This window comes from Chryseobacterium sp. 2987 (assembly GCF_031456375.1).
Taxonomy (GTDB): Bacteria; Bacteroidota; Bacteroidia; order Flavobacteriales; family Weeksellaceae; genus Chryseobacterium; species Chryseobacterium vaccae.
Window position 1 is genome coordinate 1 of the sequence record NZ_JAVDUN010000004.1, and the last position, 57,671, is coordinate 57,671.

Annotated in this window: 47 protein-coding genes and 1 pseudogene (1 of these 48 running past the window's edge); 31 read left to right on the forward strand and 17 right to left on the reverse strand. The window is 38.9% G+C overall.

Annotated features, from left to right (window positions below):
- Positions 1-157: 157 nt before the first annotated feature.
- From J2Y40_RS12755 to katG, 3 genes are all read right to left on the reverse strand, one after another.
- Positions 158-3,457 (reverse strand): hypothetical protein, encoded by a 3,300-nt coding sequence (locus J2Y40_RS12755; protein WP_309999327.1) that lies wholly within the window; start codon positions 3,455-3,457, stop codon positions 158-160.
- Between the two features lie 9 nt (positions 3,458-3,466).
- Positions 3,467-5,011: a T9SS type A sorting domain-containing protein gene (locus tag J2Y40_RS12760; protein WP_309999329.1), complete on the reverse strand. Its 1,545-nt coding sequence runs from the start codon at positions 5,009-5,011 to the stop codon at positions 3,467-3,469.
- A 322-nt stretch (positions 5,012-5,333) separates the two neighbouring features.
- Positions 5,334-7,610 (reverse strand): catalase/peroxidase HPI, encoded by a 2,277-nt coding sequence (gene katG, locus J2Y40_RS12765; RefSeq protein WP_309999331.1) that lies wholly within the window; start codon positions 7,608-7,610, stop codon positions 5,334-5,336.
- Between the two features lie 348 nt (positions 7,611-7,958).
- Between katG and J2Y40_RS12770 the strand changes: the two genes are divergently transcribed.
- Both J2Y40_RS12770 and J2Y40_RS12775 read left to right on the forward strand, forming a co-directional pair.
- Positions 7,959-8,420, forward strand: a complete 462-nt coding sequence (locus J2Y40_RS12770; RefSeq protein WP_153395309.1) for a heme-binding domain-containing protein — start codon at positions 7,959-7,961, stop codon at positions 8,418-8,420.
- An 11-nt stretch (positions 8,421-8,431) separates the two neighbouring features.
- Entirely contained in the window at positions 8,432-8,845 is a 414-nt protein-coding gene (locus tag J2Y40_RS12775; protein WP_153395310.1) for a thiol-disulfide oxidoreductase DCC family protein, read from the forward strand.
- 186 nt (positions 8,846-9,031) lie between these two features.
- Here J2Y40_RS12775 and J2Y40_RS12780 read toward each other — a convergent pair whose 3' ends face one another.
- Entirely contained in the window at positions 9,032-10,465 is a 1,434-nt protein-coding gene (locus J2Y40_RS12780) for an alpha-amylase (RefSeq protein WP_153395312.1), read from the reverse strand.
- Positions 10,466-10,643: 178 nt separating this feature from the next.
- Between J2Y40_RS12780 and J2Y40_RS12785 the strand changes: the two genes are divergently transcribed.
- Complete coding sequence (locus tag J2Y40_RS12785; protein ID WP_309999335.1) at positions 10,644-11,306, forward strand: DUF4290 domain-containing protein; 663 nt, start codon at positions 10,644-10,646, stop codon at positions 11,304-11,306.
- Positions 11,306-12,613: a UDP-N-acetylglucosamine 1-carboxyvinyltransferase gene (gene murA, locus J2Y40_RS12790; protein ID WP_153395316.1), complete on the forward strand. Its 1,308-nt coding sequence runs from the start codon at positions 11,306-11,308 to the stop codon at positions 12,611-12,613. Before J2Y40_RS12785 ends, murA begins: the two co-directional genes overlap by 1 nt.
- A gap of 74 nt (positions 12,614-12,687) precedes the next feature.
- Here the strand turns inward: murA and J2Y40_RS12795 are convergent, their stop codons facing one another.
- The 4 genes from J2Y40_RS12795 to J2Y40_RS12810 form a co-directional block, all read right to left on the reverse strand.
- A complete protein-coding gene (locus J2Y40_RS12795; protein WP_309999338.1) occupies positions 12,688-14,607 on the reverse strand; it encodes a DUF2207 domain-containing protein in 1,920 nt (639 codons plus the stop codon).
- 3 nt (positions 14,608-14,610) lie between these two features.
- Positions 14,611-15,165, reverse strand: coding sequence for a LemA family protein (locus J2Y40_RS12800; RefSeq protein ID WP_153395318.1), 555 nt, complete (start codon positions 15,163-15,165; stop codon positions 14,611-14,613).
- 140 nt (positions 15,166-15,305) lie between these two features.
- Complete coding sequence (locus tag J2Y40_RS12805) at positions 15,306-15,617, reverse strand: NIL domain-containing protein (RefSeq protein ID WP_153395320.1); 312 nt, start codon at positions 15,615-15,617, stop codon at positions 15,306-15,308.
- A 505-nt stretch (positions 15,618-16,122) separates the two neighbouring features.
- The gene (locus J2Y40_RS12810) at positions 16,123-16,782 is read right to left on the reverse strand and encodes a YiiX/YebB-like N1pC/P60 family cysteine hydrolase (protein WP_309999341.1); all 660 of its coding nucleotides are present in this window, start codon (positions 16,780-16,782) and stop codon (positions 16,123-16,125) included.
- A gap of 101 nt (positions 16,783-16,883) precedes the next feature.
- Between J2Y40_RS12810 and J2Y40_RS12815 the strand changes: the two genes are divergently transcribed.
- Together J2Y40_RS12815 and J2Y40_RS12820 are read left to right on the forward strand one after the other, a co-directional pair.
- Positions 16,884-17,588: a response regulator transcription factor gene (locus J2Y40_RS12815; RefSeq protein WP_153395324.1), complete on the forward strand. Its 705-nt coding sequence runs from the start codon at positions 16,884-16,886 to the stop codon at positions 17,586-17,588.
- A gap of 52 nt (positions 17,589-17,640) precedes the next feature.
- Positions 17,641-19,002: a HAMP domain-containing sensor histidine kinase gene (locus J2Y40_RS12820; protein ID WP_309999344.1), complete on the forward strand. Its 1,362-nt coding sequence runs from the start codon at positions 17,641-17,643 to the stop codon at positions 19,000-19,002.
- Positions 19,003-19,024: 22 nt separating this feature from the next.
- Here the strand turns inward: J2Y40_RS12820 and J2Y40_RS12825 are convergent, their stop codons facing one another.
- Positions 19,025-19,870: a DMT family transporter gene (locus J2Y40_RS12825; RefSeq protein ID WP_309999346.1), complete on the reverse strand. Its 846-nt coding sequence runs from the start codon at positions 19,868-19,870 to the stop codon at positions 19,025-19,027.
- 415 nt (positions 19,871-20,285) lie between these two features.
- Here J2Y40_RS12825 and J2Y40_RS12830 point away from each other — a divergent pair.
- The 4 genes and pseudogenes from J2Y40_RS12830 to J2Y40_RS12845 form a co-directional block, all read left to right on the forward strand.
- Positions 20,286-20,666 (forward strand): annotated as a pseudogene (locus J2Y40_RS12830) (MgtC/SapB family protein); the annotation flags it as partial.
- A 106-nt stretch (positions 20,667-20,772) separates the two neighbouring features.
- On the forward strand, positions 20,773-21,873 hold the full coding sequence (locus tag J2Y40_RS12835; RefSeq protein ID WP_153395332.1) for an efflux RND transporter periplasmic adaptor subunit: 1,101 nt from the start codon (positions 20,773-20,775) through the stop codon (positions 21,871-21,873).
- A 26-nt stretch (positions 21,874-21,899) separates the two neighbouring features.
- Complete coding sequence (locus tag J2Y40_RS12840; RefSeq protein ID WP_309999349.1) at positions 21,900-24,995, forward strand: CusA/CzcA family heavy metal efflux RND transporter; 3,096 nt, start codon at positions 21,900-21,902, stop codon at positions 24,993-24,995.
- On the forward strand, positions 24,985-26,253 hold the full coding sequence (locus J2Y40_RS12845; protein ID WP_309999351.1) for a TolC family protein: 1,269 nt from the start codon (positions 24,985-24,987) through the stop codon (positions 26,251-26,253). The genes J2Y40_RS12840 and J2Y40_RS12845 overlap by 11 nt, the downstream gene beginning before the upstream one ends.
- A gap of 308 nt (positions 26,254-26,561) precedes the next feature.
- Here the strand turns inward: J2Y40_RS12845 and J2Y40_RS12850 are convergent, their stop codons facing one another.
- On the reverse strand, positions 26,562-27,020 hold the full coding sequence (locus J2Y40_RS12850) for a DUF1801 domain-containing protein (protein ID WP_153395338.1): 459 nt from the start codon (positions 27,018-27,020) through the stop codon (positions 26,562-26,564).
- Positions 27,021-27,506: 486 nt separating this feature from the next.
- Between J2Y40_RS12850 and J2Y40_RS12855 the strand changes: the two genes are divergently transcribed.
- From J2Y40_RS12855 to proC, 8 genes are all read left to right on the forward strand, one after another.
- Positions 27,507-28,712 (forward strand): pyridoxal phosphate-dependent aminotransferase, encoded by a 1,206-nt coding sequence (locus J2Y40_RS12855; protein ID WP_153395340.1) that lies wholly within the window; start codon positions 27,507-27,509, stop codon positions 28,710-28,712.
- Between the two features lie 27 nt (positions 28,713-28,739).
- Entirely contained in the window at positions 28,740-29,216 is a 477-nt protein-coding gene (locus J2Y40_RS12860) for a hypothetical protein (protein ID WP_153395342.1), read from the forward strand.
- A 4-nt stretch (positions 29,217-29,220) separates the two neighbouring features.
- Positions 29,221-30,234, forward strand: a complete 1,014-nt coding sequence (murB, locus tag J2Y40_RS12865; RefSeq protein WP_153395344.1) for a UDP-N-acetylmuramate dehydrogenase — start codon at positions 29,221-29,223, stop codon at positions 30,232-30,234.
- Between the two features lie 137 nt (positions 30,235-30,371).
- Entirely contained in the window at positions 30,372-33,122 is a 2,751-nt protein-coding gene (locus J2Y40_RS12870) for a TonB-dependent receptor plug domain-containing protein (RefSeq protein ID WP_153395346.1), read from the forward strand.
- Between the two features lie 20 nt (positions 33,123-33,142).
- Entirely contained in the window at positions 33,143-34,366 is a 1,224-nt protein-coding gene (locus J2Y40_RS12875) for a DUF4876 domain-containing protein (RefSeq protein WP_153395348.1), read from the forward strand.
- 27 nt (positions 34,367-34,393) lie between these two features.
- Entirely contained in the window at positions 34,394-35,914 is a 1,521-nt protein-coding gene (locus tag J2Y40_RS12880; protein WP_153395350.1) for a DUF6850 family outer membrane beta-barrel protein, read from the forward strand.
- 84 nt (positions 35,915-35,998) lie between these two features.
- On the forward strand, positions 35,999-37,066 hold the full coding sequence (locus tag J2Y40_RS12885; protein ID WP_409017707.1) for a cytochrome-c peroxidase: 1,068 nt from the start codon (positions 35,999-36,001) through the stop codon (positions 37,064-37,066).
- A 429-nt stretch (positions 37,067-37,495) separates the two neighbouring features.
- Positions 37,496-38,299, forward strand: coding sequence for a pyrroline-5-carboxylate reductase (proC, locus tag J2Y40_RS12890; RefSeq protein ID WP_153395354.1), 804 nt, complete (start codon positions 37,496-37,498; stop codon positions 38,297-38,299).
- Here the strand turns inward: proC and J2Y40_RS12895 are convergent.
- Positions 38,280-38,702: a VanZ family protein gene (locus J2Y40_RS12895; protein ID WP_309999361.1), complete on the reverse strand. Its 423-nt coding sequence runs from the start codon at positions 38,700-38,702 to the stop codon at positions 38,280-38,282. The two genes, proC and J2Y40_RS12895, sit on opposite strands and share 20 nt — an antisense overlap.
- A 55-nt stretch (positions 38,703-38,757) precedes the next feature.
- On the opposite strand from J2Y40_RS12895, the gene lnt reads away from it, so the two are divergent.
- Positions 38,758-40,389: an apolipoprotein N-acyltransferase gene (gene lnt, locus J2Y40_RS12900; protein WP_153395357.1), complete on the forward strand. Its 1,632-nt coding sequence runs from the start codon at positions 38,758-38,760 to the stop codon at positions 40,387-40,389.
- Positions 40,390-40,844: 455 nt separating this feature from the next.
- Here the strand turns inward: lnt and J2Y40_RS12905 are convergent, their stop codons facing one another.
- A complete protein-coding gene (locus J2Y40_RS12905) occupies positions 40,845-42,557 on the reverse strand; it encodes a T9SS type A sorting domain-containing protein (RefSeq protein WP_309999363.1) in 1,713 nt (570 codons plus the stop codon).
- 239 nt (positions 42,558-42,796) lie between these two features.
- On the opposite strand from J2Y40_RS12905, the gene rpmB reads away from it, so the two are divergent.
- The 6 genes from rpmB (at position 42,797) to J2Y40_RS12935 (ending at position 45,250) form a co-directional block, all read left to right on the forward strand.
- Entirely contained in the window at positions 42,797-43,039 is a 243-nt protein-coding gene (gene rpmB / locus J2Y40_RS12910) for a 50S ribosomal protein L28 (protein ID WP_002976757.1), read from the forward strand.
- Between the two features lie 6 nt (positions 43,040-43,045).
- Positions 43,046-43,228 carry a 50S ribosomal protein L33 gene (gene rpmG, locus J2Y40_RS12915; protein WP_027373683.1) on the forward strand — a complete coding sequence of 61 codons (183 nt, stop codon included), beginning with the start codon at positions 43,046-43,048 and terminating at the stop codon, positions 43,226-43,228.
- A 20-nt stretch (positions 43,229-43,248) separates the two neighbouring features.
- Positions 43,249-43,398: a DUF4295 family protein gene (locus tag J2Y40_RS12920; RefSeq protein WP_065722020.1), complete on the forward strand. Its 150-nt coding sequence runs from the start codon at positions 43,249-43,251 to the stop codon at positions 43,396-43,398.
- Between the two features lie 90 nt (positions 43,399-43,488).
- On the forward strand, positions 43,489-43,956 hold the full coding sequence (locus J2Y40_RS12925) for a RidA family protein (RefSeq protein ID WP_309999368.1): 468 nt from the start codon (positions 43,489-43,491) through the stop codon (positions 43,954-43,956).
- A gap of 9 nt (positions 43,957-43,965) precedes the next feature.
- Positions 43,966-44,919, forward strand: a complete 954-nt coding sequence (gene ftsY / locus J2Y40_RS12930; RefSeq protein ID WP_153395361.1) for a signal recognition particle-docking protein FtsY — start codon at positions 43,966-43,968, stop codon at positions 44,917-44,919.
- Between the two features lie 70 nt (positions 44,920-44,989).
- Complete coding sequence (locus tag J2Y40_RS12935; protein ID WP_047386491.1) at positions 44,990-45,250, forward strand: GlsB/YeaQ/YmgE family stress response membrane protein; 261 nt, start codon at positions 44,990-44,992, stop codon at positions 45,248-45,250.
- Positions 45,251-45,319: 69 nt separating this feature from the next.
- On the opposite strand, the gene sppA is transcribed toward J2Y40_RS12935, so the two are convergent.
- Positions 45,320-47,074, reverse strand: coding sequence for a signal peptide peptidase SppA (sppA, locus tag J2Y40_RS12940; protein WP_309999370.1), 1,755 nt, complete (start codon positions 47,072-47,074; stop codon positions 45,320-45,322).
- A gap of 20 nt (positions 47,075-47,094) precedes the next feature.
- Here sppA and folK point away from each other — a divergent pair, with 20 nt between their 5' ends.
- From folK to fmt, 5 genes are all read left to right on the forward strand, one after another.
- Complete coding sequence (folK, locus tag J2Y40_RS12945; protein WP_309999372.1) at positions 47,095-47,511, forward strand: 2-amino-4-hydroxy-6-hydroxymethyldihydropteridine diphosphokinase; 417 nt, start codon at positions 47,095-47,097, stop codon at positions 47,509-47,511.
- Between the two features lie 21 nt (positions 47,512-47,532).
- Positions 47,533-48,645, forward strand: a complete 1,113-nt coding sequence (locus J2Y40_RS12950; RefSeq protein ID WP_153395366.1) for an outer membrane beta-barrel protein — start codon at positions 47,533-47,535, stop codon at positions 48,643-48,645.
- A 53-nt stretch (positions 48,646-48,698) separates the two neighbouring features.
- A complete protein-coding gene (locus tag J2Y40_RS12955) occupies positions 48,699-50,147 on the forward strand; it encodes an OmpA family protein (protein ID WP_153395368.1) in 1,449 nt (482 codons plus the stop codon).
- Positions 50,148-50,223: 76 nt separating this feature from the next.
- On the forward strand, positions 50,224-52,131 hold the full coding sequence (locus J2Y40_RS12960) for an ATP-dependent DNA helicase RecQ (protein ID WP_309999373.1): 1,908 nt from the start codon (positions 50,224-50,226) through the stop codon (positions 52,129-52,131).
- Positions 52,132-52,307: 176 nt separating this feature from the next.
- On the forward strand, positions 52,308-53,252 hold the full coding sequence (fmt, locus tag J2Y40_RS12965) for a methionyl-tRNA formyltransferase (RefSeq protein WP_309999374.1): 945 nt from the start codon (positions 52,308-52,310) through the stop codon (positions 53,250-53,252).
- Positions 53,253-53,333: 81 nt separating this feature from the next.
- On the opposite strand, the gene J2Y40_RS12970 is transcribed toward fmt, so the two are convergent.
- The 4 genes from J2Y40_RS12970 to J2Y40_RS12985 all read right to left on the reverse strand — a co-directional run bounded on the left by J2Y40_RS12970 (position 53,334) and on the right by J2Y40_RS12985 (position 56,961).
- A complete protein-coding gene (locus tag J2Y40_RS12970) occupies positions 53,334-53,915 on the reverse strand; it encodes a Crp/Fnr family transcriptional regulator (RefSeq protein ID WP_309999375.1) in 582 nt (193 codons plus the stop codon).
- Positions 53,916-53,966: 51 nt separating this feature from the next.
- Positions 53,967-54,521 (reverse strand): hypothetical protein, encoded by a 555-nt coding sequence (locus J2Y40_RS12975; RefSeq protein ID WP_309999377.1) that lies wholly within the window; start codon positions 54,519-54,521, stop codon positions 53,967-53,969.
- 246 nt (positions 54,522-54,767) lie between these two features.
- Positions 54,768-55,889, reverse strand: coding sequence for a 3,4-dihydroxy-2-butanone-4-phosphate synthase (gene ribB, locus J2Y40_RS12980; protein WP_153395378.1), 1,122 nt, complete (start codon positions 55,887-55,889; stop codon positions 54,768-54,770).
- 67 nt (positions 55,890-55,956) lie between these two features.
- Positions 55,957-56,961: an LLM class flavin-dependent oxidoreductase gene (locus J2Y40_RS12985; protein ID WP_153395380.1), complete on the reverse strand. Its 1,005-nt coding sequence runs from the start codon at positions 56,959-56,961 to the stop codon at positions 55,957-55,959.
- Positions 56,962-57,366: 405 nt separating this feature from the next.
- Between J2Y40_RS12985 and J2Y40_RS12990 the strand changes: the two genes are divergently transcribed.
- Positions 57,367-57,671, forward strand: the 5' portion of a protein-coding gene (locus J2Y40_RS12990) for a hypothetical protein (RefSeq protein WP_153395382.1). The gene runs 136 nt beyond the window's last position; the window shows 305 of its 441 coding nt (coding positions 1-305); the start codon lies at positions 57,367-57,369; the stop codon falls past the right edge of the window.

Consider the following 57,671-nt stretch of genomic DNA (forward strand, 5'->3'; position numbering starts at 1 on the left):
ACATACTGAACGGTTTCTAATGTTTTGGAAGGCTGGGTTCCGTTATAATCAAGGTAGGTCTTGGACTGGACGTAATTTTCTGTATCGGTAAGCTGAGCCTGGGCTATACCTGAGAGCAGCAGGGTACCTATCGGGAATATGTATTTTTTCATCGTTCTTAGTTTTTATAGTGGTATTGGTATTCTTTAATGATTCTGCCGCTCGGGTTGTGTTCTCTTACTTCTTTCAGCCTGTTCGCCGTATCATACAGGTATACTTCCCGGATTCCCGAAGGTGGTGTGATGCTTTTCACCCCGATTAATGGATCGTAGCTGTAAGTGGTGATCTGATAGCCGGATAATGAAGCATGAGTTCTGAAACTGTCCAGTGCCGCCAAGAGGTTCAGCTCAGCCTGTTCTGCCGATACGCCCTGAGGGGGAATATTGTCATTGTCTGACGAGGTGATGATACCGGTCACTAAAGAGGATGGAATATCGGTGTATTTAATGCCTTCTATTTTAGCGATCGGCTGGGTACTGTTATATCCCCAAATGATGGCGGTGGAAATTCCGTCTTTGGTGGTGTACTGTAACGGATTTCCTTTGGTATCATATTTATCATAGCTAGCATCTGTCGCTAAAGTATTAGTCTGAATATCCAGTGACTGCACAGAACTTGGGAATAAATGGGAAGGATCATTATACAGGGTTTCCGCCCTGGAAACGGTTTTATTATTTTTCTTCATTTCGGTTTCCAGAGGAGTACTGATCTGATTCGCTGTAATAAGGCGCTGATTTCCTTTTTCATAGGCATATTTATAGATGCTTTCCTGGGTTGTGCCATCTGCCAGCTGTGTTTTCTGCGAAATCAGATTGATCGGGCTGTTGATATTCGTGTCTGAATAATTGTAATCCGTTACCGTTTCTATGGTTTTATTGTTCTGGAAGTATTCCTTTTCCCGGGTCTGTTTTAATTCAACCTTGCCTCCATAAATTTTTATCGGGTTGTAATTAAACAGCTGCAGAGCCGGCACTGTAACATTAGGTGAATGTGAATGAAACTTCACAATATCAAAATCTGCTCCGAAAGCAATCTCATCAGCGGTTTCCGGAACATATCCTGAAAGGCTGTTCTTAATATTGCTGAAGGCATAGGTACTGGATTGTTCCTTTAAAACAGCGGAACCTTTTCTGATCACTGTTTTAATGGGAAGTCCCATTTTCCATTCATTGTAAGGGTCAGAATTCATGGCAAAGATGCTGGTCCCTCCTTCAGAAGCATTCGTAAAGAAGTGATCTACTTCTCCCAGGTCATTCTGTTCCGTTACTTTGGAATAGGTCACAATATCGGAAGAATTATAACTGATATACGAGTTTCCGGACGATGAAATTCTAAAATTTTCAACAATTACATCGTTTCCGGACATTTCAGGTATTGCCGGATCTGGTCTCAGGATTCTGTAAAAAGGACTGCTGAAATGGAATTTCCTGCGTAATGCTCCTGAGGAATTGTATAAGAACCTTCTGGTATTGCTTACGTTGGAGGCATCCACATCTTCAATCTGTTTTATTCTTAATCCTCCAACCGGTTTTTCTGTATTGTTGGTAATCATCTGATCATACGTCATCGAAATACTTACACTACAGCTGCATTCATTGACTCTTCTTAAAGTGAGTTTAATGGGCGTTAATGTCGGAATGATATCATACTGAACTCCGTTTCGGCTCATTGTCTTACCACCCTGGCCCTGCACAGACCAGCTGCCGGTACAGCTGCCCAGAGGTCCCTCATAATCAGGATCCATCCCGACAGGAGGAAAGCCGCTTGTATCATTAATACCGTTATAACATCCGTTGGCAAAGCCTACTTTGATTTTAACATTCATTTTATCCTGAAAATCAGCAGGAGTGAAGGTATGGAACATCTCCTTCGTTTCGTAATACTGATTAGCAGGGTTCTCAACCTCCATATAATCACTGATTAGGGTGGTAACGTAGCTAATCTGAGGGAATAGTCCTACAGAGGTGGTCACCACAGAGTTGCTTTCATATTCTAGTTTTCTTTCTCCTCCTGTCGGATATTTTATTTTCGTCAGAACCCCCATTTGAGCGTAAAGCGAGTTGGTATACCGGTCTCTCCCCGTAGGAATATTACTGATTGAATAAGCCGAAATCCCGTCTACATACCTTGGAATGCTGGTATTGGAGACCATGGTAGAATTAAAATATCCCCAATAATCATCACTATTGCCGTTTCTTGGCGGAAGGGCATAGCCGTCATTATAGGTGAATTCATAAAAGTTGTTCTCCAGGTTATTTTTTACCCTGTGCAATTTTAAGCGGTAATCTACATGGGTTTTTACATTGCTATCAGATTCAAAATAGCTGTATATAAAGGAAAAATCCCTGATAATCTTCCCGGCTTTATTTTTTACGATGATCCTTTTTAAGGCTACAGCCCCGGTATTGGAGTTCAGGTCTTTCCGGAACTGGCTGTCATCAGTAGTCATTTCTCCCTGATCCCCGCTGTACAGGAAATTAACTTCTCCATCCTGGAAGGTAATTTTGGTAATTAACTGTTCTGCATTATTTTCAGTGCTCTGAACGCTGGGCGGGTTTTCTTCCATAAATCCGTCTTCATAGACATAATAGGGAATAACCACATTCTTCAGCAGGTTCTTCGTCTCGTATTTTGTCTTTTCAATATAGCCCTGATTTTTATTGTACTCAAAACTGATTATATTATTTTTGTAGGTCTTCAGGTTATCTAACAGATAAAGATTGCTGGAGGTTTCTGCAAAGCTTCCGAGGCGGCGTGACATCACCATATTTTTAGGGCTTAATGCGAAAATATTTCCCTTGTTGTCAGTTACATTGATGGAAGAGATATCTGCCGAAATTTTCAGGTCTTCATGAGGAATGGTATAGCCTTTTCCTGCATTGACAATAAAGCTCCCTCCGGCTCCCGGTAAAGAGTAGCTGTACAGATCCGGCTTTGAATCTATGAGGTTATTATAGAACAGATCACTGGCATTATCGCTCAGATCATACGGGCTGTTGGAATAATAATTATGGGCTTCGGTATAATTTTTAAAATAAATCCCGGCTTTTTCATCATCCATTCCTTCAATGGATCTCATTACCCTGTTGGGAATACTTAAGGACCAGCCCAGACCCGCTGAACTTGCGATTTCATTTTGCTTAACGCCTCCTGTATTGTATTTTAAGCTGATTGGGATACTCAAACCATCTACCTGAATGGTATAGATAGGAATGTCAATATTGACCTGTCCTTTAAAATAATCCACAGGGATGTTATCTACTTTGCCAAATGAATAGGCATCAGGACTTGTTGGAAATGACAGGATCTGTTTAGGTGCTGATCCGGTTGACTGGCCTATTCCGGCCTGTCCGTAGACCAGTGCCCCTAAAAAAACAGGGACAAGGCCCAGGGCTTTTATATAATTAGTTTTCTTCATAATTAGTTTTTATTTTTTGATCAGTTTTGCGCTGGCTGTTTTATTCGTATCGGTTTTAATCACGACCAGGTAAGCCCCCTGAACCAATGCTTGGGTATTGATCTTGGTTACTTTATTCTTGGTTTTTACATTCTGAAGCTGCCTTCCTCCCATGTCATACACCAGAATATCTGCATTCTGGAATTGCATACCTATTTCTATGTAGGCATAATCAGATACAGGGTTTGGGTAGATCTTGATATCTTGTTTCTGGATCAGCTTATCGATCTGGCTGTCGCCAAGCTTCACAATCTTCCAGTTCTCTTTTCCGAGTTCCTCTGCACTGGTGCCGGCAAGGATGATCGAGCCATCTCTGTTGAGTTTAATATCCGAAAGCCTTTCTTCTTTCTTCCTGTTTTCTCCGGAGATGTGTTTTCTCCACTGTTCGTTGCCCTCCTGATCCAGATACAGCATCCAGAACGTTTCATCATCTTTTTCTATTCTCCCTTCTGCCTGGGTGTAACCGCCAAGTAATATTCCTTTGGACGTTTTATCATCCGCTGAATGAATCACACTCATCCCCATCAGAATATCCCTGTTTTTAAAGTTGTAGGATTTCTGCCACTGTTCTTCTCCTCTTTCATTTAAAGCGACAAGCCATAAATCGGTTCCTTCTTCTATACCTACGATTTTGTTTCCGGATCTTTCGGATCGGGATTCTCCGCCAATAAGATAGCCGCTGGATGTTAAAGCCAACGTTCTTAAATGATCATCACCTTTTCCTCCATAGTTCTTTTCCCATTCTACTTTGCCGTTTTTATCAAGCTTTATAATCCAGTAATCGCCTTCGCCGGAATTCTCCGTTTTCTTGTTTCCTCCAATTGAGCTTCGTGAATAAATCCCTATTAGGACACCGCCGTCTTTTGTCGGGATCATTTTCTCTACTTCATCTAATCCTTTTCCGCCTAAGATTACTTGCGAAAGTTCTTTCCCATTTTTATCCAGTCTGATGATCCAGGCATCTTTAGAGCCATAACCTTTGGAAGAGTTCTGAACATTACCTGCCACAAAGAATCCTAAATCTGTAGTCTGAACTACTGCTTTGGCTTCTTCATCGGAAGCAGTCCCTAAAGTTTTCTGCCATAATTCATCCCCGAACTCATTTAATCTTACCAGCCAGATATCGGATCCGCCTTTGGATTCCTCTTTTTTATCGAGACCTTTTCCTGAATACGAAGTTCCGGCAATAAGGAAACCACCTTCCTGGGTAGAAACTGAAGCGGAAAGATAATCGTGGTTTTGTCCTGAAAGGTATTTTTCCCAGACCTGCTCTCCCTGCTGGTTGAGTTTAACCAAGTGGAAATCGTAGCCGTTGTTTTGCTTGTTAGCAGCTGGCTGTTGGCTTTTTGTCTGGATGGAACTTCCGGTAATCAGATACTGCTGATCGATGGTGGTGGTAATCTGGCTTAGGAAATCCTGCGTGGAGGATTTGAGGTCTTTCTGCCATAAGACTTCCTGCGCAGAGAAAGTAAGAACGGCACATACAGTCAGAGCACCTGCATACATTTTTCTCATGTATTCATGTTTTTAAGTTAATATTAGTCTTTATTATTTCCCGCCGCAAATTTAACATTTTTTTAAGACAGCAGAATTCTTTAAACGAGACTTTATATCATTTATTTTGTTTTTCTTTTTATTTTTTTCATAAGAGAATCTAGATTATTCTCTTTCAGGCAAAGCTATAGCCTCAAAGCGACAGAACTTGTCGTATTATATTTCATTTTGATAAAAAAACAGTTTCTCAAAATACGTTCATTTTCCTATTCTATTTTAACAAAAATACCCCTGACCGAATGGCCAGGGGCATTGTATAACATCATCTCCGGTAGACAGATCTTTATTTCAGATCAAATCTGTCCAGATTCATTATTTTAGTCCATGCAGCGACGAAATCTTTTACAAATTTTTCCTGAGCATCTGCACTTCCATATACTTCAGCAATAGCTCTCAGTTCGGAATTGGAACCGAAAACCAAATCTGCACGGGTAGCTGTCCATCTTTTCTCTCCAGTAGACCGGTCGCTTCCTTCATAAAGTTCATTATCCGTGGAAACTGATTTCCACTGCGTTTTCATATCCAAAAGATTCACAAAGAAATCGTTGGTCAGTACACCTGGTCTGTTGGTGAAAATTCCGTGTTTTGATCCGTCAAAATTGGTATCTAAAGCACGCATACCTCCGATCAGTACGGTAAGTTCCGGTGCAGTAAGCGTCAAGAGCTGTGCTTTGTCTATCAGTAAAGACTCCGTAGGTACTGAGAATTTTCTTTTCAGATAATTACGGAAACCATCAGCGGCTGGCTCCAAATAGCCCATGGATTCTACATCCGTCTGTTCCTGTGAAGCATCTGCTCTTCCCGGAGCAAACGGAACTTTAAAATTATATCCGGCAGCCTTCACTGCTTTTTCTACCGCAGCACTTCCTGCTAAAACAATAAGGTCAGCAATTGATATTTTTTTCCCTCCGTTTTGAGCGTCATTGAATTCTTTCTGAATATTTTCCAATCCACTTAAAACATGTTGCAGCTGGGAAGGATTATTAGCTGCCCAATATCTTTGAGGTGCTAATCTTATTCTTGCTCCATTGGCTCCGCCACGTTTGTCGCTTCCTCTGAAGGTAGATGCAGATGCCCAGGCTGTAGATACCAGCTCAGAAACATTCAGTCCGGAATTTAAAATCTTTTCTTTCAAATTTTCAACATCTGATTCATTAACCAGTTCATGATCTACATCCGGAAGAGGGTCCTGCCAGATCAGTTCTTCAGCAGGTACATCCGGTCCCAGGTATCTTGATTTGGGTCCCATATCTCTATGGGTAAGTTTAAACCATGCTCTTGCAAAAGCATCTGCAAAAGCGTCTGGATTTTCATAAAAATGTCTTGAAATTTTTTCATAAACAGGATCAAGTTTTAATGAAAGATCCGTTGTCAGCATGGTTGGTCTGTGTTTTTTAGAAGGATCGAATGCATCAGGAATAATCTCAGCTCCGTTTTTGGCTACCCATTGATGGGCTCCTGCAGGGCTCTTAGTTAGTTCCCATTCATTTTCAAACAGATTTTTAAAGAAGTAATTGCTCCATTCGGTAGGAGTTTCGGTCCAGGTTACTTCTAAACCGCTGGAAATTGCGTCTCTGCCGCTTCCGGACTTATAGGAACTGTTCCATCCTAATCCCTGAAGTTCAATTCCGGCAGCTTCCGGTTCTTTTCCTACATGATCTGCGGGGCCTGCCCCGTGCGTTTTTCCAAAGGTATGTCCGCCTGCAATCAAAGCAACGGTTTCTTCATCATTCATCGCCATACGTCCGAAAGTATCACGAATATCTTTAGCTGCGGCAATCGGATCAGGATTACCGTCCGGTCCTTCAGGATTTACATAGATAAGCCCCATTTGTACGGCAGCTAATGGTTTTTCAAGATTACGGGAATGAAGATCACCATCTGCGTTGTCGTCCGTAGGAAGAACACCGTGATGCTCTACAACTCCTTCAGAACCGTGGGCATAACGAAGATCACCTCCCAGCCATGTTTTTTCCGATCCCCAATATACATCAGCATCCGGCTCCCATACATCTTCACGGCCTCCTGCAAATCCGAATGTTTTAAAGCCCATGGATTCCAGAGCTACATTTCCGGTAAGGATCAGAAGATCTGCCCAGGAAATATTTTTCCCGTATTTCTGCTTAATCGGCCATAAAAGTCTTCTGGCTTTATCCAGACTTACATTATCCGGCCAGCTGTTTAACGGAGCAAAACGCTGCTGTCCGGCACCGGCACCACCTCTTCCGTCTCCTACACGATACGTTCCCGCACTATGCCAGGCCATACGGATGAATAAAGGCCCGTAATGTCCAAAATCTGCCGGCCACCAATCCTGAGAATCAGTCATTAAGGCATGAAGGTCTTTTTTTACCGCTTCCAGATCAAGGTTTTTAAATGCTTCTGCATAATCAAAATCATTTTCCATAGGGTTTGACAGGGATGAATGCTGACGCAGAAGATCTACTCTCAACTGGTTAGGCCACCAATCCTGATTCTGGGTTCCCCCACCGGCTACACTCTGTTTCATGGTTCCGTTATGGAACGGGCATTTACTGATGTCATTCAAATCTTTTTCCATTGTCGTTTAAATTTTATGTTGATTAATACCGTTTAATATTCTATATTCTCTGTTGTAAGAACATGACAAACTTACAACGCTTATTCAATAAACACAATCTATTAATTTTAATTTAAATGATAGTTAAAAACTATAATAATTCAGAAATTACTGATTCATCAACTGCTCTTCCTGCAAAAGACATAATCATGCAATTAAGTTAGTTAATTTTTAAAAACATCTGTATAAAAAGCAACAGTGAATTATCATATTTAGAATGATTCAAATGAATTTTTCTTATTTAAATTAAAAATAAAGACTGTTTCATAAAATTTGATTATTTTTATAGGAAACAAGCATGAAATTGATATGAAAAAAATACTTGTTATCTTACTCGTTGCCTTTATCATGATCCAGTTTTTTCCGATTGATAAAACCAATCCGCCACCCACTCCCGGCATGGATTTTCTGAATATCAAAAAAACACCGGAAGCTACTGCAAAGATCATCAGAACGTCCTGTTATGACTGCCATTCCAATGAAACACAATACCCTTGGTATTCCAGTATTTCTCCGGTCTCATGGTTTGTTAAAAATCATATTGATGAGGGCCGGAAACATCTTAATTTTTCTACCTTTGCAGTATATGAATCCAAGCAGCAGCTTCACAAACTGGAAGAATGCATAGAAATGGTTGAGAAAAAGGAAATGCCGCTGGAATCTTATTACATAGGGCATCAGAATGCAAAGCTAACGGATGAACAGCGCAGGCAGTTGGCTGAATATTTCAAAAAAACAAAAGAAGACACAGAAATTAAGACTTCATTTTAAAATCAATCATCATGCAGGAGATCTGGGAAGATAAACATATTGTATTTTTTGACGGAGATTGCGGTGTCTGCAATTTCTGGGTACAATGGATCCTGGAAAGAGACCGGAAAGACCAGTTTATGTTTGCGTCCCTGCAGTCTGATTTCGGACAGAAATTCTTATCTGAACGAGGATTGAAGACGAAAGTGTTCAATACTTTATACCTATGGAAACCCAAACAGTATTATCTTATCAAATCCCGTGCAGTACTGAAGATAGCCAATATATTGGGGGGAATATACAAGCTGTCTGCTATCGGAAAAATATTCCCTGCATTTCTAAGTGATAAAGCCTATGATCTGGTATCCAGAAACAGAATGAAGCTCGCCAATCAAAAGTGTTTTCTTCCGGATGCGCATCAGAAGAAAAAATTTATTGAGGTGTGATAGTATTTTTCGCAGCATAGATTATTACTTTTTGTTTCCCACAGATCTCACGGATTTCACAGATCTTGGTGGATATTTTTTCTCGCAGATTTCGCGGATTTTTTGTTTGAAATTCAATATTAGATATAAAAAAGGATAAAGTAATTGACCTTATCCCTTTTTAATTTTACGATATTTGGATTGTTATTATTGATTCAGTGACCACACTGAATAACTATTCGGAGGGCATTGGATTTTCACCCATTTATCGCCCTGTGTAGTCGGATACCAGCTTGAATGGCCGGTAAAGTCTTTGATCTGCTGGCTGCTCCAGTTGGTTTCCACCCATCTTTCCTGCCAGCTTGATGAACTGTTGATATAAACAACCAGCCCGGGATTTCCATTGTAACCGTTTCGTCTGGCAATGTATTCATCATTATCTGTGTACAGGATGGATGTGGTTCCGGTTGCTTTGTTATTGTGGATCCAGATCAGGTTATTGAGCCTTTCTTTATTCAGCCATTCTTCATAATCCCTGTAGAAAACAGTCGGATAGCCTTCATGAGTGAGAATATAGGCATAGGCAGGCATTTTGTTATAAATAATGTCTGTATCGTGATTGGCGACAAAGGTTACTGCTTTGTACGGGTTTCTTTTCCACATCATATCATCGTTCAGCACGTTTAAGTTGCCGTTGTCGAAGGCTTCATCCATTTTATAATAGGCCGCGAAATCAAACACGGAACTGTTGGCATTATTCGCCCACCATTCTAAGGTATTAACATTGGAATCCCAAAGCTCTCCTACCGAAAATCCGCCTACATTTGTATTCCAGCTATTGACCACCCAAGGTCCGAAGCCTTTCACATAATCAAACCTCCAACCATCAAATTTCATTACATTTTTATAATATTTCCCTACAGAATCGTCTCTTCCCCACAGCCAGTCCTGTACATAAGGATTGGCATGGCACAGATCCGGAAATCCCCCGAAAGCACCTTCATCATTATTTCCATATGAATTTTTGTAGAAATCGTTATAGCTTCTTTTAAATTTTCCGGAGGAAATTCCTGAAAAATCAGTCCAGGTATTGGTTCCGGTAAACGGATTGGCTTCAGACTGACCGCCGCTGTTGTGGTTGATTACGATATCTGCATATACCTGCATATTTTCAGCGTGAGCTTTTGTAATCAATGCTTCCAGTTCTGTTCTTGATCCGAAACGGGTTTCTACACTTCCATTCTGACTGAAATTTCCAAAATCATAATAATCTGTAGGATCATAGCCCATAGAATAGGCTCCGTTCTGAGCTTTTGATGCAGGAGGAAGCCATACGGCACCGATACCGGCATTGGACCAGTCGGTAAGTTTATTTTTAACCGTATCCCACCAAGTACCTCCGGCAGGAACATCCCAATAGAATCCCTGCATCAGTACGCTGCCTCCCGGACCCGCTATAAATTTTCCTGCTGTGGAACTGCTGCCTGTGCTGAAAGGCCTTCCGTCGTGATTCGTTACATTAACTGTTTTATCGTGTACTTCTGCTTTACGCAGATCTTCACCAACAGGTTCATCAATGGTCTGACAGGAATTGATCAACGTCAAAGCCAGTACAGAAAGGAAGAAATGTGTTTTTTTCATACTTATATTTTGTTTAATAATCTGATAACTAAATTACAATTTTATTAAACAAAATCTATGAAATGTGAAATATTTTCGAATTCATTCAAGAAAAGCGAGGCTACAATTTTCATTAAAAAATCATAAACTTTTAAGATTTTCAAAGCAATTTTTCTTTTAATCCATATATTTGCATACTATGGAATACAATACCCAAAAAACCCAGCTTCATATGCCGGAATATGGCAGAATTATACAACAGCTGGTTGAACGCTGCAAAGAACTCCCTACCAAAGAGGAAAGGAGCGAAATGGCAATGGCCATCATTGATTTTATGGGTCAGAGAAACCCTCAACTCCGTGACGAAGAAAATTATAAACATAAACTTTGGGATCATCTTTTTATTTTGGCAGAATATGATCTGGATGTAGAATCGCCTTATCCGTTTCCTACCAGGGAACAGCTTGCTGAAAAACCTAAAAGAATGGAGTATCCTAAACTTCAGGGAGATTTCAAATTTTATGGAAAAAGTATCCTTCAACTGATTGATAAAGCCATTGAACTGGAAGCAGGTGATGAGAAAGAAGCCCTGATTGAAGTGATTGCCAACAATATGAAGAAGTCCTATAACGTCTATAATAAGGAACACGTAACGGACGATGTTATTTTCCGCCACCTGAAAGAGCTGTCTGAAAACAGGCTGGACCTTACCGGAATAGAATCTCTTGAGAAAAGTAAGATCTATTATACCAATAACAACAGCAGGAACAACAAAAACAGCAATAGCAATAACAACAACAATAATAAAAACCAGACCAATAAAAGAAGGCATAACAATAACAATCATAAAAACAGAAAGTAATGAGTGGGACATTTCAGATACGAGGAGGAAAAAGACTGCAGGGAGAAATAACTCCACAAGGAGCCAAAAACGAAGCTCTACAGATTTTATGTGCGGTTCTGTTAACTGATGAAGAAGTAAGAATCAAAAATATTCCGGACATTCATGATGTCAACAGGCTGATCGAAATTTTGGGAGATTTTGGAGTAAAAGTGACTAAAAATGGCCACGGTGATTATACTTTCAAAGCAGATCAGGTTAATTTTGATTACATTAAATCTAATGAATTCAAAAAAGACGGAGCTAAACTGAGAGGATCCATCATGCTGATGGGGCCTATGCTTGCCCGTTATGGTGAAGCTTATATGCCAACCCCCGGAGGAGACAAAATCGGAAGAAGAAGACTGGACACCCACTTTCAGGGGCTTGTAGAACTGGGTGCTGAATTCAGCTATGATGAGGAAGAATATTTCTACTCATTAAAAGCGAAGGAATTAAGAGGAAAGTTCATCCTTCTGGAAGAGGCTTCTGTAACAGGAACTGCCAATATTGTAATGGCTGCAGCTCTTGCCAAAGGAAAAACAAGAATCTATAATGCCGCCTGTGAGCCCTATCTTCAGCAGTTGTGTAAAATGCTGAACAGAATGGGTGCTAATATTTCGGGAATCGGCTCTAACCTTCTTACTATTGAAGGTGTGGATTACCTGCGTGGAACGGAACACACGATGCTTCCGGATATGGTGGAGATCGGATCATGGATTGGCCTTGCTGCCATGACTAAATCTGAAATCACGATTAAAAATGTAAACTGGAACCAGCTCGGTGTTATTCCGAATACCTTCAGAAAATTGGGAATTCAGCTTGAACAAAGCAACGACGATATTTATATTCCGGCTCAGGAAAATTATAAAATTCAGAAATTTATTGACGGATCTATCCTTACTATTTCGGATGCTCCATGGCCGGGATTTACGCCTGACCTGCTGTCCATTATTCTGGTTGTTGCTACCCAGGCCAAAGGAAGTATTCTGGTGCACCAGAAAATGTTCGAATCAAGATTATTCTTTGTGGATAAACTGATTGATATGGGAGCACAAATTATTTTATGTGATCCGCACAGAGCTACCGTTATCGGATTGAACCAGGAAACTCCGTTAAGAGGAACAACCATGGTTTCCCCGGATATCAGAGCAGGAAACGCCCTTCTTATCGCAGCTCTTTCTGCAGAAGGAAAATCTATCATCCACAATATTGAGCAAATCGACAGAGGTTACGAAAATATCGACGGAAGATTGAAAGCCATTGGTGCTGATATCGAAAGAATCTAATTGCCTTTAAGTAAGCATAGAAAAAGCGTTCAAAATTAATTTTTGAACGCTTTTTATTTTATAGTAACCCCGGCTTACCAGCCTCCGCCACCTCCTCCGCCGCCACCGCCACCGGAGAATCCTCCGCCACCGGAACCGCTTCCTGAACTGGAAGGCTGGGTAGAGGTAGATTGTATAGACTGAGTAAGGCTTGAATTCAAAGTGCTGGCAAAAGCATAATGGTTCATCGTTCCGCCATAATACCAGTTATTCTGGTATTCAGTAGATGTATTTTTTAAAACGTCATCAAATTTTTCACCCCAGATCTCATCAACGCCTAATACCATTGCAAATGGAAGAAGGGTTTCAAAAACCTGTGGAGTCATCTGAGGAGGATTATGGAATTTCAGCTGTTCATTTTCCGCGGCACCCATATACATTTTGAACCCATCGATCAGCGATTTTTTTCTCAGCTTTTCTTCTGAAGGTCTTTTTATCAGATACTGATAGATCAGTAAAGCAACAAATGTGAGGGTCAGGAACAGGTAGCATACATTGAAATTATTGCTTTCTACGGCATCATGCCCCTTATAAATCATAAATAAAGCTCCGAGGAATATATTAAACGGAATCGGTACCAGAAAGATCCAGTAAAGTCTTTTCGCTGTAAAAGCCGCAATAATGAATACGACTAAAAGAACAATATAAACAACTCCTCCAATCAGTAATTTTTCAATTTCAGGATAAATCATATAGCTCAGAACTAATCCAATACCATATACTATAGAACTTATAATCCATGGCAGAATTAACTTTGAAGTATTATTTCCCTCTTTCAGAAAGTTATCATTCTGAAATTTAAGGGTTTCTTTAAAATTACGAACCGCTTTTTCAATTTTAGAATTGTATTTTCCATCGAATGTAACCGAATTTTTATACTCTGAAAAAAGACTGTTCATCAGGTTGATCTCCTCTTTCGGAAGCGTTTCATCCGGCTCTTTTAATTTATCTAAAGTAAATTTTTTCGTTTTGAACATCCCTAATATTCCGGAATCCTCTTCTTCCACAATCTTAATATATCCTTTTACTGCAAGGCTGACAATAGCCGCTGTAAGGTATTTATTACTGAAACTTTCAGATTTGATATAGCCCATTGTAGCGGGAGACATATTTTCAGGAACGTTGAATTGCGGATACACGGTAGGTTTTTCAGGATCAATCCCATACTTCCTCCAGGTGGTATAATAATAAAAGATCAATCCGATAAATACGATAAAACCACCAATCAGAATGCCGTATACTTCAAGGAAAGTAGGTGGCGGAGGCGGAATCATCACTCCTTTTTTAAATCCGACCGCTACGGTAAGTCCTTCATTGGCCTTCAAACCGGAAGCACTCCATTCTATTGAATTTTCCGAAAGAACTTTAGCGGTACAGTTTTGGGAAGTACTGCCATAGGCTCCCGTATAACAGGAATTCTGAATAATTCCGGCCCCCTCGGGAAGCGTAACTTTAGCAGAGATTGAATCTACGTCAAAATCCCAATAAGTCCCGTTTACATTCCAGTAAAGCTCGTCATAACGGTCAAAGAAGCCAATCTGGTTCTTTACTTTATATTTTATTTCATAATCATAGGTTCCGGGATCAAGAATGACATCCTTGTTTCCAAAATATATTTCCAGATAATCATTTGAAATTTTCTCATGGTAATTTTCATCTGCTCCATTCTTTTTGACAGAGACAATATCATATTGTACCTTATGCCTTCTGTTATTGAGATGTCTGGATAAAGGCAAAGAACGGAATATCCCTCTTTTGATTTTGTCTCCCAGACTATATGCTTTGATATGTTCTGTAACGGTAACTCCAGACTTTTTATCCACTTCAATATCCGAGTGGAATGAAATAATCTTCTCCGGTCCGGCAATGGCCATCTGATCTTCCCTACCCATTTCATTCTGGGCAAAAGCGATGAAAAAAAACGAAATAAAGAAAAGCTGTAACAACTTTTTCATTTCCTAGAATTTTACAGTTGGAACTTCTCTATCGGCGATATTCTGCAGCTCAAAGAACGGATATTTTTCAAATTTGTATATATTCGCAACGATATTACTTGGAAAAGATTCTACCAGCGTATTATTTTCACGAACGGTTCCGTTATAATATCTTCTTGATTTTTCAATATCATTTTCAATGGAAGTCAGTTCACTCTGAAGCTGCTGGAAATTGGCATTGGCTTTCAGATCCGGATATTGTTCTGCAACAGCGAAAAGGTTCATCATCGCCTGATTCAGATTTTTCTCTGCGGCTTCTTTTGCCTGAACAGAATCGGCTCCCACAGCCTGCGTTCTTGCCCTTGTAACACTATCAAGCGTTTCACGTTCATGGGTAGCGTATCCCTTTACAGTTTCTACAAGATTCGGAATAAGGTCGTGACGCTTTTTAAGCATAACATCAATACTGCTCCAGGCTTCCTGAACCAGATTTCTCAGTTTCACCAAACGGTTGTAAATAGAAACACCGTAAAGTAAAAATAATACGACTAATGCGGCAATAACAAAAATTGTGATCATAGATTTCATGTTTATAGAGTTTAAAAATACAGTTTTTTCCTATCATTAAGAAAAAACTAAAGGTACTTCTCCTTATCACACAAAAAGCATCCGGCAGAAAACCACCGGATACTTATGTAATTAAAACTATATGAATCTCCCTAAGAATACGTTCTGCAGAGATACTCTACCGTTGTACTCAAAAGTTTATTTTTATTCAGATAAGATTCCAACAACTGGTAATCTTCTGAACTCACATTAATATACAGCTGCACAGATCCGAAACTATATCCGTTTACATACTCTACGTTCGCAGACAAAACCCTGTGGCATATCCCAAATTGATGATAGATAACATTCATTAAATGTTCAAATTTCATTTTGCCATTTAATTCTATTTCCAGGATCAATTCTTTTTTAGGCAGGTTGATTGTATTCTGTAAAACCTGCAGGTTAGCATTGGGTAGTCTCATCACTAAAGATTTTTGTGGATTAATATTATCAGATCATAGTGCTCTTTTGCGTTAAATCTGTGACAAAAATATAAAAAAATATTAGTCTACCAAATTAGTAGACTAATATTTTTTGAAAATTTTCCGATTTTATTTCTATAGTCAACAAAATCAAAGTTTTTATTCGTGTATTGGTGGCAGATATAAATTACGTTATTTACCTATTAGCTGCATAGGTTTTGGCTAAAGCCAATGGACATTTTTTATTATTTTGGCAGACTAAAGTCCGCCTCTGTTGAATAAATTTGGCAAAATACATTAAACGATTTTTTAGGAGAGATTTTTGTTGATGTTTTTTATGATCCTCGTAGATTTTGTGGATTGAGCAGATCTATTTTTATCTCAATAAAAATCGTAGATTTTTTTAACTTATGTGAACTTCTATACTCAAAGCATTTAAACTTATTGATCTTAAGTGTTAAAATACTTTTATGCCTTTTGTAGTGAAAATTAAGAGCTATTGTTTTTATAATTCACCAATCCTAACCAGTTTTTCCGAAGCAGCCAGTCCGTTTGGATTACAGCCAGGTTCACCTTCCGGAACTTTCAGGTTTTTCTTCTGATAAAAATTTTCCCAGAATTCATTGGTTTTCCCTGTTTTCGGATCTTTAAACGTCATAGGCTCCAGTTTAAAAATATGATCATCCCTGAACGCCCGTTCAATATAATCAGAACAGTAGTAGGAATTTTCGTTCAGAATATAATCGAAATTATATGGTTTTCCCAACATAGCTTCTGCTTTTGTGAGGGCTGCGGGAATGGTTTTCTTATATTCAGGTTTCAGGCGGTAAATAATTACCCTCTGTCCGTCATCGGATTGATCTTTCAGAAAATATTTCAGTTTCTGTTTATGAGAACCTCCTTTAGGGGCGGCATGAAGAACATACCAATGTCCGTTTTCATTTTCAGCGATTCCGATATGATCAAAAGAGGCTTCTTTTTGCTTTTGGGTAACATTATTGATGGCTCCGGAAAGTCCGGTTTCTTTGGCGGTGACAAAAAGTAAATCTCCGTTTTCAAGTTGTGTTTTCTTATAAGAACTACAGTTTATGAACAGCAAAATCAATAAGAACAGACTCCCTGTACTTACAATTATGTTCTTAAAAGATAATTTCAATCCCAGCATCAGCTTATTATTTCTTCGCCAAAATTACAAAATAGAATTCATTACATTTGTTGTAAATATTGATCTGCTCTTCAATTCAACCCAACATTCCCACGATTCTTATGCCACATATTTTATTAGTAGAAGATGACGACAGACTTTCCAGACTTATCACAAAAGGGCTTCAGGAAGCTGAATTTGAAGTAAGTATGGCTTATGACGGAATGACAGGTCTAAAACTAGCATTGCAAAAGGATTTTGACCTGGTTGTAACCGATATTGTCCTTCCCAAAAAAAGCGGTCTTGAATTCTGTAATGAACTTAAGGCTTTGAAACCTGATCTTCCAGTAGTTATGCTTACCGCACTGGGCACCACGGATGACAAGCTTGAAGGGTTTGATGCCGGAGCGGATGATTATATGACCAAACCTTTTGAAATGCGTGAGCTTGTTGCAAGAATCAGAGTTCTCTTAAAGCGCTTTTCACAACAGAAATACCAAAAAGTTTCTGTACTAAAGTATGAAGGTATTGAAATGAATCTGGAACAAAAAACAGTCAGCCGGAATCAGATCCCTATAAAACTGACCCCGAAAGAGTTCAATCTCCTGAAATTTATGCTGGAAAATTCCGAAAAAGTTCTTTCTCGCGGTGAAATTGCTGAAAAGGTATGGGAAACCCACTTTGATACCGGAACGAACTTTATTGACGTATATATTAACTATCTGCGAAAGAAAATTGATAAAGATTTTGAAATTAAACTGATCCACACCAAAGCCGGTATGGGATTTATCCTGAAGAAAGATTATGAAACAGGGGTTATCTCTTAAAAAAATCTGTCATAAAATATAAACTGCAAACAGTAAACCAACCCGATCAAAGATGAAAATAAGAACCAGACTTACCCTGCTTTTTACCCTGATCACGGCGATGCTTCTGGGTATTTACAGTTTTTCTATTTATTATTCATCGAAAGATGCCCGGGAAAAATCTTTTTACGGTGAACTGCAAAATGAAGCGATTGCCAAGGCCGATCTGTTTTTCCAAAGTTCACTGCCCGAACAGGAAATGCATCAACTTTACAAAAACAACAACCGAACCCTTAATGAAGTTCAGGTGGCTATCTATGACATCAACAATCAGCTTGTTTATCATGATGATGCCAAAGTAGATTATGTAAAAGAAAATCCGGAGATGCTCTCGCATATATTCCGGAAAAACACCATCACTTTCTTCTTGGATGATCTGCAGGTCATCGGAATGGTTTATCGTTATCAGGGAAAATCATATGCTGTAACGGCTGCTGCCTATGATCAATACGGCTATGGATATCTCACCCATCTATTGACAATCAGCATTATTTCTTTCATCAGTATCTTGATCTTGATTTATCTGGCAGGAATATTTCTTTCAAAAAAGACCTTAAGCCCTCTGAGTGAAATGGTGGATCAGATTAAAAAAATTACAGCCGGAAAATTACAGTTAAGACTGAAGACCACTCAGGAAAAAGACGAGCTTAACGAGCTGGCCCAAAATTTCAACAGTATGCTGGAACGACTGGAAAATTCTTTTGATGCTCAGAAATATTTCGTATCCAATATTTCACACGAACTCAGAACCCCATTATCCGCTATTATTACCGAGCTGGAGCTGGCTGTCCAAAAAGACCAAACCAAAGAAGAACATCAGCAGACCATCAAATACGCATTGGAAGATGCCCGGAATATGGCCAAACTATCCAACAGCTTAATGGATCTCGCCAAAGCAAGCTATGATCCGAATGAAATCAGTTTTTCTGAAGTGAGACTTGATGAAGCTCTCCTAGAATCTTATACTAAAATAAGAAAGGAAAATTCTCAATACAAAGTTTTGTTGAATATTGACGATACCATCGAAGAACATCAGTTAATTATTCAAGGTAATGAATATCTTCTGCAGGTGGCTTTCAATAACCTCATCGACAATGCCTGTAAATATTCACCGGAACACACATGCTTTATCAACGTTAAAACAAATGGCGAAAAACTTCATATCAGTTTTATCAATCAGGGAATTACTATTTCTCAGGAAGATCTGGAAGCTATTTTTAAACCTTTTTACAGAAGTGAAAATTCAAAGAAAGAAAAAGGTCATGGAATCGGGCTTTTCCTTACCGAAAAAATTATTAACCTTCATCAAGCCCATATTTCCGTAACCTCCAATGCAGATGAAACGGTTTTCACCACCGTGTTTGAAACCAGTTGAATGCAACTTTTTCTTCTCCTACCTAATGCTTGGCTGCCTTACCAAAAACTGTAGTTCCTATACTCGCCGTTATAACACAGGCAATAGAAATCCATTGTAAAAAAGTTAAGTTTTCAGCCAGAAATATAAATCCTGACAGTGCTGCAAATGCGGGTTCCAGGCTCATCAGAATACTGAAAGTCTTTGCCGGAAGGTTTTTCAGCGCCATCATCTCTAAAGAAAATGGTAAGGCACTTGACAGAATGGCTACCCCCAGACCTTTTAAGAAAATCGTTGGTGTAAGATTGAAAACAGCACCATCCCATAATGTAAAAGGAATGATAATAAGACTTGCAAATAGCATTCCTGTAGTCACCGCGTCTTTTCCATCCATTATTTTAGCGACTTTTCCACCCATAACAATATAGACTGCCCAGAATAATCCTGCCAGAAAAGCCAGTCCAAGGCCTAGCAAATCAATATGATTACTCTTCCAGGGAACTATAAGCAAAATCCCTACACAGGCCAGTAATGCCCACATCACATCCAACAGCTTCCGGGACAAAGCAATGGCAAGAAATAAAGGTCCGGCAAACTCTACCGTCACGGCCAGCCCTAACGGAATCCTTTGAATAGACAAATAAAAAATAAGGTTCATCGCGGCCAGCCCTATTCCATATATTGCACAATACAGCCATTTCTGTCTGGTAAATTCTGAAAATTTAGGGCGGTTAATGATCATCAGTAAAACAGCCGAAAGTACAATTCTTAAAGTCACAGTTCCAATCGCCCCTATTGCAGGGAAAAGCTGTTTGGCAATGGAAGCTCCGCCCTGCACGCAGATAATGGCTAAAAGTGTGGCAGATATGGCTGTGTTTGTCTTCTTCATGGGTAAAATATATCTCTCTTTGAAAAATGAACCTCCGAAATTTACTGACTACTTTTCTTAAAAACATATCAGTGTCCAGAACCATTCCATATGAAATGATGATCGTTCAAAATTATTGAAAATTTAATTGTATAAATAATTTTTAATCCGAATTAGGAACAAAAACAATCAGAAGCCGGCATCATTCTTCAGCCCCGGAAACCTTTAAGATATGAAAAAAAACATTTTCCTAATGATTTTCTAATACTATTCTAAAGGTTTTCTAACTGTAAAAAAAAGATTTCATTTCTACTTTTGCGCAGTAAAAAATAAAGCATATGGACCCAGATCCTTACCGTCATTATCAATCTTTAAAGCTTTAGTTGTACCCACTTTTCCCGTACAGCTGAAAGGCTTTGTAAAAACAGGAAAAGTTATGAATACATTTGAATTTACCCTTCGTTTATTAGTTGCATTCTGCTTAGGAGCTGGCATAGGTTTCGAAAGACAGTGGCGTAAAAAAAACGCAGGTCTCCGTACCAATACCTTAGTTTGCATAGGCTCAGCAGCATTTGTATTAATTGCCGTCAGAATCGGTGGTGACGCTGCCGGGAGAATTACCTCCTATATTGTCAGCGGCGTCGGATTTCTAGGCGGCGGTGTGATTATGAAAGATGGTCTCACCGTCCGGGGTCTCAATACCGCAGCTACTTTATGGTGTTCCGCAGCTATAGGCGCTTTGTGCGCATTAGGATATTCTAAAGAGGCACTTATTACCGTTTTCTTCATTGTCTCTACGAATATATTTCTCAGACCTTCTTTATCCGGTCAGAAGAAAACCCGAAGTAAAAAACTGGTCATCATGAAGAAAAAGAACCATACAAAAGAAAAAATAAGCAACAGCACTCAATTTAATTAGCATCATGAAAAAAATAATCTTATGCAGCAGCATTCTCTTTACGATCTCCTGTAAGGACAGTCTTTCCCATAAAAATACAGATCAGGAACTCACTATCAAAAACGGGCAGATCACTGTTCCTGAGAACAACCCGGTTTTCAAAAAAATAAAAACTGAAACCGTTACGGAACAGGAACATAGCGATGGTATTGTTTCGGCAGGAACTATTCAGGCCATTCCTAATCGTTATGCGGAAATTGCCAGTCCTTTTTCCGGAAGAATTACAAAATCCTATATCCGTCTCGGTCAAAATGTTTCAGCCAACAGTCCACTTTTTGAAATTCTTTCCTCGGATTACTTTTCCGTTCAGAAAGACTATACAGATGCTTTGAATGAGGTACAGCTTGCAGAAAAAAACTACAGACGCCAGCAGGATCTGGTAAAACATGGAGTGGGTATCCAAAAAGAACTAGACGAAGCTGAAACTGATTTTAAAAATAAAAAAAACTCTCTTTCCAACGCTTCTTCTGCCCTGAAAGTATATAACAGCAAAGGCGGCGGCTTAGGAAGTCCTCTTACCGTAAGAGCTCCAATCAACGGAGAAATTATCTCCAACACTATTGTGAACGGACAATACCTGAAAAGTGACGCTGAGCCTGTCATTATTATTGCAGAACTCTCCAAAGTCTGGATTTCCGGAGATGTGAAAGAAAAAGACATTCGCTTTGTCAATACCGGAGATCATGTTTCGGTAAAAGTAAGCGCTTATCCGGGCAGGAATATTACCGGAACAGTGTATCATATCAATGAAATCGTAGACGAAAATACCCGGAGCATAAAAGTCCTCATCGAATGTGACAATCCAGACAGAAGCTTAAAACCAGGCATGTACGCCACTGTTAATTTCTCCACAACTCCGGAAAAAGCAGTGATGATTCCAGTTACTGCCTTAATGCAGAATGACCGTTCACAATATGTATGGGTAAAAACAGGTAAAAATCAATTTACCAAACGTTCCGTTACGACAGGGGAAACTGATCAGAAAACCACGAGAGTGATCTCAGGCCTGAAAGCAGGTGAAACCATCATGACCGAAGGCGCAATCTATATGCTGGATGCAAAATAATGTGAAACCCTACGAAATCAAGAACAATGAAGAAATTACTTACAATCTCTATGCAGAAAAGATGGCTGATGCTAGCCCTCTTCCTTTTACTCGGGTTCTTCGGTTACTATTCCTGGACCAGATTATCGGTGGAAGCTTACCCTGATATCGCCGACGTTACTTCACAAGTGGTCACTCAGGTTCCGGGATTGGCTGCTGAAGAAGTGGAACAGCAAATCACCATACCTTTGGAGCGTTCTCTTAACGGACTTCCGGGAATGCATGTGATGCGAAGCAAAAGTACATTTGGACTATCCATCATTACAATGGTTTTTGATGATGGGATTGATGACTATTGGGCAAGACAGCGCATCCAGGAGAGATTATCGGATGTAACACTTCCTTATGATGCCCAGCCGGGGCTCGACCCTCTTACTTCTCCTATCGGCGAAGTCTATCGATATATTATCGAAAGCAACAATCACAGTCTCCGGGAATTAACCGATTTACAGAAATTCGTGATTATTCCACGTATCAAGCAGGTTTCCGGAATTGCAGATGTCACCAACTTTGGTGGGATTACGACTCAGTTTCAGATTGAAGTGGATCCCCATAAACTCGAACAGTACGGGCTCTCTTTATCTGAAGTTACAGAGACCATCTCCAAAAACAATGTCAGTGCCGGAGGAAGTATGCTTCCCCGCGGAAATCTGGCCTATGTCATCCGGGGGATAGGTCTTGTCAAGGATTTAAATGATCTTGGTAAAATTGTGGTAAAAACCGAAAATGGCGTTCCTGTCTTTCTCAACGATGTAGGAACATTAAAATACGGAAACCTGGAAAGAAAAGGCATTCTCGGTTATACCGACAGAAAGAGAAACTATTCCGAAAGTGTAGAAGGTATTGTACTTTTATTAAGAGGACAAAACCCGTCACAAGTTCTGGAAGGAGTACATCTAGCGGTAGACGAATTAAATAATGAAATTCTTCCGGCAGGGGTAAAAATTCATCCTTTTTTAGACAGAACTGATCTTGTAGAAACAACCCTTCATACCGTTTCCCATACCCTTACCGAAGGAATTGTATTGGTCATCATCGTACTGATTGTATTCCTGGGAAGCTGGAGAGGGGCATTGCTGGTCGCTATTACGATTCCTATTTCTCTGTTGTTTGCTTTTATTCTGATGCATTTCACCAATATTCCTGCCAATCTTCTTTCCCTCGGAGCTATTGATTTTGGAATTATTGTAGACGGAGCCATCGTGATGCTGGAAACCATCCTGAAAAAAAGAGAAGAAAACCAGCAAGAATCATTGGAAGAAAAAAGCATTACCCAAAGGGTGATTGAAGTCGCTAAACCTATTTTCTTTTCCACCATCATTATTATTACCGCCTATCTTCCGCTGTTTGCCTTTGAAAGAGTAGAGAAAAAACTATTTACTCCAATGGCTTTCACCATAGGTTATGCCCTTTTGGGAGCGCTTGCAGTCGCATTACTTTTAATTCCGGGACTGGCCTATGTTATTTACCGTAAACCAAGAAAAATATACCATAACAGATGGCTGGAAAAAATAGCTGCTGCCTATGGAAACAGAATAGATCACATTATGCTTACACCCAAAAAAGTGATTTTGCCAATAAGCATTGTTCTGCTGTCCGCAGGAATTCTTTCTTATACTGTGGGAAAAGATTTTCTTCCTGAGCTGGATGAAGGTTCCATATGGCTGCAGGTACAGCTTCCTCCCGGTATTTCTTTAGTCAAATCAAAGGAAATGAGCGATACACTGCGTGCAAGAACCCTGAAGCATCCGGAGATTACGTATATGATGATTCAGGCAGGACGTAATGATGATGGAACAGACCCGTGGACAGCTTCCCATTTTGAAGTTTCCATCGGCATAAAGCCATACAGTGAGTGGCCTTCCGGAAAAACAAAAGCAGACCTGATTAAAGAACTGGCTGAAGATTATAAAGAAATACCCGGATTCACCGTAGGGTTCTCACAGCCGATGATTGACGGGGTCATGGATAAAATATCAGGAGCTCACAGCGAGCTGGTCGTAAAAGTATATGGTGAAGACTTCAAAGAAACCAGAAGAATTGCCGAAAATGTGCTATCCACCTTAAATAAAGTTCCTGGTTCTGCCGATCTGGCCATTGATCAGGAGCCTCCACTCCCCCAGTTACAAATCATTGCCGACCGGGATAAGATCGCACAATATGGATTGAATGTAGCGGATGTGGCAGACCTCATCGAAGTAGCTTTAGGTGGAAAAGCGATCTCCCAGATCTTTATCGGTAATAAAGTCTATGACATTTCCTGCAGATATACTGAAGACAGCCGTGATACTCCTGATAAAATCGGAAACCTGATGCTGACCTCAGCTTCCGGAGCAAAAATTCCGTTATCTCAGGTAGCAGAAGTAAAATTAAGTACCGGAGAAAGCACCATTACCCGGGAAATGAATAAGCGGCATCTTACCGTAAAGCTCAATTTAAGGGGAACCGATCTTTCTTCCTTCCTGAAAAAAGCTCAGGATAAGATTGAAAAAGACATTCAATATAATCATGATAAATACCAGATCAAATGGGGAGGACAATTTGAAAACCAGAACAGGGCTTATTCAAGACTCGCCTTTATTGTTCCTTTGGCACTGGCTATTATGTTTCTGTTGCTGTATGGTGCATTTGGGGATTTCAGACAGGCCTTGGTACTGATGTCGATTGTTCCTTTAGCTTTATTCGGGGGAATGCTGGCACTTAATATAAGGGGAATGTCTCTGAACGTGTCTTCTGCGGTAGGGTTTATCGCATTATTTGGGGTTGCCATCCAAAATGGGGTGATCATGATTTCTCACATTAACGATCTCCGTAAGAAAGGATATGCTCTGAAGCTCGCGGTAACTCAGGGAGCAAAAGACCGTTTCAGACCAGTATTAATGACCGCTACTGTTGCAGTCATTGGATTATTCCCCGCATCAATGGCTACAGGTATTGGCTCGGATGTGCAGCGTCCTCTGGCTACCGTAATCGTTTACGGATTGATGTTTTCTACTATTTTAACCCTCTTCGTGCTGCCTGCTATTTATTTTATGGCTGAACGCAGCAATGAAAAACAAAATCTGACATCACATGAAAATTAGAACTCATTTTATCATACTATCTCTCGCATTATCTAACATAGCAGGGATGGTAAAGGCGCAGGAAAAAGAACTTTTACGTTTCGATGAATTTCTGGGACTTGTCGGAAAGAGAAATCTGAGCTATGCCGCTCAAAAATACAATGTAAGTATAACTGAGGCTTCTGTTCAAACTGCGGGGATGTTTCCGGATCCTCAACTGGAAGCAGAAACAGTCAATAACGGAGTGAATAAAAACATGGGTTATGTTTATGGGACATCCATTGGTTGGACCCTGGAACTGGGAGGTAAAAGAAAAGCGCGAATAAACCTCGCCAAAAATCAGTCAGAGCTGAGTAAAATACAGTTACAGGATTTTTTCCGAAATCTCCGGGCAGATGCCACTTTAGGATATATTGAAGCGCTGAAGTCTAAGGCTTTGCTCGAAGTACAGCAGGATTCTTATGAGAATATTTTGCAGCTGGCCAAGTCTGACAGTATCCGGTTCCGACTGGGAACCATATCACTGATTACTTCAAAGCAAAGTAAGTTAGAAGCAGCCTCTTTGCTCAACGAAGTGTATCAGGCTGAAAGTTCCGAACAGCAGGCGTTGACAGGCTTATCTGTATTTCTTAGTGATAATGCAGTAACAGAAAGAGAAGTTTCCGGGGACTTTAATGCTTTCAACAGAAATTTCAGTGTTGACGACCTTTTGATCAAAGCATTGAATGAAAGAGCTGATTTACTGGCTGCCAGACAAAATACCCAGGTGGCCAAAAGCCAGATAAGCCTTGAAAAAGCCAACCGTAAAATAGATCTGGGCATTAACGCCGGTGCAGAACATCACACCGAAGCGACGAATGAAATTGCACCTTCTCCCACAGTCAATGCGGTAAAACTAGGCCTTAGTATTCCCTTAAAATTTTCCAACAGAAGAAATGCAGGATTAAAAATTGCTGAAATGGTCCATTCTCAGGCAGAGGTTGAATATCAGCAGATTGAACAGGAAATACGGACAGAAGTCATACAGGCTTATCAACAGTATATGGCTACTCAAAAACAACTGAAACAATTCCACAACGGAATGCTTACTGAAGCCAAAAGTATTCTGGATGGTATTACCTACAGCTATAAAAGAGGGGAAAGTTCCATCCTGGAAGTCCTTAACGCCCAAAGAACCTACAACGGAATAAGAAAAGATTATTATCAGGCGCTTACAGATAACGCCGTCGCCCTGATAGAACTGGAACGGAAAGCCGGAATCTGGGACATTGATTTCTAAAAACACAGATCAAAAAAAGTTCTGAAACATATTGCTTCAGAACTTTTAAAGTTTGTTTAAAATTATCCTGAATTCGGGTGAAGGAGTTTAAATATAAAAGGCTGGAAGATGGAGGAAGAAGGCTGGAAGTTACTTTTAGTTATAGATACTGAAAAAAACCTGTAAAATCAAATTAGCTAAAAAAGAGGGCAAATTATTATTGATGGCCTTCAGAACCTCTCTCTTCCAGCTCCCAGCTTCCAAGCTCTGTTTTTATTCCGAACTGAGGTTAAAATTAAGATCCTTTTCTTTGAGGATATATCCGGGAATTATTTTTTTTTCAACCGGTCTTCATAAATACCAATCCATTCTTTCACCGTCATTTTTTTACTAACCTCAGCAATCAGTTCAAACGGAATATCATCCATTTTTTTGAACCGTACACAGGATTTCCCCATATCCAGTTTTCTTTTGGAATATTTAGGATATTCAGCGACAAACCAGTTCAGAAGTTCAGGTTCGGCATAGATTCCCATATGATAAAACGCGATAAAATTTTTCTGAGAGGCCAATCCCATAAAAGGTAAAGGTGCCCCGGGTGTACAGTGGTAACCCTCGGGATACGTTTCAAGAGGAACATCCCATCCTACCATCCCATAGCTAACACCTTCTTTAAATCCTTCCGGAAGATTGTCACTGATGGTATCGAATAATTTTCGGAAGACTTCCTGTCTTTCTTCAGGAATCTTTGAGATATAATCTTCTACGGAGCTGGCGGCGATCTGCATATTCAGTTTGTTTTTTTAGTTCCTCTAAAATAATAAAATTTATATTCTGATCTGAAAAATGATTCACAAAAAAGCAGCAGTACATTACATACTGCCACCAGACATTATTTACATTAAAAAAACTTATTTTTTGACTGCTTTTACAGCAGATTGAAACATGTTTCTGAATACATAACAGCAAAATATAATCCTGAATTCAACGCTTTCACAGCAGGTTAACTGCCTGCCTTTTCAAAAAAATATCAGAATAATTTGATTTTTACATTTTATATCAGCACTGTAAATTAAGAAAAAAATTTAACATAAAGTCAAAATAATTGAAATACAATTATTTATTTCATAATAAAATTCTCATATCTCCATTAAAAAAGCACAACAAGAGTTCTATTAAAGGAAAGAAGAATAAACTGATACAGCAGGTCACCACCTCTTAATTTTATTATTGAGAAATTAAATCCTATTTTTGTCATACAAATTTTTTGAACAATGCCGAATATTTCAAACAGAGCACAGCATATGCCGCCATCGCCGGTAAGAAAACTGGTTCCTTTTGCGTTAAGAGCTAAGCAGCAGGGAACTAAAGTCTATCACCTTAATATCGGGCAGCCTGATATTGAAACTCCGGAAACAGCCTTAAATGCTTTAAAGAATATTGATCTTAAAGTATTGGAATATGCGCTTTCTGAAGGTAATTTAGAATACAGAAAAGCCCTTACCGATTATTATCATACCTTAGGTTTTGAAGACCTTACACCTGATAATTTCATTGTAACCAACGGTGGTTCGGAGGCGCTTAACTTTGCTATTTCTACTTTATGTGATGACGGTGACGAAGTGATCATTCCTGAACCTTATTATGCCAACTATAACGGTTTCACCAGCACATTCAACGTGAATGTAGTAGCAGTACCGTCTACCATTGATACAGGTTTTGCTCTTCCTCCGATCGAAGAATTTGAAAAAAAGATTACTGAAAGAACAAGAGCCATCGTTATCTGTAATCCGGGTAACCCTACAGGATATCTGTATACCCGTGAAGAACTTCAGAAACTGGCGGAAATTGCTTTGAAATATGACATCGTTGTGATCTCTGACGAAGTATACAGAGAATATGTTTACGATGGAAAACAGCAGATTTCAATTCTTGATTTCCCTGAACTGAGTGAAAACTGTATCGTGATTGACTCTGAATCCAAGCGTTATTCTATGTGCGGGGTAAGAATTGGATGCATGGTAACCCGTTCTAAAAAAATACATGATGCCGCGATGCTTTTTGCACAGGCAAGATTAAGCCCGGTACTTCTGGGACAGATCGCAGCTACTGCAGCCCATCAGAATGACGGCGCTTACATCCGTTCCGTAAGGGAAGAATATACCCACAGAAGAAATATTCTGGTAGACCTTCTGAATGCTATTCCGGGAGTAATCTGCCCTAAGCCGAGAGGTGCTTTCTATTGTGTTGCTGAACTTCCGGTAGATGATACTGAAAAATTCGCGCAATGGCTTCTTGAAAAATACACCAACAAAGGTGAAACCATCATGGTAGCACCTGCAGGAGGATTCTACAGCGATCCTGAATTAGGTAAAAAGCAGGTAAGAATTGCTTATGTACTAAAAGAAGAAGATCTGAAGAGAAGTGCAGAAATCCTGAAAGATTCCTTAACTCAATACAGAAAGGAATTCAATCTATAAACCTATTTACAATATACAATACCGGCAATGAAAAATACGAGTCTGAACATCTTCTTCTCATGTCTTTTATTGCCGGTATTTTTTTCCTGTGATAAGAAGGTTCCTGAAAAGAAAACAGCAGTCCATCGTCCAGACGATATTGTTTTCATCAGTATGTCTCATATCGGTGGACATTTGGGCAACTACAACATTATAAAAGTGACCAGAGATTCTGTAAAAGCAGAACAAGGAATGACAGCCAACCAGACCCATAAGGAATGGAGCACTCCCATTCAGGCAGATACCTGGAAAAAGCTGACCGCTTCCATCAATGTGAAAGATCTGGATTATATCAAAAGTTCTCCAAGCCAACAGTCTGTGGACGGCATTGATGAAACCTTTCAGATCCGTACCCCGAAAAAATCCCATATTTATGTTAATTCTTTTGCAGATACAGTTCATTACAAACAGTTTCAGCAGCTGAAAGAACAATTAAATACCATTCTTCCTAAAGAATATCAATAAAAACATGCAAGAAAATTTTTCCTTAAAGCCTTACAATACTTTCGGCGTTGAAGCCAAAGCTCAATACTTTACAGAGATCACCAATCTTGAAGAACTGAAAGAAGCGATTACTTTTTCAAAAAAACACAATCTGAAACTTTTGTTTTTGGGTGGAGGAAGCAATATTCTGCTGACCAAAGACTTTGATGGTCTTGCCGTAAAAATTAGTTTAAAGGGAATTTCAGAAGAAGCCCTGAATGAAAATGAAGTTCTGGTAACGGCAAAAGCAGGAGAAAACTGGCATGAATTTGTGATGTACTGTCTGGAAAAAAATTACGGCGGACTGGAAAACCTTTCCCTGATTCCGGGAAACGTAGGAACCTCACCGATGCAGAATATCGGAGCTTACGGTACGGAAATAAAGGATGTATTTGTAAGCTGTAAAGTTTTGGATCTTGAAAACCTGGAAGTAAAAACCTTTGATCTTGAAGAGTGCAGATTCGGATATAGGGATTCTATTTTTAAGCAGGAAGGAAAAGGAAAATATGTTATCCTGGAGGTTACTTTTAAATTAACCATCAAAGAACATCATCTTAAGACGGAATACGGAGCTATCCGGTCTGAACTGGAACGTGAAGGAGTAGGAAACCCTACGATTCAGGACATATCCAGAGCGGTAATTCATATCAGACAAAGCAAACTTCCTGATCCGAAAGAAACAGGTAACGCAGGAAGCTTCTTTAAAAATCCAACAATTCCCCTTTCTCAGTTTGAAGAGCTGAAACAGAAATTCGAAAATATCCAAGGGTATCCGAACGGTGATGTGGTAAAAGTACCCGCCGGATGGCTGATTGAGCAATGCGGATGGAAAGGAAAACAGATAGGCAATGCCGCTTCTCACAAACTTCAGTCACTGGTGATTATCAACGCGACAGGAAATGCTTCGGGAAAAGAAATTTTTGATTTTTCCGGTGAGATCATCCATTCTGTGAAAGAAAAATTTGGTATAGAACTCGAACGGGAGGTGAATATTATATAACAACATCTGGATATTATATAAAATTTTACAGTCTACATTTCTGACTTTTGTCAATTATTTTAATTTATTCTAAATAAATTTTCTTCGCATTGGTATATTTTATACTTTTGCGCTCTGCTTATTTAGAATAAATAAAAATGGGAAGATTTTTACCTTTTGCTTTCTTTTTCGTATTAAGCTCACCGCTTATCTATGCTCAAAGTGAAAAACAGCAACTGAACATTACCGTTTTCAATGAAAATAATAAAGAACTTAACGGAGCCTCAGTTACAGTAGATGGTATTTCTGCTACCACAGACAAAAACGGAACGGCTTCTGTGTCAGTCTCAGATGGTAAACATCATATAAGGATCATTCATTCCGATTACCAGGAAAAGGAACTCAGCGTTACAATTACTTCAGGACAGAATATTACAGTACAGCTTTTACCTGTTAACAAACTGGAAGAAGTAGTGGTATTTTCCAAGGAAGGAAAAGGTCTTACCACAAAGTCTATCATTAACAGACAGGCTATGGAGCATCTTCAGCCATCGAGTTTCAGTGACCTGATGGAGCTTCTTCCCGGAGGGCTGGCAAAAACACCCACCCTAAATGTTACCAACAGGGCTACACTCCGCGAAAATACAAGCGGTTACTCAGGAAGTGAATACAAAACCTCATCTTTAGGCATTCAGTTTATGATTGATGACAACATCATCAATTCCAATGCAGACATGCAGGTTTCTGTGGATACCCAGCAGTTCGGCAAAGCCGGGGAATATCGTGAAACGGCTTATTCCGGGATAGATATGAGAACCATTTCTACCAATGACATCGAAAAAGTAGAGGTTATCCGGGGAATTCCTTCTGCGGCATATGGGGATCTTACTTCAGGATTAATCAAAATAGAACGTAAGATAGGCAGCTCTCCCCTTCAGGCCAGATTCAAGGCAGACGGATTCAGCAAGCAGTATTATGTAGGAAAAGGATTTAAGATCACGGACAACTGGCAATTAAGCGCCAGTGCAGATTTCCTGGATTCCAAGTCTGATCCAACGGACGAGTTTGAGAACTATCAGCGTATCACAGCTTCCATTCGTTCAAAAAAAACATCTACCCTTTGGTCAAGGCCTTTGGAATGGAGATCCAACATTGATTTTTCTTCCAATATTGATCATAAAAAATATGATCCGGATAACGGATATCCTTCAACGGATAAGTTTGAATCCAATAATCAGAAGATCAGCCTTACCAATAATTTTATCTATCAGCTGGATAAAAATGCTTTCTTCAATAAATTAACTCTGAACACGGCTATCCGCCAGGGGTTTGAAAAGATCGAGCAGAGAAAACTGATTCAGCTTTCCGGTCCGAGATCATTCTCATTAGCTACAGAACAGGGTGAAAACGTGGGATATTTTCCTGATTTGCGTTACATAACTGAATTTTCTACAGAAGGAAAACCGTTGGACATTACTGCTTTCTTCCAGGCAAACGGTACTAAAAAAACGGTGGGAATTACCCATCAGTACGAAGCCGGTCTGGATTGGAGATATTCAAAAAACAACGGAAGAGGACTTGTTTATGATATGAAAACTCCTCCGTCTGCAAATTCAGGAATAGAAAGACCCAGACCTTATAACGATATTCCGGCTTCAAGCCTGTTATCTGCTTTTGTAGGAGATCAGATGAGCTATTCCTTAGACCGTCATAAATTCACTTTATACGCAGGGTTGAGATTTTCAAAAAACATGGGCATCGATCCTTCTTTTGCCATCAGCAAAAAAGTTTTCACAGAACCCAGACTGAATTTCCAGTACAGCCTGCCTCACCTTACCATCAACAATTATCCTTTGAAAACGGATATTACATTGGGTTACGGACAGTTCTACAAACGTCCTACCATGATGATGCTCTATCCCAACAAAGAGTATTGGGACTATACACAGCTGAATTATTACCACAATGATTCGCAGTACCGCTATGTGAACTTCATGACATATGTACAGTCAAGAGAGAACAAAGACCTGGAAGCGGCAAAAAGTGTAAAAAAGGAAATCAGACTTGATCTGAGCTACAGAAACCATGATTTCTTTATGGCCTACTTTAAGGAAGATATGGACAATGGTTTCCGTAAAATGAAACACACTGCTGTACATACTTACAAACAATATGATGCGACGCAGGTGGATCTTTCCCAATGGGCCAACGGGCCGGATCTTACCAACGTACCTTATGAGCAGAAAAGCATCTTCGGGGAATATTTTGTGGATGAGAACGGAAGCCAGATTGTAAAGCAGGGAATTGAATTCGGATATACTTCACCAAGAATTAAGGCCATCAATACTAGGTTTACCCTTACCGGAGCCTGGTTTAAATCCCAATACAGAAATTCCGTTCCGCTTACTTTCAAACCTAATGCTTCCATTGGACTGGGCCCATTCCCTTATTATGGAATTTATAAAAATGATGACGGTTATAATAATTCCAATATCAACTATAATCTTTTAATAGATACTTACCTGCCAAGCCTGGATCTGATTGTTTCCGCTTCTTTACAGGGAAGTATTTATGATCACAGCAGAAATGACCGGAGAATTGCAGAACCTATCGCCTATTACGGAATGGACGGTGTAGTTCATCCTTTCACCGATGCAGACAGAACAGATATCTATAAACAATGGCTGGTAAGAAATGTCTCGGTTACCGATAACATGGACAAACTGATGACGTTTACCATCACAGGAAATATAAAGGTGACCAAAAGTATTTATAAAGCTTTAAGGACTTCATTATTTGTCAACAGGCTCTTCAACTACAGCTCGCCTTATGTTTTCAACAATGTAACGGTTTACAGAAAAGGAGCCAATACCCCGTATTTCGGGATGGAACTGAACTACAATTTTTAATACAAAAAAAAATAAATAAAATGAAAAAAAGAGTTTTACTACTAAGCTTAGCCGCTATGATGGCCACGACATTTACGGTAACATCGTGCTCAAGTGATGATTTCGGAACCTCCACTACTCAAACCGGGGTTTTAACATTATCTTTCTCGGGTGAAAATATTTCATCTTATACAAGTTTAGATCTTGAGATCAAAGAAGTAAATACAGGAGCCGTAAAAAGAGAAAATATTAAAAATCTTAGTTCCTACTCTCTTCCTTTACCATATGGTTCTTATAAAATTACGGTAAACGGTGCTGTGATCTCCGGCAACGAAGAAGTATCGGTGGGTGCTATGGCACAGACTGATATTGCCCTGCCTGCAACCAATCTTAATATTCCTCTGATCATCAAGAAATTCCACGATGACTTTATCATTGAAGAAGTTTTCTTTACAGGAATTAAAACGGCTGACGGGAAAAACTACAATTCAGGGCGTTATTTTAAATTAACCAATAATACCAAAGAGGTACTGTACGCTGACAAACTGATCCTCGGACAGTCTGAATTCCTTACTACAGAGGATAAAAACCCAACTCCATACAATGCGAACCTGTCATTCCCTGTAAAAGCGGTGATGGTACTTCCCGGTTCAGGTACTGAATATCCTGTACAGCCCGGAGATTTCATCGTTATTGCAGATAACGCCATCAATCACAAGGCACAGACGAGTACCGCGTATGACCTTCATAATGCCAACTTTGAGTATCCTTCTACTAACCCGGCATTAGGACAGGTAGATAACCCTTCTGTTCCGAATGCAAAAGTGATCTACTCACAGATGAATTTCAATATGTTCTTCTTACATGACCGTGGTTTTGAAAGTTATGTAATCGCCCGTTTCCCGTTCGGTGAGACTGAAGACAGCTTCTTACAGAAAAATAAATACGATTATACTTACCAAAACAGCGCTGGTGGAGTGACTTCAAAAAGTGCTTACTCTATTCCAAACTCATGGATTATTGACGGAGTAAACAACAGTGTTTCCGCAAAATTTGCCCACACCCTTACTTCTGCAAGCATCGATGGTGGATGGACTTCCGTAGGAACGATTGATAAAGATCCTACCCGTTTCGGAAAATCGGTAAGACGTAAGGTAACCGGGCAGATGTCTAACGGTAAAAACCTTTACATGGATACCAACAATTCCACGAATGACTTTGTGAAGGATTCTCAACCAAGTTTAAGAGACGGTATCGTTCACTAAGACACCGTCTGATATTAACAGCTAATTATGTTATATACCAAAACATCTTTCTGCCTTTTATTGATCGGGATTTCTTTTAATATGAAGGCTCAGGACAGTCTCAACCTTTTTAAAACCCTCAGTAACCAGTACAGTCAGGAGAGAGCTTTTAGAAATAATTACTACTGTAACCCGGCATCAATGTCGGGTTACAGTTCCTCCTCATTCTCAGAATTCGGGGTCGGTTACCACGACAATAAGGATAAAGCTTACCGCCAGCAGCTTGGAAACGGCAGTAAAGGACTAACAGTAGAAGCCCAATCTTTTCAAAAGCTGAAACCTAACCGTTTTGTCTGGGGAAGTGCAAAGTATCAAAATTTAAAAACAGGTTCTGTAAAATGGAACGAAACTTTAGATTACGAACGCATCGCTCCTTACATTACCGCAGATTCCGTAGGAGGAAAATTAAATCTTGAACGCTATCAGTTTGCCGGTGGCTACCTGCAGAACATGAACAGATGGACTGTGGCCGGGCAGGTAAGTTACTCAGCACAGATGGGCTACCGCTCAAAAGATCCGCGGATGAAAAGCACGACTTCTGATCTCCGGGTGAATGCCGGAGTGAACTACAGAGTGTTCAGAGAATATGAAGTAGGCGTTTTCGGTGAATTCAACAAATACACTCAAAACAATTCCATCCAGTTTCAAAGCCTGCTGGGAAGGCCTTATGTATACCTGATGTCAGGATTTGGCTTTTCCAATTACCTTTTTAATGGCGGAACCCGTCCTGCCAATACGTACGAAGAATTTGCCTATAAAGGAGGAATCCAAATTTCTAATAAACAGGGGAAAGATTTTTATCTTCAGGCTGCTGTGGGAAGATCCAATAATATTAAAGGGTATAGTGAAAACAACAGCTATTTTGACCTTTCTGATCTGAAAAATGAAACCTTTGAACTGGAAGGAGCCAAACTTTTCAACGTTGCAGAAAAGCATAGACTGGGAGTATCAGCCGGATATTCGGCATCCCGGAAAACAGGATCTGAATATGGTTACTCTATGAATACGGCTGCACTGAGCCAACTCTTCAAAAGAGAAGCTTACCGCAGAGAAAATTATACAGCCTCTGTCAAAGGTTTTTATCAGTATAATCAGGATACTTTTACCATCACGGCAATTCCTTTCTTTGGATATGAGGAGATCAAGGAACGCAGACTTTATCCGAATTCCGGGCAGAAGTTTGTATATTCCTATTTCGGGATCAATGCGGATTACCGTCAACAGATCAGTAACAGCCAGGTACTTACTTTCCAACCTTATTTCAATAAAAGGGCTGTCAATAAATCCATCAATGCTCTGAGTACGGCAGGAAATGCTGCCGTTGACGAATGGGTACTTCAGGATTATCTGTTCCAGGCCAGTGACATCAATACTTTCGGAACGGTGCTGAGATATGATTTCAAACTGGAAAAGCTGCCTGCCTTCTTTGTAAGCGCACAGTATCAGACGCAGAAAATCCAGAAAAAAAATAATAATTTTGCAGGCGCAAGTATAGGGATAACGTTTTAAGACATGAAAAGAGGAATATTCGGAGCTTTAGGAATCGTTGTATTTATTTTATTAAGCTTTACCCCAAAAGTAGGTCAGGACCTGATGGAAGTTCAGGACCCTACGATTGAGGATATTGTAAAAAGCTATAAAAAAGCGATTTCGGAATGGCCGAAACCCACCATCGATTACGGAGTGAAATGGAAAGAGTTTGCTCCTATTCAATTTGATTCCGCTTATTTTGCAGATCAGGATAAACCGGGCGTCATTTTAGGGAAAATGCTGTTCTTTGATCCTAAATTATCCCAATCCAATCAAATTTCATGCAGCTCCTGCCACGACCCGGAAATGGGCTGGTCAGACCGAAGACGTGTCGCTCTGGGAAATAATCACCTCCTGGGAAACAGAAATACCATGTCGCTTTATAATATTGCGGAAAGACAATCGTTTTTCTGGGACGGAAGAGCCAAAACCCTTGAAGAGCAGGCTTCCGGACCTCTTGGCGCTCATCATGAAATGGCCATGGATGTAAAAACCCTTCCTGCCAAGATTCAAGCTGTAAAAGGTTACACCCAGCTTTTCAAAAATGCTTATGGTGATGATAAAGTAACCTATGACAGAATTGTAAAAGCCATTGCAGATTTCCAGAAGACCATTAAAAGCCAGCCGAGCCGTTTCGATAAATTCCTGGAAGGCAAACACAATGCATTAACTGATGAAGAGATCTATGGGATGCATGTTTTCCGGACTAAAGCAAGATGTATGAACTGCCACAACGGTCAGTACCTTACCGACGAATCTTTCCACAATATCGGACTGACCTATTACAAAAGAAAATACGAAGATCTGGGTCTGTATAATGTGACTAAAAAGCCTGAAGACATTGGTAAATTTAAAACCCCTCAGCTGAGAGATCTTCTGCTTACCCAGCCGTGGATGCATAACGGTCTCTTCGGTGACCTGGAAGGTGTGGTGAACATCTATGATAGCGGAATGCACATGATGGACCCTACTCCTGAAAAGAAACAGCTGGACCCGAATTACCCTTCAGCAGACCCTTTACTAAAACCTTTAAAATTAACCCCTCAGGAAAAAAAGGCCCTCGTTGCTTTCCTTGAGTCCCTTTCCGGAACAAAATTTAAAATGAGAAGACCGGAATTCCCTGTGGAATAAATTTTAACAAATATAATTGAAGAAAGTCTGGGGTAACTCCGGACTTTTTTGTTTGATAAATCTATTCGGGGTTTTTAAATTTTGAAAGATGTTTAACTTCTTCATTAATTTATTTCTTTTGGTAAGGTTAATAAGTATTTCAAATCTGCGTAATGTGCAAAATTTGCAAGAGAAAAAAATATCCACACAGATCTGTGTTATCTGAGCAATCTGTGGAAAATCTTTTTAACTACAACAGGTACAAAAGTTTTATTGCCACGGATACAATAATAAATTTGTGCATTAGTGGCATAAAAAATTGATCATAAAAAGCTTAGCAAAGAATAAATTTCGAGACAACAAATTAAAGTAAATAAAAGAGTAAACTTAGAGTCAGATCTCCAACTTATGATGAAAAAACATTATTTTCGTTAAAAAATAACACAGTATATGAAAATAGCAATTCTGGGCGCCGGAAACATGGGGCTTTCCTTTTCGAAATCGTTTTTGAAATATGAGCTTATCAAACCTGAAAATCTTCACCTGATTACAAGAAGCCAGTCTAAAATTCAAAAAATAGCTGAAGAATTTCCAAAATCACAAATCTCCACCTTTGACGAAACTTTGGAGCTGGATGCCGACCTTGTTATTATCGCCGTAAAACCTCAGGATTTTCAATATACCACTGAAAACATCAGGTTTTCATTAAAGGAGAATCAGATGGTTCTTTCCATTATGGCCGGAATTACCATTGAAAAAATTCAAAACCTGCTGAATCACAAGCTAGTCGTAAGAGCTATGCCCAACTCTCCTACCCTTCTGGGCATGGGAATTACAGGATATACTGCTGCGGAAGGTATTTCTTTCAGCCAGCTTATCAATATTGAAAGACTGTTGAACAGCACCGGAAGATCTGTCTATCTGGAAAACGAAGACCTATTGAACGGGGTTACTGCCCTTTCCGGAAGCGGCCCTGCCTATTTTTATTATATCATTGATGCTATGATCAAAGCAGGTGTGGAAATGGGCATTGATGAAAACCTTTCCAAACTTTTCGTGAAACAAACCATGCTTGGAGCCTATCATCTGATCAACAATTCAGAAAAAAGCCTGGAGGAACTGATTAAAGATGTCGCATCCAAAGGTGGAACTACTGAAGCTGCCCTCAAAACATTTGAAGAAAACAGCTTTAAAGAGATCTTAAAAAACGGAATTTTAAATGCTGAGAAACGCTCTAAAGAACTAAACGGTTAAACTTCCGTTCTAAAAAACGGCGAAACTGCCATCCGAGAAAAACACCGAAAGTATTCAGAATAATATCATCTACCTCAAAGATTCCCATTCGGGTAAAATACTGCATTGCTTCTACAATCACAATAGAGGAGATAAAGGTATACAACAGAGGTTTCAGATTCATCAGTTTCGGAAAAATCCAGCCCAGAAAGCCAAAAGGAATAAACATAATCACATTTCCTAAAACAATCATCACGGTATTCGTCCATACAATATTATCCCGGATAAACCACAATGTAGAAAAAACAGGTTCTATCCGGATCTGGTTATCCTCATACTGAAACCTGCCCATTCCCAGGAACATGAGATACAGCAATATAAGGGTGTAAGGAACAATTACAATTTTATATAATTTCTTTAACATCAGTTGCAAATTTATTCATTTCAAAAACATTAAATTTGTGTGTTAAATTAATTTAATGAAATACGTTCTACTTACGCTCATTTCAGCGATGCTCCTGTCCGTTTCGTGGCCAACTTACGGTGTTCCGTTTTTTATATTTTTTGCCCTTGTTCCGCTCCTGATGATGGAACACGGAATTTCCAAATTCTCCTCTTACAAAAGAAAAAGCTGGATGGTCTTCGGACTTTCTTACTTATGTTTTGTGATCTGGAATGTGGTAACAACAGGATGGCTGTACGGATCAAAGAACCCGGATGGAAGCCACTCACTGATGGCTGTTCTGTTTCCTGTTCTTGTCAACTCTTTTTTATATTCACTGGTATTTCAGTGCTATCACTGGTACAAAAATGCTCAGGGAACGTATTGGGGATTAGGATTCCTGATCGCGATCTGGATGAGCTTTGAAAAATTCCACCTGAACTGGGAGCTTACCTGGCCATGGCTGAACTTAGGAAACGTATTTGCTGAATACCCGAAACTGATCCAATGGTATGACACGTTGGGTGCCACCGGAGGAAGTTTCTGGATCCTGCTGATTAATGTACTGATCTTCTATACTCTAAGAACCTGGGAAGCCGGAAGAAAGAGAAAAGATCTTATCCGAAATTCTTCTATTGTAGCGGGACTGATCGTTCTCCCAATGATCATCTCCCTGATGAAATACAAAAACTTTGATGAAAAACCTTCAGGACAAGTGAATGTGCTAATGCTGCAACCTGATCTTGATCCTTACGCTGAAAAATATTCAAAAGACAGCATTACCATCCAGAATGATCTGCTGACCTTAGCTGAAAATAATTCAAAAGGAAAAATCGATTATTATATTGCTCCGGAAACAGCTCTTCCTGGAAGAGGATCCATTTCTGAGACCGCTTTTGAAAAGAGCGTGCTTTTAAATAACCTTAAAGGATTTTTAACTTTACATCCGGGAGCGGTTTTTGCCACCGGAATTTCATCGCACCGTTTTTATACTGAAAAAGAAAACATTCCGAAAGAAGCCTACCAGATCAATCAGGGCTTATGGGTGGAAAGTTATAACACAGCAGTACAGCTTGCTCCGCAGCAGAAAATCCAGGTGTATCACAAAGGGAAATTGGTTCCGGGAGTTGAAATTTTCCCTTATATGAGTGTTTTGAAGCCACTTTTAGGTGATGCGATGCTTAATCTCGGCGGAACTGTTGCCTCTCTCGGTACAGATAAAGAAAGAATGGCCTTTACCAACCCTTACAACAAAGGAAGAATGGCGCCGATCATCTGCTACGAAAGTATCTATGGTGAATTTACAACCGATTACGTAAAAAAAGGAGCCAATTTCTTAGGCATCATGACCAACGACTCATGGTGGGGCGTTACCGAAGGACACAAACAGCTTCTATCTTATGCCAGGCTGAGAGCTATTGAAACCAGAAGAGAGATTGCCCGTGCGGCTAATAGTGGTATTTCTGCCCACATCGATGCGAGAGGAGAAGTTACAGCTGATACTTTTTATGGAGATCAGACTACATTATTTGCCAAAGTCAATCTGTATGATACCATGACGTTCTATACCAGAGCTGGAGATCTGCTTTCAAGATTCTCCATCTTTGCTTTAGGATTTTTATTATTCTATTTTCTGATTGAAAAATTTAGAAACAGAACGAAGAAATAAAGTACGATTTTACTTTAAGCAACCTTAATGGGAAAATTTTGGAAAACGCAATAGGCGCAAGGGCTTAGGCCATTACAATGCTTTTAAGACGCAAGAAAACCAAAGATTTTCAGCTATTTACAAAATCAAATATCTGTATAATCAGTGCGATCTGTGGGAAATTATTTTAACCACAACGAGACACAAAAGATTTTGACACTTTAGATTTAAGTATAAATACTTTACGCATTAAGATAAAGGTCTACGATTTTCATGTATTCAGCAGTGTAAAATTTTATCGGAGATAAAATCCTTGCGACTTTTTATACAGCTTATAAAGTAATTCTTGCGACCTTGCGCATCCCAACAAAAAACCTTTGGCATCTGCGAAATCAGTGCGATCTGTGGGAAACCGGTTTATAAAAAAAGAAAAGCCAGCTGGACGTCTGGCTTTTCTCATGATAGAATGATTCAGTTTACTTAATAATAAGTTTTTGAGTGGTTATTTCGTTTTTAATTTTTAATTGTAAAATATAAGTTCCTTTTGGAAGATGCGAAACAGTAATGGTCTGGTCCTGCTCCAAAGCAACATTCAGTTTTTTCCCATCCATTGAATACATTCCAGCCTCCGAAACTTTTTCACCTTTGATAAATACCTTATCTGATGCCGGATTAGGATAAACAGAGATCTGATTTCCGGTTTTCACTTCATGTGTTGCCAGTGTTCCCTGAACCGAAGGATCAGAATAAGCTTTGGAAGCGTCAATGGATCTTACACTCCAGTAAACATTCTGAACAGAAGAATCAAGATCCAGAAACCATGAAGGTGTTGTTACCATATATTTGGCAATATCTGCGGTTCCCGGTGCAGAACCTACCTTAATTTCATAGCGCAATGCACTCACAGGGGTTTTATCATCCGTGGCGCCATTCCATGAAAAATGGAAGCGGTTGCCATTTTTTGTAAGATTAAGGTTTGCAGGAGGTGTGGGTTTCTGGTTCACTTCCGTGGAAGTGTTTCTGAAAATTTTGGTAAGTGAAGGATAGCCTGAATCTGCCCAATCAAATCCGGCCAATAAAACATCCAGACGGTGGTCATTGTCAAAATCAAGTAAATTTACAAAACCAGCACCTCCTAAATAGTGCAAACCTGTAGGTATATTTTCAATAAATTCCTGATTGGAAGGATTGAATAAAAAAGTTTTTACCACAGCATTGGTATCTTCGTCATTTCCTGAAATAATAAAATCATAGAAGCCATCATTATTCAGATCTCCAACACTTATGGATGCATCTGCAATTTCCGGAGTATTGATCAACTGCTCAGTAAGGTGGCCGGTTCCGTCATTCATCAGAACGGCAAAATAAGGAGCATCATTCTGATCGGTTCCGGAAACCACAATATCCTGATAGCCATCTGCATTGAAGTCAGCAAAATCAAGTTTTCCACTGGATAGAGCGGTAAAATCCTGTTTAAGTTCCAGGGTTCCGCCTTCATTTAAATAGACTTTAAACAGTGGAGCACTTCCTGTATTTGTTCCTAAAATAACAAGATCCAGAAGATGATCATTGTTAAGATCTACCATTTTAAAGCTGCCATTCTGCGTTCCTTCCATCCAGCCTTTTGTCGGTTCAAAGCCATTTCCCGTATTCCGGTAATAATCAAGATCGTTGATAAATCCTGTTCCTTCAACATATTGTGTTCCGTTGATCGCATAGTCCTGTTTTCCGTCATGATCAAAATCAAATACTTCCATAGAACCATAAATCTTTCCGGGAAATTCAGTTTCTTTTACTAATCCGTTTCCTGTATTTTTAAATCTGTAATGCTTGTAATTGACTACATCCATATAACTCAAACCGGTAGAAATAATATCCAGCAACCCGTCATTATCAAAATCAATAAACTTAATATCTCCAAGATGCGTTCCGTTACTTCCAACATTTGCATAAGGCAATAATGATGTTCCGTTGTTCTTATAAATTTCATTATAAGAAACATCAGCCTGCCCGTCGCCATCTACATCTATAGCTCCATTGATCACAACATCAGGCTTACCATCATTGTTCATATCTGCCACATCTGCTGATCCATAGTAAAAGTTCTTCATACCTGTCTGAATTTCAGCATAATTCTGCGCCATAATCCCTACCGGAAGCAACGATAAAAGAATACAAATCTTCTTCATATTATTTTTATTTAGATTAATTAAAAACAAAGATAAAACATTTGAAACAGCTTCTCTGAGTAGGATAACATGAAATATATCACCATTATTGGGCTGAGTATCTCAAAATTTCGGATATTTTAAAAATCAAATTATTAATCAGCCAGTTATTTGCAAATATTTTCCAAAAGATTTGTCTATCTAAAAAATTCTTCGTTATTTTGCACTCTCAAATATTATACAAATAAGAACATCGAGATATGTCAAGAATTTGCCAAATAACAGGAAAGCGTGCAATGGTTGGTAACAACGTTTCTCACGCTAATAACAAAACGAAGCGTCGTTTTGAAATTAACTTATTAGAGAAGAAGTTTTACCTTCCGGAGCAGGATAAGCACGTTACACTGAAAGTATCAGCTCATGGATTGAGAGTGATTAACAAGATTGGAATCGAGGAAGCTATTGAAAGAGCTACTAGAAACGGATTGATTAAAAAAAATTAATAAATCATGGCAAAAAAAGGAAATAGAGTTCAAGTAATCCTTGAATGTACAGAGCACAAAGAGAGCGGTATGCCAGGAATGTCTAGATACATTTCTACAAAAAATAAAAAGAACACAACAGAGAGATTGGAATTGAAAAAATACAATCCTGTTCTTAAGAGATCTACCCTTCATAAAGAAATCAAGTAATTTATAAATAATAACTTACCATGGCAAAGAAAGTAGTAGCAACCCTACAAACTGGGTCTAAAAAAATGACTAAAGTGGTGAAAATGGTTAAGTCTTCTAAATCAGGAGCTTACGTTTTCGAAGAAAAAGTAATGAATGCTGATGAAGTAGATGGTTATTTGAAAAAATAATCCATACTTTATTTACAATATAAAAAAACTACTCATATTTTGGGTAGTTTTTTTGTTATCTTTGTTCACCGGATTATTAATCAGTAAACTATGAAAAAGATTCTTGTTCTGGTATTCACAGCAGTTTCTCTATTTTCATTCAGCCAGAAAACAACGGCTCAAACAGAATATAAAAGTTCGTCAAAAGTTTTCAGCATAAAAGGAGTATCGCAGGCAGTAAGTGTAGACTGTGGAAATTCAAGAATGGTTCTTTTATCCGGCCAGGTTCCACTGGATGCAGAAGGCAGTCTTGTGGGAAATAATATAGAAAAACAGACAGAGCAGGTTTTCAAAAATATAGAGAATATCCTGAAAGAGTATGGAGGTAGTGGGAAAGACATCATAAAATTAGGAATCTTCATTAAAGATATATCCAAAATATCAGACTTCAGAAAGGTTCGAGATTTATATATCAATACCCAAAATCCTCCGGTAAGCAGTCTTATAGAAGTAAGCCGCCTTTTCAGAGATGATATACTGATAGAAGTAGAAGCCACAGCTGTTGTTAAAAACAAATAAGAATAAACTATGAGTTGGTTTAAAAATATATTCAAGAAAGAAGAAAAAGAAACCCTAGACAAAGGATTGGAAAAATCCAGCCAGGGCTTCTTTGAAAAAATGACGAAGGCCGTAGTCGGTAAAAGCAAAGTAGATGATGAAGTACTGGATGACCTGGAAGAGGTACTGATTGCATCCGATGTAGGCGCCTCAACCACTATTAAGATTATCGAGCGAATTGAAGAGCGTGTAGCCCGCGATAAGTACGTTGGGGTAAACGAACTGGATACCATCCTTCGTGAGGAGATCTCAGGACTTCTGCTTGAAAATCCTCATGCCGGAACCGGAAATATTGACACCTCAAAAAAACCTTACGTTATCATGGTTGTAGGGGTAAACGGTGTAGGAAAAACAACAACCATCGGTAAGCTTGCCCATCAGTTCAAATCTGAAGGAAAGAAAGTAGTTCTTGGAGCTGCAGATACCTTCAGAGCCGCGGCTGTAGACCAGCTAACCATCTGGAGCGAAAGAGTGGGAGTTCCTATCGTTAAACAGAATATGGGATCAGATCCGGCTTCTGTAGCTTTCGACACAGTACAGAGTGCTGTTGCCCAGGATGCAGATGTTGTCATTATTGATACAGCGGGAAGACTTCATAATAAAATCAACCTGATGAATGAGCTTTCCAAGATCAAAAGAGTGATGCAAAAGGTAATCCCTGACGCTCCTCACGAGATCCTACTGGTTCTTGACGGTTCTACCGGACAGAATGCTTTTGAGCAGGCCAAACAGTTTACAGCAGCCACAGAAGTAAATGCCTTAGCCGTTACCAAATTGGATGGTACAGCAAAAGGCGGCGTTGTGATTGGAATATCAGATCAGTTCCAGATCCCGGTAAAATATATTGGTGTAGGCGAAAAAATGCAGGACCTGCAACTTTTCAATGGTACGGAATTTGTTGACTCATTTTTCAAGAAAAGATGATTTTAATCATGTTTTCCCTTAACTTAGCAAACAGATCAATTAAATATTAACAATTAAAAAATTTGCAACTATGGGAATTTTAACATGGATCTTATTCGGTCTTATTGCAGGAGCAATCGCTAAAATGATTATGCCTGGCACACAGGGAGGCGGATGGCTTATTACTATTATTTTAGGAATTCTGGGAGCATTCATTGGCGGTGCGATAGGAGTTTATGTTCTGCACTGGGGAGACGTTACTTCCTTCTGGAATCCACGCAGCTGGATCCTTTCCATCGGGGGTGCTTTAATCATTCTCTGGATATACGGAATGGCCACTAAGAAAAGCTAACCATTCAATACAAAATAAAATCCCGGATCTGAATTTCAGGTCCGGGATTTTTTGTACAATATAATTTAGTTAGTTGATTTTAATCTGGTAAGGCATTTCCATTTTTACCTCAGACTGTAATTTTTTATCAGTGATCTGCTGAAGAATTTCATAATTGGCCTTTCCAATTTTATTTTTAATGACTCTTGCAGAAATCTCATCTTCATTCAGGTCTTTGAAGATCTGCTCAAACGGAGACATCTTTTTAGGATAAGAGGTTACATGATAGGATTTCAAGCCTGCTTTCTGTGCTGCAAATTTCACGGCATCATTTAATGTTCCCAAATCATCTACAAGCCCAATCTGTTTAGCACGGGTTCCACTCCATACTCTACCCCCTCCTACACTGTCGATCTGCTCGAAAGTCTGTTTTCTGTTTTGCGTAACAAAGTGAACAAATCTTTTATAAGTTCCTTCCACACTTCTGGTGATCAGGCTTACTCCATACGGAGAAACTCCGTTCAATGCCGAATAATACTGTGAATTGGCATTGGTAGCAACAATATCTGAACGGATTCCGTTTTTATTGGCAATATCCTTATAATAAGGAATCACTCCGAAAACGCCGATAGATCCTGTAAGTGTATTCGGCTCAGAATAGATCTTATCTGCAGCCATCGCAATATAATATCCTCCTGAAGCCGCATAGTCCCCGAAAGAAACCACTAAAGGTTTTTTCTTTTTCAGCTGCTGAAGTTCAAACAGGATCTCATCTGAAGCATTTGCACTTCCTCCGGGCGAATTGATTCTGAAAACAACGGCCTTCACTTTATCATCATTCTGAAGATCTTTGATGTATTTAACGTATTTCTCAGAGAAAATTTCGTTATATCCATCTCCGTTATTGATCGCTCCTGAAGCATACAGTACAGCCACTTTTTCCCCGGATTTATCTTCATCTGCGTAAGAGCTGATATAATTCGCTACTGAAATTTTGTTCAGCTTTTCTTTTTCTTTCAGGCTCAGCTTAGATTTGATCATTTCATCATATTCTGTTTTCTGGATCAGTTTATCAGCAAGCTTATATTTCAATCCTAATTCCGGGATCATTCCATATAAACTGTCAACAACCATTCTGAACTGGGTAGTATCAATTTTTCTTGAAACAGCAATTTTAGTGGAAGTATTTTTCCAGATATCATTCAAAAGTGTACTCAGCTGTTCTTTATTCTCCGGAGAAATATCATTTCTCAGGAAAGGTTCTACCGCAGACTTGAATTTCCCATGACGGATCACTTCAATTCCTATACCGTATTTTTCAGCGAAATCCTTAAAGAACGTCACTTCAGTAGCAAGCCCTTTTAATTCAATCATCCCTGATGGATTAAGGTAGTATTGGTCCGCAACTGATCCTAAATAATAAGAAGATTGTGAAACAGCATTTCCATAAGCATATACAAATTTTCCGCTCTTTTTAAAATCTTCAATAGCATTTCGGATATCATCAAGCTGGGTAATTCCTGCATTCAGATAATCTGCCTCAATACTTATACCTTTAATGTTATCATCAGTCTTTGCCTTGTTTATCGCTTCCAGCACATCATACAGAAGAATGTTTTTGTTTTTGTCACTGATATTAAATAAACTCACATTTTCCTCAGTTGGGCTATCAATAATAGCAGTCTTCAGGTTAATCGTAAGAACAGAGTTCTTCTTTACCACTACCGATTTTTCACTACCCATCGAGCTAAACACAAGCATCATGATGAAAAAGACAAAAAACACAGCACATAATAGGACAATTGCCACTATATTTGCCAAGACATTTTTAAAGAAACTTCTCATAAATCAATCAATTTTCCAATATGTCGCAACATAAGGTCGTTTTGTTACTCGGAAGTAACCTTGGAGATTCAAAAAAAAATATAGAGCTCGCTCTCGAGAAAATAAGTGAAGGAGGAAATGAAATTTCACAAGTAAGCGAGTTTTTGACATCCGAACCTGTGGAATTTGTCAGTTCCAATATTTTTTGTAATATTGCATCAATAATATTCACACGTCTTTCACCTATTCAACTGCTTGATTTTGTTAAGAATATTGAAGTTGAAATGGGGAGAATTAATGATTCAAAATCATCTGGAGGCTATAGTGATAGAATTATAGATATTGACATCATTAAATATAATGAATTGAATTTCAGATCAGAAAGATTAGAAATTCCCCACAAAAAACATCTTTTTGAAAGGGATTTTTCTAAAATATTATTGAAGGATTTTATCTAAATAAAACATAAAACATATAGTATGAAATTAGGTTTATTATTATTGGCCACACTTCCTATCGCAGCTTTTGCTCAGGAAGGTACTACAGTAAGCTCGTCTACCGAGTATCCTAATACTTTTTCCTCAGGTTCCGCTAATGTAAAACCATTTGATAATAAGTCCAGACGTTTCAACGACTGGTCTGTTTCTGTTGGGGGAGGTGCCGCATTTATGGTTCATTCTGATCTCAGATCTTTTTATGACAAAAAGACAAACTGGGGTTATAATGCCTATGTAAGTGTGGATAAGCAAATCACCCATGTGTTTGGAGTAAGCCTTATTTATCAAAGAGGTGAGACCAAGCAGAAAGCCATGTTAGATGGTGCTGCAGGTATTGCAGCAGGCGTAGGTACTGCAACGACAAAGTATAATCAGGTAGCCTTAATGGGAGATGTCAACTTATCCAATTTATTAAGAAGAGTAGACAACCATTCTCCTTACAGATGGGCTTTCCATGGATATGCTGGACTTGGATTCCAGGGGTACAAAACATCCCTGCATGACAATGACGAGTTCAGATGGAGCAATACTCCAAAAAGAGTCCCTTTATTCATTGAACAGGATTTCGCTATCAATTCGTTATTCTATCAGTTCGGATTAGGACTGAAGTATAAAGTTTCCAAGCTTATTGATATTGAGGCCAGAACCATGTACATCATCAGTGGTGATGATGAATTTGACGGTGGCGGATGGGCAGATCCAGGTGATTACGACACCTCTAAGCCGGGAGCAAAGTATAACATGATCAGCAGCTCAAGATCAGATAATGCATGGACAGTGAATTTAGGAGTTTCTTTCAAAATCGGAAAACATCCTTCTCATTTGGCATGGCATGACCCACTTCAGGAAGCTTATTACAGAGCTAACGTTCTGGAAAATGCAACCACCGATTTCGTAGTATGTGAAAAAGGAGATGCTGATAATGACGGGGTTTGTGATGATTGGGACAGACAGTTAGATACTCCTGCAGGAGCAAGAGTAGATGGCGCCGGTGTAGCTCTTGATATGGATCTTGACGGCGTAATTGATCTTTACGACAAGTGTGTAACGGTTCCGGGACCTGTTGAAAATAACGGATGCCCAACTAACAAGTAAGCCACTTACTTTATACAATGAAATCATTTAATTAACTAAATAAAAAATACACTATGAAATTAAGTTTAGCAGTTGTTGCATTAGCACTGGCAATCCCTACCGCCAGTTATGCACAAGACTCAACAGCAGTTTCAACCGGACAATATCCAAATACTTTTTCTTCCGGCTCTGCTAACGTTTCCCCATTTACCAATCAGTCTAAAAGATTCAATGACTGGTCTATTTCAGCGGGTGTTGGGGTGCCATTAATTCAATCAGCAGATTTAACGTCTATCAAAAACGGTAACGGTAAAAATCTTTTTGGATACTCAGCATATTTAAGTATTGACAAAGCTATTACTCATGCTTTTGGTTTAAAACTACAATATGACAGAGGAGAAACAAGACAAGGATGGTTCAATACCAAAGATGCAGCACCTAATGACCCTACAGCTGTAGGAGCAAGAACTCAATATGATGCGATCTCTTTATTAGGAGATATCAACTTCTCTAACCTTTTGAGAAGAGTGGATAATCATTCTCCTTTCAGATGGGCATTACACGGATATGCAGGTATCGGTACTATTGCATACAGAGCCTATCAGAAAGATATGAAAGGACAAAGACTTGCTACAGAAGTTAAGCCTTTCAAACTGGGATCTATGTTTATGCAGGCTGGTGCCGGTTTAAAATACAAAGTGAACAGAAGAATTGATATTGAAGGTAGACTAATGTATGTAGTAACCGGAGATGATGAATTCGATGGTGGAGGTGACAAATACAGCGCAATCAACAAGCGTGAAGAGCAGGTATCTGACAACTTCTTCAATGCAACTTTAGGGGTTTCATTGAAATTAGGAAAACACGAATCTCACGTAATGTGGCATGACCCGCTTCAGGAAATCTATTACAAACTTGATGTTTTGGCTAACAAAGACCAGGATATTGAAGTATGTAAGAAAGGAGATGCTGATAATGACGGTGTTTGCGACGATTGGGACAGACAGCTTGACACTCCTGCAGGAGCAAGAGTGGATGGTGCCGGTGTAGCTCTTGATACTGACCTTGATGGTGTAATTGACCTTTACGATAAGTGTGTAACGGTTCCTGGCCCTGTTGAAAACAACGGATGTCCTACAACTCCAGCTCCAACAACCGGACCTGTAGTAGAAACAGAAACTAAACTGGAAGGAATTGAATTTGATCTGAACTCTGACAGAATTCTGCCGTCAAATACTCCAATCCTGAATAATGCGGTTAATTATATTAACTCTTCAAGCGGTTCTTACAGTGTAGTTGGAGCAACTGATACAAGAGGTACAGATGCTTACAACCAAAAACTTTCTGAAAGAAGAGCTAATAACGTTAAGAATTATCTGATCAAAAACGGTGTTCAGTCTGGTAAGATCAACGCAGTTGGTAAAGGTGAAAAAGACCTTAAATACCCGGAATGTGAACCTGCTACTAAGTGCCCTGAATGGAAAAACAGAGCCAACAGAAGAGTTTACTTTGAAGCTAAATAATAAACTTTTAGTAAATATATCAAAGCCGTGCCATGCACGGCTTTTTTTGTTGTAATACTTTCCTTAATTTTACCCTATGATTTCTCAGCAGGATTTTCAAAAATTAAAGTATGATACCCTAAAATATTTTTGGGGCTATGACGATTTCAGAGATTCACAGGAAGACATCATAGATTCGGTTATCAATGAGAAAGACAATCTTGTATTACTGCCTACGGGTGCAGGAAAATCACTTTGCTACCAGCTTCCTGCTCTATTAAAAGAAGGAACCTGTCTCGTGATTTCACCATTGCTGGCCCTGATGAAAGATCAGGTCAACCAGCTTAAATTTCGGGGAATTGAGGCTGAGTATCTTTCTTCTGAACTTGATGAATATGATGCCGAAACCATCTATGACCGTTGCAGAGACGGTCTTACAAAACTCCTTTATATATCCCCTGAAAGACTTACCAACAGCCAGTTTCGTCAGAATATTGAAGATATCCAGCTTTCTTTTATTGCAGTAGATGAAGCTCACTGTATTTCAGAATGGGGGCAGGATTTCAGACCCAGCTATCAGAATATAAAAGAGTTCAGAAAAAATTATCCTGAAATTCCATGTCTGGCCTTAACCGCTACGGCTACTCCCAAAGTTCTCGAAGAAATTAAAATCAAGCTTGAACTTAGAAAGCCTGTAGTTTTCCAGAAAAGTTTCAAGAGAGATAATATCAGAATCCTTACAGAAGAAGTCGCCGATAAATTCCAGCGTGTCTTTGATATTTTAAAATATACCCAGGATTCAGGGATTGTTTATGTTAGAACCAGAAAGGAAGCAGAACTGCTGGCCGAATTTTTGAAAAAAAATCAGATGAAAAATGTAGATTTTTTTCATGCAGGTTTAACGACAAAAGAAAAAAACACCCGACAGGCGATCTGGAACAAGAGTGACAACTATGTCCTCATATCCACCAATGCTTTCGGGATGGGAATTGATAAAGACAACGTTCGATTTGTCATTCACTACTCTCCTGCTCCTTCTCTTGAAAATTATTATCAGGAGATCGGAAGATCAGGAAGAGATGGTAAGGAAAGTTTTGCCTTTATGCTTTGGAATCAGCAGGAACTTATGAATTTTGATGACATTCTCAAAAATCAGATTCCCAACAAAGCTGAATTCCTGAAAATTATCAGCTACCTCTACTCTATTTTCCAGGTTGCAGAACATGAACTTCCGGAAAAGGTTTTCCAGCTTAATAGCCAGGGAATACAAAACTTCACCAGACTTTCCAGAGCAAAGATCAATAATGTGCTCAATTTTCTGCATAATCAGGAAATCATTTATTATAACGACAACAAAAGCCTCTCTTCTCTCGAACTTCTCATCAAACCCGATGAGATTGATCAGCTGGTACAAAAGGATGCTTATTTCATTGAATTGATGCTTCGTACCATTTCGGGGATTACCACGCATAAAGTAATGTTCAGCGAGCAACAGGTAAGCAATAAAATAGGAACGGCTGTCCCCCTCATCAAAGAACGTCTGAAAGAACTTCAGCAGAAAAATTATCTGGAATATGTAGACGGCGCTCTCTCCAGTATAAAATTCCTTAAACCACGTGATGAAAGAGCGGTAAATGGCGCCTATTGGAAGCTTTTTGAGCATATTCAAAAAAACAAAATCCAGAAATGGGAAGAGATGAAGTTCTATGTTCAAAACAGCAGCCATTGCAAAATGAAACTTATCCTTACTTATTTTGGAGAAAAGAACGCCAAAAACTGCGGTCAGTGCTCTGTTTGTGAGAAGAATAAGCAGTCGATCTTCGGAAAAAACATTTCCCAGCAGATTATCAGTCTTCTGGCTAAAAAACCGTCAACCATTGAAGAACTCTCCATTCAGCTGAGCTATCATTCTAAAAATAATATTCTGGAAAATCTTATCTTCCTTCTGGATTCAGGAAAAGTAAGAATGTTGAATTTCAGGACATACGCGCTGAGTAATGAGTAATGAATGATAAGTAATGCTGTAATTGAGAATAAAGGAGGCAGACTTTCAATTATAAGATCAACTTTAAACTTTGAACATTAAACTCTCAGCCTTGAACCCTGAAATTTCGCTCATCATTCTCAATCCGTTCCATGCAGTACCCTGCAACTCTCGCCCCAAACTCTTATCTTTGCACTATGAAATCATTGAAAGTTGTTTTTTTAGGAACTCCTGAGTTTGCTAAAACATCGCTGGAAGCGATCCACCTCTCGAATCACAAAGTTGTAGGAGTTGTAACCGTTGCAGATAAAGCCAGTGGCCGCGGGCAGAAAATAAGCCAGTCCCCTGTAAAAGTATTTGCTGCAGAAAATAATATTCCCGTTTTCCAACCTGAAAAGCTAAGAAATCCTGAATTCCTGGAAGAACTGAGAAAGCTGGATGCTGATGTTTTTGTAGTGGTAGCCTTCAGAATGATGCCTAAAATTCTTTTTGAAATGCCCAAAATGGGGACATTCAATCTTCATGCTTCCCTACTTCCTGATTACAGAGGTGCGGCACCCATTAATTATGCCGTGATTAATGGTGAAGAGAAAACCGGAGCAACCACTTTCTTCATCAATGAAAAAATAGATGAAGGGAATATTCTTCTTCAGGAGGAACTTGAAATTCTTTTGGATGAAAATGCAGGAAGCCTCCATGACCGTTTAATGATCATGGGTTCCGGGCTTGTTGTAAAAACTTTGGATGGCCTTGCAGAAAATACTATCAACGAAAAGCCGCAGCCCAATACAGAACATCCTAAAAATGCGTATAAAATCTTTAAAGAAGATACCCGCATTAACTGGAATTCACCGTCAAAAACAGTTCATCAGTTTATTCTTGGAATGTCTCCCTATCCTGCGGCATTTACCACTTTAAAAATCGGTGAAGAAGAAAAAGGATTAAAAATATTTGCCGGAAAATTTGAGATTACAGATCATAAAAAACCTGCCGGAACTCTTGATATTTCAAAAAATGAGTTTAAAATTTACACACAAGATGGTGTTTATTTTCCACAGGAATTACAGCTTGAAGGTAAAAAGAGAATGACTGTGAAAGATTTCCTTAATGGTTTCAGAAACTTTGATGAAATAAGTTTGTAAATAAAAAGGGAGATGGATGATGGAAATCATTTTTCTCATTATATAAAACAAAAGCCGGTTCTTTTTTAAGATTCGGCTTTTTCAATTCTTATTCACAATTTTTCTGCGGATTCTGCTGATAAACTCCGGAGTTACGCCCAGATAGGCGGCAATCTGTATATTGGTCAGACGGTGAGCAATCCGTGGATAATCTCTAAGAAAATCCTGATAGCGTTCTTCTGAAGGTTTATTTAAATTATCGATGATCCGACGCTGAAGTGCAATAATAGACATCTGAAATTTGAGTCTCATCAATCTTTCAATTTCTGGAAGTTCCAGATAAAGTCTTTCTTTGTCCTCTTTGGAAATTAGCAGAATCTCACTGTCTTCAATCGCCTGAATATTGAGCTGTGAAGGAATCTGATTGATAAAACTGTCCATGTCCGAAAGCCACCAGTCTTCTATTCCGAAATGCAGAATCTGCTCATCTGCATTATCATTCGTACGGAATACTTTAAAGCATCCTTTCAAAACGAATCCTTCATGAGCGCAGACGTCGCCTTCTTTCAAAAGAAATTCTTTTTTATTAATCTTTCGCAGTATGAAAGCACTGCAATATTTTTCCAGTTTTTCCTCCGAAATCCCTATGTATTTCCTGATGTGTTCTTTTAAAGGCCCCGTCATGGCTTAAAAATAAAAAAAGGTTTAGAAAAATCCTAAACCTTATCGTTTTATTTATCTCAACTTATCTATTTTTTTCTTGATTATTATTGCCAACTGCTCCTTTCCCATCAAATTAAGAAAAAACAAACAGAATCCGTAATAAAAAAATAATCCCAGACAAAAGAAAAGAAAGCTATTTAAATCATGAATATGTTCAGATAATGGCCAAAATAACTTAACACCATAAATTATTGCTATGAAAATAATAATAAAGTAACTTCTGATCATCATAATCTGAGTTTTGCTAAGATTTACATACAGCTTTCCTCCCTCGTCTTCTTTTAAAAAACTGATTATACGATACAGCTGTTTATCCGTCACATTACCGCCTAGTCTGTTTTTAAGTTCCTGTATTTTCATAGCGAAACGAACACTCACATTTTTTCCGGTTACCAATATCAATTGATTCTCAATAGTAAGTTCTCTAAAAGGAGCAGGAAGATCATTTTCTTTGATCATTTTAAAAATCTTATCGTTATAGTCAGTTTCTTTTTCCTTTTTGTTAACCGACATTGAAAACATTCTGTCTAAAGAATTCATCAGAATTTCAAAAATTTCTTTTTTCATAGTAATATATTTTAAATAATTAAGTGTTTTCTAAGTTAGAACAAAAAACTTTTCAAAACCAAAACCAACTAAAAATCAATTAATTAAAATACAATCAAGAATATTTTCAATACAAAACAACAAACACACACAAATTTCATAAAACAAAAAAAATGACTTGATTTTTTCAAGTCATTTTTTCATCAAACAAGTTCAATAACAAAAATTCACAGCAAAGCTGATTCACTATTGACCATTCACTTATTATTACAGTTGAACCAATTCAGTCACCTCCACATCATAACCTCCAACCTGAGGTTTGATATTTGGGTTCTGAGTGATTACTTTAAATTTATTAATTCCGAGATTTTTCAGAATCTGCGTCCCGATTCCGTAATCTCTGTAATTGTACGCTAAAGTAGGATGCTGCTCCTGCCCGTCCTGATAGTTCAGGAACTGCTGAAGCTTTCTCAGTGTATTTTCAGAGTTGGAAACGTTATTGATGAAGATAATTGCTCCTTTTCCGGCTTCATTTACCATGTTGGTCACTTTTTCCAGTAAAGGTTTTTCACCGTTATTCAGTCTGGTCAGAACATCAAAATAAGAATCAGAAGACTGAACTCTTACCAAAACAGGCTCATCAACGGTCCATGCCCCTTTTGTTAGAGCAAAATGGATCTGATCGTTTGAAGTTTCCCTGAAAGCAAAGAAATCATAATCTCCGTAAGCCGTTTTTACTTTTCTTTCTTCCAGTCTTTCAATCAGGTTTCCTTTTTTAAGCTGATAATGAATCAGGTCTTCAATGGAAACAATTTTCATATCGTGTTTCTGTGCAAAAGCATAAAGATCCGGTAAACGTGACATGGTTCCGTCATCATTCATGATCTCACAGATCACTCCTCCTTCTTTCAATCCTGCAAGATGGGTTAAATCAATCGCAGCTTCAGTATGTCCTGCTCTTTTTAAAACACCTCCTTTTCTCGCACGTAACGGGAAAATATGTCCCGGTCTCATAAAGTCTGTAGGTTTAGACTTTTCGTCCATCAGAGCTAAAATAGTTTTGGCTCTGTCTCCTGCAGAAATCCCTGTAGAAGTTCCGTTTCCAAGAAGGTCAACTGATACGGTAAAAGCAGTTTCTTTAGGATCGCTGCTTCTGCTTACCATTACTTCAAGTCCTAATTCGTCGCATCTTTTTTCAGGAAGCGGCATACAGATTAGCCCTCTTCCGTGAAATGCCATAAAATTGATAATTTCCGGCGTTGTAAGTTCCGCCGCACAGAGAAAATCTCCTTCATTCTCTCTGTCTTCATCATCTACTACTATGATTATTTTACCATTTTTAAGGTCTTCAATAGCCTCTGGGATAGTATTTAATTTAATCTCAGACATGTTTACTTTTTATTTGTGCAAAGATACTCATAAAAATAAGCATCTGCCAATTAATATGGATGGTTTGTTACGCTTTGGATAATGAGTTTGCCGCCTCTCTGAAAATTTCATAAGATCTCAGTCTTTTCTGATGATCGTAAATATGAGAGTTGATAATCAGCTCATCTACATTGAATTTTTCCTGAAAATCTATAAGTTTTTTTTCAATTTCAGCCTGGTCCCCGATAAAGGTATATCTGAGTTTCTGAAGCACCATTGATTTTTCCATTGGTGACCATATTTCATCCATATCATCCACCGGCGGAGCAAAAGGTTTTCTGTCATTTCTCACAATGTTGATGAATGCCTGGAATAAGGTAGTTGAAATTTTATGGGCCTCTTCTGAAGTTTCTGCCGCCACACCATTAACGCATGCCATGATATAGGGTTTATCCAGTTGTTTTGAAGGCTGGAAATGTTCTCTGTAAATTTTAAATGCCATTTCCATTTGTTCCGGAGCAAAATGTCCCGCAAAAGCATAAGGCAGTCCTAATTCTGCGGCCAGCCATGCACTGTCTGTACTTGATCCCAGCATATAAAGTGGAATATCAAGTCCTTCTCCCGGAATCGCGCGAACCATCGCATCAGAATTTTCTTCAGAAAAATACCGTTGCAGCTCCAGAATCTGTCTTGGAAACTGTTCGTTAATAATGGCCGGGTTTCTTCCCAATGCCTGAGCGGTAAGCCCATCTGTTCCCGGTGCTCTTCCCAGTCCCAGGTCGATTCTTCCCGGAAAAAGAGACTCCAGGGTTCCGAACTGTTCGGCAATGATCAGTGAACTGTGGTTCGGAAGCATGACTCCTCCGGATCCTACTCTTATTGTTTTTGTTCCGTTGGCAATAAAACCAATCAGAACAGAAGTGGCTGAACTGGCAATACTTTCCATATTATGGTGTTCCGCAAGCCAGAATCTTTTATAGTGCAAACTTTCAGTATGATTTGCTAAAGACAAACTGTCCTGAAAGGTATCATGAATGCTTTTCCCCTGCTTTACCGGTGCAAGGTCTAAAACAGAAATTTCAAAATTTTTCATATTTTAAATTTTAGGTTTAAAACCAAACAAATTTAAAGCATAAAAACTGCATTAGTTACTTTTTGTAATTAATAAAACCGATCGATCACTTCAGTGAAAAACTATTGGAAAAATAGTTTTAGTTTCAAACTTTTATTTAAAGTAAAAATGCTTTATTAGCATTAATCATATATGAAACAAATGATTCCGGACTTGCTGACTAAATTCAAGACTTTTGCTAAAATATAAAACCCCTGTAAACTATGAAATCCAAAATATAACATATTAATTATAAAAAGTAACTTATATAATTATTCAGTTCAGGAAAAAATTATTGAATTCAATTTTGTAAATCAATTAAGTTTTTATTTGTAAACTCGTCAAAATACCTGAATTTTGTCATCTAATAACCAAACTGAAAACTATATGCAGAAAATAGTCCTCATCCTCATTTCATTTTTATTGATAAGCTGTTCTTTCAATCAGACTTTTTCAAACAGAGAATCTGATAAAAAGGATGCAGAGAAGATCTCAGAAAAATTCTATTGGGAAGAAAAATATGGCGGAAATCTAGACACTATTTATAATCTGTTCGGCGATAAATTCTTTGAAGTAACAGACAAAGAAAAATTGCTTAAGATCATCAATGCCTCTCAAAACGATATAGGACGGGTTGAAGAATATAATTTGGTAAAGTGGGAAACTTTGATTGTAAAAGGTTCTAATCCCAA

What these genes read in the sequence shown, in the direction of transcription:
- katG (WP_309999331.1), bottom strand. Translation starts at nt 7,610, where the DNA reads ATGGAAAAAGATTTGAATGACATCAGTAAATGCCCGTTCCATAACGGA.
- J2Y40_RS12920 (WP_065722020.1), top strand. Translation starts at nt 43,249, where the DNA reads ATGGCAAAGAAAGTAGTAGCAACCCTACAAACTGGGTCTAAAAAAATG.
- J2Y40_RS12850 (WP_153395338.1), bottom strand. Translation starts at nt 27,020, where the DNA reads ATGCAGATCGCCGCCAGCTCCGTAGAAGATTATATCTCAAAGATTCCT.
- J2Y40_RS12985 (WP_153395380.1), bottom strand. Translation starts at nt 56,961, where the DNA reads ATGAAAAATTTTGAAATTTCTGTTTTAGACCTTGCACCGGTAAAGCAG.
- J2Y40_RS12880 (WP_153395350.1), top strand. Translation starts at nt 34,394, where the DNA reads ATGTTATATACCAAAACATCTTTCTGCCTTTTATTGATCGGGATTTCT.
- murB (WP_153395344.1), top strand. Translation starts at nt 29,221, where the DNA reads ATGCAAGAAAATTTTTCCTTAAAGCCTTACAATACTTTCGGCGTTGAA.
- ftsY (WP_153395361.1), top strand. Translation starts at nt 43,966, where the DNA reads ATGAGTTGGTTTAAAAATATATTCAAGAAAGAAGAAAAAGAAACCCTA.
- J2Y40_RS12770 (WP_153395309.1), top strand. Translation starts at nt 7,959, where the DNA reads ATGAAAAAAATACTTGTTATCTTACTCGTTGCCTTTATCATGATCCAG.
- J2Y40_RS12955 (WP_153395368.1), top strand. Translation starts at nt 48,699, where the DNA reads ATGAAATTAAGTTTAGCAGTTGTTGCATTAGCACTGGCAATCCCTACC.
- J2Y40_RS12840 (WP_309999349.1), top strand. Translation starts at nt 21,900, where the DNA reads ATGAAGAAATTACTTACAATCTCTATGCAGAAAAGATGGCTGATGCTA.
- J2Y40_RS12775 (WP_153395310.1), top strand. Translation starts at nt 8,432, where the DNA reads ATGCAGGAGATCTGGGAAGATAAACATATTGTATTTTTTGACGGAGAT.
- J2Y40_RS12785 (WP_309999335.1), top strand. Translation starts at nt 10,644, where the DNA reads ATGGAATACAATACCCAAAAAACCCAGCTTCATATGCCGGAATATGGC.
- murA (WP_153395316.1), top strand. Translation starts at nt 11,306, where the DNA reads ATGAGTGGGACATTTCAGATACGAGGAGGAAAAAGACTGCAGGGAGAA.
- J2Y40_RS12905 (WP_309999363.1), bottom strand. Translation starts at nt 42,557, where the DNA reads ATGAAGAAGATTTGTATTCTTTTATCGTTGCTTCCGGTAGGGATTATG.
- rpmB (WP_002976757.1), top strand. Translation starts at nt 42,797, where the DNA reads ATGTCAAGAATTTGCCAAATAACAGGAAAGCGTGCAATGGTTGGTAAC.
- folK (WP_309999372.1), top strand. Translation starts at nt 47,095, where the DNA reads ATGTCGCAACATAAGGTCGTTTTGTTACTCGGAAGTAACCTTGGAGAT.
- J2Y40_RS12860 (WP_153395342.1), top strand. Translation starts at nt 28,740, where the DNA reads ATGAAAAATACGAGTCTGAACATCTTCTTCTCATGTCTTTTATTGCCG.
- J2Y40_RS12875 (WP_153395348.1), top strand. Translation starts at nt 33,143, where the DNA reads ATGAAAAAAAGAGTTTTACTACTAAGCTTAGCCGCTATGATGGCCACG.
- proC (WP_153395354.1), top strand. Translation starts at nt 37,496, where the DNA reads ATGAAAATAGCAATTCTGGGCGCCGGAAACATGGGGCTTTCCTTTTCG.
- J2Y40_RS12885 (WP_409017707.1), top strand. Translation starts at nt 35,999, where the DNA reads ATGGAAGTTCAGGACCCTACGATTGAGGATATTGTAAAAAGCTATAAA.
- J2Y40_RS12870 (WP_153395346.1), top strand. Translation starts at nt 30,372, where the DNA reads ATGGGAAGATTTTTACCTTTTGCTTTCTTTTTCGTATTAAGCTCACCG.
- J2Y40_RS12935 (WP_047386491.1), top strand. Translation starts at nt 44,990, where the DNA reads ATGGGAATTTTAACATGGATCTTATTCGGTCTTATTGCAGGAGCAATC.
- J2Y40_RS12795 (WP_309999338.1), bottom strand. Translation starts at nt 14,607, where the DNA reads ATGAAAAAGTTGTTACAGCTTTTCTTTATTTCGTTTTTTTTCATCGCT.
- lnt (WP_153395357.1), top strand. Translation starts at nt 38,758, where the DNA reads ATGAAATACGTTCTACTTACGCTCATTTCAGCGATGCTCCTGTCCGTT.
- J2Y40_RS12975 (WP_309999377.1), bottom strand. Translation starts at nt 54,521, where the DNA reads ATGAAAAAAGAAATTTTTGAAATTCTGATGAATTCTTTAGACAGAATG.
- J2Y40_RS12925 (WP_309999368.1), top strand. Translation starts at nt 43,489, where the DNA reads ATGAAAAAGATTCTTGTTCTGGTATTCACAGCAGTTTCTCTATTTTCA.
- rpmG (WP_027373683.1), top strand. Translation starts at nt 43,046, where the DNA reads ATGGCAAAAAAAGGAAATAGAGTTCAAGTAATCCTTGAATGTACAGAG.
- J2Y40_RS12815 (WP_153395324.1), top strand. Translation starts at nt 16,884, where the DNA reads ATGCCACATATTTTATTAGTAGAAGATGACGACAGACTTTCCAGACTT.
- J2Y40_RS12810 (WP_309999341.1), bottom strand. Translation starts at nt 16,782, where the DNA reads ATGCTGGGATTGAAATTATCTTTTAAGAACATAATTGTAAGTACAGGG.
- J2Y40_RS12755 (WP_309999327.1), bottom strand. Translation starts at nt 3,457, where the DNA reads ATGAAGAAAACTAATTATATAAAAGCCCTGGGCCTTGTCCCTGTTTTT.
- J2Y40_RS12835 (WP_153395332.1), top strand. Translation starts at nt 20,773, where the DNA reads ATGAAAAAAATAATCTTATGCAGCAGCATTCTCTTTACGATCTCCTGT.
- J2Y40_RS12960 (WP_309999373.1), top strand. Translation starts at nt 50,224, where the DNA reads ATGATTTCTCAGCAGGATTTTCAAAAATTAAAGTATGATACCCTAAAA.
- J2Y40_RS12970 (WP_309999375.1), bottom strand. Translation starts at nt 53,915, where the DNA reads ATGACGGGGCCTTTAAAAGAACACATCAGGAAATACATAGGGATTTCG.
- J2Y40_RS12800 (WP_153395318.1), bottom strand. Translation starts at nt 15,165, where the DNA reads ATGATCACAATTTTTGTTATTGCCGCATTAGTCGTATTATTTTTACTT.
- J2Y40_RS12760 (WP_309999329.1), bottom strand. Translation starts at nt 5,011, where the DNA reads ATGAGAAAAATGTATGCAGGTGCTCTGACTGTATGTGCCGTTCTTACT.
- J2Y40_RS12855 (WP_153395340.1), top strand. Translation starts at nt 27,507, where the DNA reads ATGCCGAATATTTCAAACAGAGCACAGCATATGCCGCCATCGCCGGTA.
- J2Y40_RS12820 (WP_309999344.1), top strand. Translation starts at nt 17,641, where the DNA reads ATGAAAATAAGAACCAGACTTACCCTGCTTTTTACCCTGATCACGGCG.
- J2Y40_RS12950 (WP_153395366.1), top strand. Translation starts at nt 47,533, where the DNA reads ATGAAATTAGGTTTATTATTATTGGCCACACTTCCTATCGCAGCTTTT.
- J2Y40_RS12845 (WP_309999351.1), top strand. Translation starts at nt 24,985, where the DNA reads ATGAAAATTAGAACTCATTTTATCATACTATCTCTCGCATTATCTAAC.
- J2Y40_RS12895 (WP_309999361.1), bottom strand. Translation starts at nt 38,702, where the DNA reads ATGTTAAAGAAATTATATAAAATTGTAATTGTTCCTTACACCCTTATA.
- sppA (WP_309999370.1), bottom strand. Translation starts at nt 47,074, where the DNA reads ATGAGAAGTTTCTTTAAAAATGTCTTGGCAAATATAGTGGCAATTGTC.
- fmt (WP_309999374.1), top strand. Translation starts at nt 52,308, where the DNA reads ATGAAATCATTGAAAGTTGTTTTTTTAGGAACTCCTGAGTTTGCTAAA.
- ribB (WP_153395378.1), bottom strand. Translation starts at nt 55,889, where the DNA reads ATGTCTGAGATTAAATTAAATACTATCCCAGAGGCTATTGAAGACCTT.
- J2Y40_RS12780 (WP_153395312.1), bottom strand. Translation starts at nt 10,465, where the DNA reads ATGAAAAAAACACATTTCTTCCTTTCTGTACTGGCTTTGACGTTGATC.
- J2Y40_RS12825 (WP_309999346.1), bottom strand. Translation starts at nt 19,870, where the DNA reads ATGAAGAAGACAAACACAGCCATATCTGCCACACTTTTAGCCATTATC.
- J2Y40_RS12805 (WP_153395320.1), bottom strand. Translation starts at nt 15,617, where the DNA reads ATGAGACTACCCAATGCTAACCTGCAGGTTTTACAGAATACAATCAAC.